Genomic DNA, 51,447 nt, shown 5'->3' on the forward strand with positions numbered 1-51,447 from the left:
TCAGTATTTTCGCGTTTCCCACCCAAGTCATTGAACCATAAGACCTTTTAGAAAAGAACGATCGTGAACATTTGCGAACAAATGCAGAAAATCGCCGCGTAGCGTTACCATAGCGTTACCATATGGTTTGAGGGTAGTGGTGCAGACAATGAGGCATTCGGGCGAAGCTCCAAGCTGGTACGACTACCTGACGTTCTACGACAAAGAACTGCCGAAGCCGATCGGACCCTGGGGCTGGGCGGTGCAGATGATGTACGTGGATCTGTTGGTCAGCACAGCGGCGCTGACCGGGTGTCCGTTCGATGACACACGCGCCAAATACGTCTATCGCCACAACCCCAGCGGCTGGCCCGACAATTATTTGCGCCCGAAATGGATGATCGCTCAGGCGTGGCTCATGCACCAAGGCATCATGGTGACGCCCACGCTGCAGGTGACGAGGCGGCCGAGCGTCACGCTGAAGCGTTCCGCCTGACGAACACCCCGTTCCGTTTTTGTATCAGTCTAACGTCGAAGCTGATACCTTGATGAAATTTTGATGTAACCTACGCGGAACGTTTAAGGAACGTTACCTGTAGAAGTTATTGGAGGCCGAGGCTTGGATCGGGACCAAGTTGTCGAGCACGGTGATGCCGCGGTCCCGCAACAGGGCCGCTATGTCGGCCTCGGTGGCCTTTCCGGTGGCCAGCAGCTGATCGGTCTTGAAGTCATCGACTACGAACGCCTTGCCGGCCGCGCGGCAAACAAGGTTGTTCTGCCTGCAGAAAACAGGCCCAGGAATTTTCGACACCCTAGCCGCCGCGGCGGTCATGGCGTCGGCTGAAGCCTCATAGCGTGCCCTGAACTCAGGACTGAACAGCACGAGCGCGCTCTCTTGTCGGCCGGACGCAACCAGGCGCAAAGCTAGCAGCGCAACCAACACTATGCGCGCTCGGTTGGCGCCGATCATCGACGCCACTGGCGATACGCTGGCTCGCGCAAACGCGCAGCCCACGCCAATGCCGAGCGCGATGAGCAAATCGAATTCGGCGTTCCCAAACACACCGTCGCCGAACCACTGCAGCGAGCAAGAGAACAACCCAACTGCGGCGTGCAAAGCTGTGAACCGTGCAGCATAACCAGCTCGATCGAACCAAGCCCATATGGCCCAGATGATCGCTGCCAGGGCCGCCCACTGCAGGTGCCCGATCTGACTGATAAGGTGGCCGACTGAGTAGGCGCGGGCGGTCAGCAGGTTGGCAAAGAACGGAGGTCCGAACATCAGATCACACACGCCGAGTCCAACGACGGTCACAACGGCGCTGATCGATACTGGCCGGACGGCCGCTCGCCAATCTCGCAAGCACATCCAAAGGATCGCGGTGACCGGCACGGCGATTATGTTGTGTTTCCAGAAGCCCGCCACGACCATTACAACGAGCGGCAGGACTGGTGATCGCCCTGCCCTATCTCGGACCAGGAACCACACCAGGCCAGCGCCCATGATCGCCTGCCCGACAATCTGTGGGTCGTTCGCCCCGACGTAGCGCGTCTCATTGTGCGCCATGATGGCGACGAACCACGCTGCGCCGACCACGCCCGCGAGCAGCGAGCCCGCCAAGATTCGGACCGCCAGGGTGATCTCTGCCGCGATAGTAATAAGCCCGATGATCGATAAGGCGCGCCCGACAAATAGGCTGTCGCCGAACAGCTTGCCCAACCCACCGACTACAAAGAACGAGAGCGGTGGGTAGTTGTTAACGACGAGCTGGTCCCCGTCTGGGTAAAGCGGCACGCCAGTGGTAACGGCGGCATCCTGGTGGAAGGCGTTCCACGACTCAGTGAACCATATTTCTACAGGGAACTGGGCGCGCCAGATCGGCCAGATCATAAAGTAAACCGCGAGCGCACCCAAAACGCCCGCGGGCAAAATATGCCTGTGTTTCATGTGTACCAGCCCCACGGGGCTGATACTCAACTACCGCGCGAGGCGCAAGGGATAGTTGCACCCTCGGATCACCTAATGTTACTTACCCATTACCCTGGGAGGTAAGCATGAGAGTCGGTTTGGGGGTTTTAGGGTTTCTCGCCGTGGCAGCACTCGGCGTCGTGGGAGGGCTCGAATGGGCAAAGGCGCAGAATCGGGCGCCTAAGATCTGGCCAGATTACGTCTGCAACGAGATCGGAGCTTATTCGAAAGAGCTCGGCGACATGAAGCAACCTGCCGACGTCAAAGTCGTCGCGCAGGCTCCCCTCATGAAGCTCTGGCAGGAGCGCTGCAACTAGCGCTTCTTGTTCCAGCCGCGGTTGGCGTGCTGACTCCGCACGCGGAGATTCGAGCGGGCGTTGCTCCCGCCGTCCTTGACCATCTTCTTGTGGTCGATGTCCTTGCCGGCGATCGCCTTGGCGCCGAGCTCCTTGCGCATAACCGACCGCGCTTGATTCCGCTGTGACCGATCCTTGATGATCTCGGGGCGGTGATTGTAGCCCCGATCCATCTTGCGAATCTGGTCCGGCGTGCGGTGCGAGCTCGGGTCGCGCCGCTGTCCGTTCGCCGCCATTAGCACTTACCCTTGATCATGCCGCCCTTCGAGAATTTCGGCATGCTCTTCGCCTTGCCCTTGTTACTGTAGTCCTGTCGATTCTTCGGACCGATCACGCCGTCTTTGGTCTTCTCGCCGAATTTGACTGGTTTGCTCTTCTTCGTCGCCATGGTTACCTCAGGGGTTATAGGTGGACTGTGCGGTTTTGAGGAAGTCTTTGTCCCGACGGGTGGTCGTGATCGCGTTACCTTCCTTCTTGCGACGGTCGGCGTAGCTGGTGAGCTGCTGCATCGAGATCTGCTGATCGCGCGGCTTACCCTTATTGAAGCTCTGAATCTTCTTCCAGGCGTCCAGCTTGTCTGATGGTTTCGCGGAGGCCCAGCTCGACATGAGCTTGCTGCGCTCGTCCTTGTCCTGGCGCGAAGCACTGAAGAACGCACTGTTCATAGCGCTCTGCTCCGCCTCACGGGCCGGCGTGAAGCCAGCCGCGCGCGTCACCGCCTCGCGCACAGAATACGGGCTCATCGTCTCCTTGCCGGTCGAGCCCTTCTTGCCTTCCGACATCTGCCGGTAGGCGCGAATGCTGTCCGCGGCAAACTTCATCGGCACCAGGAGCTCGGCCGCTTTGGTGAAGTTACCGGCGGTGAGCTCGTTCATGCCCTTGACCCAGTCGCCAACGAGGGCGACCGGCGCGCGGCGACCGTGTCGAACATCCACTTCTTGACGTCGGCCTCTTTGTTGCTGCGCGGCTCGCCGAACGAGCTCAGCGAGTCCAGGCCCACGCGCGAGCTCAAGTCGATGCCCAACGCCCGCGGCAAGCCCTTCGTGATGATCTCGCCGCCGGTCTTGCCGAACCAGTTGCTAGCCGTCTGGCGCACCTTGTCCTCGACGTCAGACCAGCCCGTCGACGTCAGACCGGCCGCCTGCGCCCCCATGAGGAGGTACTTGAACGGCTCGGTCGGCAGGCCCAACGCACCAGCCATCGCGACGTGCGTCGCGGTCAGACCAGCAAGGGTCTTGAGCGCTTCCGCGCGCTCGCCCGGCTCGGCGTTGCGGAGCGCCTTGCCGATGTTGCTGCCGATCAGATGGTACATCATCTGACCGTACTTCTTGAACTGCAGCGAGAGCTTCGCGACCGGGTGGTTGAACAGCGGCGCGGTGTTTGTGGCGCTATAGAGACCCTGCGTGTTGTTGACGGTCTCCTGAGCCTTCGCCATCGCCTTCTCATGGCCTGCGCCGCGCGCGAGCTCGAGGCGATAGGTCGCCAAAGCAGTAACGCTGCGGTTCATCATTTCGATCGATGCCGGCATCTGGCGGGCGATGCCCTCCATGTAGCCGAGGCCCGAGTCCAGCCGACCCAGAGCGCCAGCGCGCGACTTGATCAGGCGCGACACTTCCATACCCGCTTCTGGATCAATGCTTCCGCGCTCGGCCAGGTAGTCCAGCATGGCGCGCTCCTTCGAAGAGAGGCCACGCTTGATCTGGCTCAGAAGGTCCGTCGTCTCCGCCTGCCCGTCCTTCGCTTTTGCGATGGTGTCCTTGACGCCTGCCTTGATCAGTCCGAGGCCGGACACGTCGCGGTAAGCGCGAGACAACGCATCGAAGCTGCGCCCGACGCCATAACGCCCTGCCAGCGTCGGCATGGTCACCATGGCCGGCTGCATCGAGTTGATGATGTTGAACGCCGGCGAGAACAGCTTGTCCATGAAGCTGAGCGTCATCACCCGCTTGGTGATGCTGTTCCAGGCGCCGCCTTCGTCGAACACATTGGCTTTGGCGACGCGCTCTTCGATCTCGTTGGCGATGCTCGAGCGCGCCAGAGATTTGTTCTTGGAGTTGTCCTGCGTGACGGCGTCGCGCATCTCCTTCACGGCGGCTTCCAGCTGCGGCTGGTGCTCCAACTTCGCGAGGTAACCGGCCGTCGACTGCGCATAGTCGAGCGTGTTGCGCGTCAGGTCGTTGCTGGCACCCTCCACGTAGCGGCGGGGAAGCCGCTTGGACTGGATGCGAGTGGAGCCGAGGAAGCGGATGCTCGCCTCCGTCAGCGCGCCCTTGAGCTCGCGACGCTGGTCCGCGGTCATGTCCTGATAGCCCTTACGCTTCTCCAGCGAGGCCACAAGCGTTGCCATCTGATGACTCAGGAGGTCGCGATTCTCGCCGCCCTCGAAGCGGCGCTCCTCAACGCCGTCGACCTTGAGACCCTGCTTAGCGAGCTCGTAAGCGGCCGCCTGGGCTTCGCGAGCCGTCTCGAAGAACTCCACATGGCGGCTCTGCACCGCGACGCGGAAGCGCTGTTCGGACTGCACGTCGTTAGCGGTGACCTTCGTGCCATCCGGATAGTGTGTCTCGCCGGTCGCCGGATCGACCCACACGCTCTTGATCTCCGGCCGGGTGTCCTGCTTTTCGGCGTAGGCGATCGCCTCGTCGCGCGCGTCCTTGCCGGCGAATTCGAACTCGTTGTCGGAGAGCTTCTTCGCACCCTGAGGAGCGGCCACATCGTACGTGGCGCGCACGACGTGGTTGCCGCGGCGCATCAGCGGGAAGTACGGCCCTTCGATCTTGGAGAGCTCTTTCGCTTCCTTAATGAGCTCCAGAGTTTGTTCGCCAAGAGTAGCAGCATCAGCGTCAGTAGTGCGATCCTCATGGATGCGTCGTGCCAGCGCGTCATCGTCGACCCCTAGCGCCTTCAGCACGCGGTTCTTGATGATGCCCAGCGACATCGCATTCTGCTGAGCGGTGAAAAAGCGCATGGCTTCCGAACGAGCGGCCTTGAGGTCTTCGGGCAACTCGGCGAAGCGAGAAGCAAGATCGCTATGCTGCGCCTTGGCCCATTTGCCCTTGAGGGCGTCCTTACCGAGATGCGCCTGCGACGCCAGATCGCGATCGGCGAACACACCAGCCATGGTCTCGTCATGCACGAGAGTTGTGAACTTCTCCCACATGGACTTACCCGAGGAGTCGACTTGGGCTTTGTACTTCTTCTCCAGCGAGTACAGCTTGTCGACGATCGGCTCGCTCTTCTTCAAGTTGGCTAGCGCCTTGACGCGCATCTGTTCGATGGTGTCCGCCACCTTCCGGACCGGGTTGTTACCCCCGAAGTAATGCTCCGCCGCCTGCGCGATCTGATCCATCGTGCGAGCTTTGAGCAGCCACGGCTTGCCCTCTTGATCCTGGACCTTGGCGCGGTCCTCGGCCCACCTCTGGACAGTGTCCCTCGCCTCGCCGATCAGGCGCTCGGTGAGCGCGTGTGGGTTCACGGCAATCTTGACCGGGACCGGTTCGCCGGCGGTGCGGCGGCGCTGCACGTCAAGGTGCGCTCGCTCGAACTGCGTACCGAGGCGCACGATGCCCTCGATCATCCGCTCGCCCTGCGGTACGCGACCGATGCTCTTTTCGAGCGCCTTACGGACCACATGCACGAACGCGTCCCACAGCGACATCTTCTGGCCGGGGATGCGCAGCGCCGCCGCGAGCTCGCGCGACATCGGGACGGTCGCGAGGAAGTCCTGAACCTTGGGGTTCGACATGGCCTCGGCCACGAACTCATGCACGTTCGTGAACGCGTACTTCGTCGCCGCGGCGAGTTCGTCGTAGTGCTCTTTGCCGCTGTGCTTGAGCAGATGCGCCTTGGTCTCGGTCATCATCTGCTTCACGGTCATCGCGAGCTTCGGGTCTTCGTACAGCGCGCGCGAGGTCGCCGCATGGACGATCTCGTGAATGACCGCATGTGCCGTGTGCTCCGGGTTATCCAGATTGTCGGTGCGGATGAACACGTCCGACTTGCCGTCGGCAACGCGCATGTTGTGGAGTCCGCGATCGCCCTTCAGTGGATCGTCAGCAAATGCGGTTGCGACGTCGCCGGACGCCTGCGCCATCTGCTCCTTGTTGACGATGTGCACATCAACGTCGCCGACCAGCGCCTTGAGGCGGTTCAGCATCAGATCCGCCATCGCCTTCGGCACGCCGGTGAGGTGGCTCAAATCCAAAGCCTCAAGCGCTTCCTTCGCCTTGAGCGTCTTCAGCGCCTGGACGGTTTTCTTGCTGTTGAATTTGTTGCGCACGCCGGTGTCGGTCAGCGCCTCGCTGAGTACTTCCTCGCCGGCCTTAGCGGCCTTCTTCGGCTTGTCGCTGCGTACCCAGTCCTTGAATTCCTGGGCCGTCATGATCTCGATGTCTTTGATGCGCTCGAAGCCACGACCGTCCGAGAACGCACGATCATAAGCCTGGAGCGCATCAGCGTTGCTGGTGTAGCCCAGCATCGCCTTGTGCTCGTCGAACTTGCCGTTGAAGTCCTGCTGATGGATCACGAAGACATGGTCGCTGTCGGGATGCGGCCCCATGTAGACGTCGACCTGATCGCCGTCGGCGCCCTCGGAACGCTTCACGTAGCCGTAGTGGTCGGGCATCTCGACCGACCACTCTTTTCCGTTCGCGTCCTTGCCCTTGCGCACCGAACCCTTCGGGTTCTCGATCGCAATCTCCATACCGTGCCACTTCACGGTCGCCTTGGCGTAATTGCCGGCTTCCTTCTGGGCCTCGGTCGGGGACGTGTTGGTCTTCTCGGCGGCCTTGTCGACCACCTTCGCGCTGGTGGCTTCCGGCGGCTTCTCGGTGCGCGTGGCGGCGAGATCGACCTTGCCCTTCGCCATACGGGCATTGAGCTCGGCAATCGCTTTGGCCTTCGCGTCGCCTTCCAGCACCTTGCCGGGGCTCGCAGCCTTGTTCTCTGATCCGCTGTCGCGCACCGCGCCACGGGCTGATTTCGGCACCGCGGTGTGGACCGGTTCGGCCTCTGCTTCGGCGCCGGCGGTACCGCCAGCGGCCTTCACCTCGACGTCGCCCTGCTCGCGGCGCATCGCAAGATCACCCTCGACCTTGCGGGTTTCGCGGAGCACGCCGAAATCGCCCTTCTTGGCGGCGCGCTCGGCCACCATGAAGTCGGCGATCTGCTTGTCGCGGCGGGCACCGGTGAAGCTCTTCTGGCCGAGCTTCTTATGGAGATCCTTCGCCGCGCGCATGTAGACGACGTGGTCCGACGTGCCCTCGTAGCCCACCTTGGCGGGCACCTTCACGCCGGCAGCATCCGCCGCCTCGATCATCTTACCGAGACGTGCGCGGAGCTCCTCGCGAGCCTGGGGCGTCGTTGGGATCTCAGCGTCGTCGGGAACGTGCTCGTCGAAGATCTTCTTGGCGTTGCCGGCGGAAGCCTCGCGGGCCTCCTTCTCGGCCTTCGTCCAGTTCTTACCCTTTGGTGCCGGTTCGGGGTTGGCCTCGAGCTCGACGACTTCCTTGGCGTTCTTGTTGGCCTTCCGGAACGCCTCACGGTTGGCCTTCGTCTCAGCTTCCTGGGCCGCTTTGTCCTTGATGACCTGGAGCACGCGGCCAGGGCGCTTTACCGGCTCAGCGGGCGTCACCTCAACGGGCGCGACCGGCTTCACCGGCTCGGGCGTGACAGCGGCCTTGGGCGGCGTGGGGGCGATCTCGACCTGCACCGGGCTGGTAGGCGCGGGCGCAGGTACCTCGGGTGCGCGTACGTCCGGCGCTGCCTGAGGCTGGGTTACTTCGGGGGTAATCTGGGGTTCGACACGGCGAGACGCTGCCGCGACCTCGGGGGGCGCGGCGGGTTCGGGAGCCACTACAGGTGCGGGGACCGGAGGTTGCTCAGGCTGAGCGGGTCGTGCGACTCGCTGGGCTGCTTCTGCAACTGGCGTAGGTACTTCGGGAGCTTGGGCTTCCGGGGCTCGCGGCTGTTGAAGGTCAGCGATCGCCGCGGCCTCGGCGATCGAGGGGGCGGACGGTTCGACGGTTTCAACGGTCGGGCCTTTTACTTTGCCCTTCCCTTTTGCCTTTGCGGCTTCTGCTTTTGGATACGCCGTTTCAGAGCGCGTTGGTGCGCTGTCTGGGTTGCCGACAGGCGCGGCTTCCACGGGAGGGTTTGCGACTCCACTCCCCGATTGTTTTGGCGGCTGGGCTGTGACTTCATTGAGCGACGGCTCCTGTACTTCCTCTGGCGCGTTCCTCGCCTTGATCTCTTCGGCCTTGGCTTTGCTCTTACCACCCACAGCGGCACCGGCGATACCGCCGGTCACACCACCGATCAAAGCAGGCTCTAGCACCGCGTTGACGAGCGCAGTGTCGTCGAATTCTTTTTTCAGGCCGGCTTCGATCTGCGACTGCTGGACGGTCGCGTTCTCCACGCCACCCTGGGCCGCTCCGCCGACCGCGCCTTCAGCGGCTCCGATAGCACCCCTCGCGAGCGCCCCGGCCTCCTGAGAAGCAAGACCGACCGCACCCTTCCCAGCCACACCGGCGGCCAGCTTACCGGCCGGACCGAGCGCGCCGGCGATCGCGCCGACGGCGAAATTGAGCACGTCCTTGTTGGCGACGATCTTGCTCTTGAGCATCGACCGGGCTTCGCCCTCGTCCATGCCCATCGAGCGCAGCGACTCGTAGTAGTTGTTCTGGCGCAGCTCGGCGTCGCTGGCTGCATCGAGGGTCTTGTCGATCTCGTTCAGGTACGAGCCGGTTGCCATCGCACCGCTGGCGAGCGCTGCTCCAACCGGGCCGCCGGAGAAGATCGCGGCAGCCAGCGGGCCGGACATGCCGGTCGCCTTCAGCATCGAGGCCGAGACCGGGTGTTCCCAGAAATCGGAGCTCGTAACCGCGGCCTCCGCGCGCTTGCGGGCTTCCTCGGTGCGGGACTCGTTCAGCTCGTCGGTTGCGATGTTGAGGTGGCGCTGCAGGATGCGCGCCATCTCGTTGGTAAACTTGCCGGTGTTCGTCTCGCTGTCCTGCGTGGCAGCACGCGCAGCAGCAGCAGCCGGGGCAAGCACGCCGCCGGTAACACTCGCTACGGCCGTCTTGCCGTAATCACCAAGCGTCGGGCTATCGTTGTTCTCTACGACTGGGTCGGGGACGTACTCGAACTCGCCGGCCATCAATAACCTTACGGCGTTACAGGGATTGCGTAGTCAGGTTCAGCGTTTTTGCGGATGTCGCCGTAGCGCTCGCGCTCGGCGGCCATGTCGTCGCTGATCTTCGCGTCCTTGATGTCCTTCGCGTTCTTGTCGCGCATACGCGTGTAGGCATCGCCGATCGCGCCGATCGCCTCCTTGACCACACCAGGCCCCTTCTTTTCTTCGGCCTCTTTGGTCTTCTTCAGCGCAGCCATCTTTTCGGCGCGGGCTGTCGCCATCGCGTCGAAATCATCATTGCTCATACGGATGGGGGCGCCCTTCCCGATCCGTACCTCGTACCCCTGATCGTCATCCAGCTTCTTCGTCGTAAAGCCGGTTTCCTTCGGGTTCTTGGCGTTCGGCGACATCAGCCGCCTCACGGCGTCGATCGCCTCATCATGCGTGATGTTGGGGTTGCTCTGATAGAGCCGGTAGGCGCTTCCCTTGATCGCACGCTCCTCGTCGGGGCCGATCGCAGGCTTGCCGTCAACGGCCGGGAACGACTTGTCATAGGACGCATCTAGCGCGCTCAGAGCCTTCTCCTTGTCTGGCTCCTTCATGCCTTTCGGAGCGCCGCTACCGGCGGGCTGCTTCGCCGCGCGCTGTCCGGCCGCGTCCAGGAGGAACTGATCGAAGCCCTTGGTGGCGACGCCGAGCGCGGCCGCACCGAGCTGCTGCGGCGATGCGATGCCCTGGTGGATCACTTTGCCGTCAGGGCCGGTGACCGTGAAGCTGAGCTGACCGTCCGGCGACTTCTGGACCTTTAGATCCTTGCCATCAGGAATGTTCGCGTACGCCTTCATGGCGGCCTTGGCGGCGCCATCAATATCGCCGTGGGCCGCGGCCGCGGCGCTGATCGCCGCATAGCGCTGCGACGCCATACGATAATGCTGCAGCATGGCGAATGCAGCGCGCTGGGCGCCCTGCGGATCACCCTGGCGGAGCTTGTACTGGTACACGGCGCTGAGCGCACTCATGTTACGCTCGCTCTCGCCCATCTCGTTGTTGGGGTCGATCTTCTTGTAGATTGCGTTCATGTCGGCCAGTGGAGCGGCGCCGGCGCCGCGGAAAAGCGCCTGCATGCGCTGCTGGCGGCCGGGCGACGGGATGCCACCTTGGGCACCGAGCGCCTGCACGCCATACTTCAGGCCGGCAGCGGTCGCATCGTGAGCCGCCTCCACGCTGATTGGCGTGCGAGCACGCGCCGAGATGTCGGTCGAGGGCGCGCCGATCGCGGGAGCTGCGACGTCGTCTTCGTCATCCGGATCGGAGTCCTCGTCGATCATGCCGCCTTCGGCGTACATCGGCGTGCTCTCGGGCGGCTGGTCGCCACCAATCGCCGGCGCGGGCGTGAGGCCGGGGCGTGAGGCCGGACCCGGAATCGAAGCCGCCACCGGGTCTTCTTGCGGCGTGTTGTACGCCTTCAGCTGCGCATCGTAGATCGCGCCGCGTTTGCCCATTAGCGCGGCCGACTGACGCGATGCGGCAGTGCGGGCGCGGGTCGCCTCGATGTTCGCCTTCGCCTGCTCGTCCTTGAGCGGGTCGTTCATGTCCTGAACGGTCTTGTCGGCCAGCGCGGTCTGGTACCGCGTCATCGCGCGCTTGTACTGTTGGTCTCCCATCGAGGAGACCAGCTTCTGGCCTGACTGGGCGGCGCTCAGAAAGTCCTTGATCTCTTGCGCAAAGCTCACGCTGCCGCTCCCATGGGAATTGCCGGACCGCGCTGCTGCGGGGCGGGGCCGATCGCGGGCTTAGCCTGCGCGCCCTGCTTCTCCTGGCGTGCCTTCTGAATCATCGTTTGCAGCTGCTTCTCGCCGAGCCACGACGTCACGTCGCGCGGCATGACGAACTCGCCTGCGTTGACGCGGATCTCGGGGCCGCCGTTGACCTGTGCCGGAACGTCGTCAGTAACAGCGCCTTGCGAAGGCGACGCATCCATCGGGATCGCGCCACCTTCCTCGAAGCCGAGCAGCTTTCCGCCGATCGTGTTGGTGCCCATGCCCATGACGCCGAGCCCGAGGCCAGCGATGCCACCGAGCGCCGCACCCCAACCGGAGGAGGCGCTTTGGTTCGCCTTCCACTGATTGAGCTCGTTCTGATAGCCCTGGTTGAGCGTGTTGCCCCACGTTCCGACCGCGCTGTTGCCGCCGGCAAAATACGAGCCGGGCGTTCCCATTGCCGAGGCGCCGGTTGCGAACGTCGAATTGCCGCTGTTCACCGCACCGGTACCGGTACCGGCCGACGTGCCGTAGGACGCGTTGCTCTGCGCCGGAAGACCGTTGCCCATGTTGATGGCGTTGCCGCGCAGGGCGAGGCCGGTGGCTTCGGTATTCAGCGCGGACTGCGTACCTGCGGCAGCTTTCGCTGCGGCCTCTGCGGAGCGGGAACCAATATCGAGGGCAGCGTAGCGCGTGGACGACGGGTCGACACCGAACGACTCGAGCTGGCGAGTGGCGGCGTCGCGTGCGGCGGCGAAGTTCTGACCGACGGCAGCTTGCGCTGCACCGATCTGCTGATCACGTCGTTGCGGGGTGTCGTAGTTCTCGGCGTCCTGAAGATAGCGATCCTGCGCCGGCTCGTAGACGTCCTTGTAGCGCTGGTAGTACTCCTTCGCCTGCTGTTGGGTCTGGTCCTGGCCAGCCAGCAGTGAGTCAACGACCTTATCGGTCGTGCCCTTGTTTGCCGCATACTGATCTTTCGCCCAAGCGAGCTGATCCTGACCGAGCTTGTACTGGAGCTCGGCGGCTTCCTTGGAGGCGTTCGCGACGCCGCTCATATCAGGCGGCGGAGGAGCCGAGTTCTTACTTCCCACGTTTACCTCGCTTCAGCCAGCGGCAGTCTTCTTTGCGCATCGACATGATGACGAGGTCGCCGTCGGGGAAGATCTCCGCGATGCGCGCCTCTTCGACGAAGCCAAGTTTGCGGTTGAACAAGATCGCTTTTTGGTTACCGCTGTGTATCGTGCCCGTAATTTTCTTCACGCCGAGCTGCTCGAACGGATAGCTGAACGTGATCCACAGCATGTCCCGGTTGATCCAGTTTGGATCGAACCCGGCAACGTGAAGTCCTATTGAGGCACCAGTGAAGCCCGTGAAGATTACCCCGCCGAGTAACCGCCCGCCCTCCTCTCGCGAGATGACGTGATCACACTCTGGGTTGAAAAATGCGCCAGCTTCTTTCGCGATCGTTTTAGCGTGGGAGATGTTGCCGGAGATGATCACTGGTCTCAATGGCCTAGCGTTGAGCCACTGATGATCTTGTTGGTCCACGTTGCGATGCCGCTGTTAACTTGGCCTGCCATCGACAACGTGCGAGCTGTGTCCGTACCAAATATCGACCCTGCTGACACAGTAACCGTTTGATAGTAGCCAGCCTGCGCCTCATGGAAGAAGACATAAAGGCCGAACAGACCGCCATCTACCCAAGGCGTCGTGTAAACGACATTCCCCAATCCATTATTCGCCCCCGACGCTGTAAAGGTGGCGGTGAACGACTCGCCAGCCCAACCAAGCACATTAATACGTACGCCAGCATCAAGCTCGACCCAAGAAAGACTGCCCGTGCTGACGGTTGTTGATGATGAGCCGAAAAGCTGAACGCCCCTATCGTTGAACCAAGACCGCACCAACCGGTTCGAGTTGTCATCCTGAAACTGTCCGCTCGCGTTGGAATACGTCATCCCCACAAGCGTCTTAGTGGGATCGCCGCTCATGATCTCGACGCCGACGTTCCCGGCCGTGGTGTCGGTGGCGCGGCCCGTCGCAAAGGCTCCGACGACGACCGATCCGCCGCTGACTGAGGTGTACCAGTAGATCTTCGTGTTTGCGGCGGCTCCGAATTGTGAATTGCTGACCGTGATGCCGGTGGACGGGATAGAGTAGAGCGCGCCGTTGATCTTGATCTTGTTGCCGTTGAACGGGATCAGCTTGCACGTCGTTGCATTGACGTAGATGAACCTGCACTGCCCGACTGGACCGACATCCGCGATTGCGGTACTGACGTCCGACGCACTTTGGTAGTTCTGCGAGCTTAGATCATCCGACGTAACGGCCGACACGCCGGAATTTCCGCGCTGCCCAGACAGGATCTCAAAACCCTGCTTCAGTGCGAGCAACGCATCGCGCAAGCTGTTCGGGTCGTTCGTGGGATCAGGGATCGCGGGATACTTCGGCGCCATCAGACCTTCAACAGCTCCTTCGCGCTGGTCGCCATCTGGAATGATGCGATTTTCACGCGCGCCTCGAATTCCACCTGCCAGAAGTCTGCTTTGAACCCAGACGGGATTCGCATGATCTCGCCGGACGTGCGCAGCTCGCGGGTCATTACCAGGCGCTCGTCCGCATAGAGACGCACCAGGCCGTATTGATCAGCGGCGAGCGTTTGGGGCTCGCTTGTGTTGCGCACCGGGTTCTGGGTTGGTGCCCAGGGTGGTACGTCGAAATAGACGCGCATCGCCGAGAAATTCTTTCGGTCGGTAGGCTGAAACACCTTGCTGCGCCAGAGCAGTACGTCGCGCGCGTTGATCTCGTCCGCGATGTCGATGCGGTACAGGGCATCGTTACGGATGATGAGCGTTTCGCCCGACCAAGGATCGTGGAACACATTCGTCGTGGGCGACGTACTCTGCAGTGTGTTGAAAGCCACTCGCTGGTTGGTTGGGTCGATCAACATCCCGTTGTAAGAGCCGGCAAAATCGTCCGGCTGATACACGTCAGTGCTGAAGGCATCCGTCTGCGCGAACCCGGAAGTCCGTGATCCATAAGCAAAATAGGCAGTGCCCAAACGAGTCGCGCGAAGAGTAAAGACCTTATTCAGCCGATTCCACTCGTCCTTCATGATCAGACCGTCGGTCACGACCGACGCGACACCGTTGGCTACAAGGACGAGACCGTTCGGCGAAGAGTAGTAGACACCCTCGGGCGCAGACACGATCGAGCCGCGCGACGTGCAGGGTTCGAACGCTGTCAGTTTCGACAACGTAATCGAGCTCGGGTTGATACCCGTGGCGACCATCGGATAACCAGACGTGCAGACCACGAGAGTCTGGTTGATAACACCGAGGCCAACGATCGGATATTCTACTGTGTTGGTGTACGACGTCGGCCAAGCATGCGGGCGGAACGGTTCGCAGAACCACAGTTCGTTCGCACGCCACCCAGCGATCATTCCGTTCGGCATGGTGATCATGCCTTGCAAGTCGCTCGGTGGGCCTGTCCAGCCCGTGCTTTGTAGCTGATCGTTGGCAGACACCACCGCGTCAGCAGCCGTATCGGCGTAGGTCGTCGTCGAGGCAGCCACCTCGGCGACAAAGAAGTAGGTAGCGGTGCCCGTGCTCGATGTTACCGTCCGGTACACGCGAGCTTTGGAGAGGTTGTAGTTTGTGGTGTCGAGTCCGGACGGCGGTGTTAGGGTCAGCGTCCATGTCGCATCGATCTTACCAGTGCCGAGCACAGGCGCGCTCGGCGGCCCCTCCTCCCCGAAAGCAGTTACCCAGGTCACGACGTATGCGCGCGAGACTGTGGTGGTCGACGATCCGCCAGTGATCGCGAGCGTAGGCGCTGCGCCAGGCTGTGGCACGCCGAGGATGTAAGAAGCCAAACCACCTTGGATACGCGCAGCAGAATTTACACGCGGTGCACCGGAAGGGGTCGCCCAATAATAGCGACTGAACGAGTCGCCGGCGACCGGCGATCGCACCACGTCAGTGTCAATGTTCGGAAATTCCATCCACGTCGAGTCGAGGATGTGGTCAGCATCAAGAACCGACGAGTTCGGGATGCGATAGACCTTACCGTACCCCGCATTCGTCATGTTCCGCACGAACTTGGGTGAGACCATACCCACGAGTTGGCCGCTATAGAGCCAGGTGTTTTGCGAAACGGCCGCAGCCTGATCAGGCAGCAGGCGGCGATCCGTAGCCGGAATAGTTCCGCCGAATGCACTGACCTTGACTGCGACCACTTCGTCTTACTCCTGGTTGGGTACGGGGCCGTATGCGGCGAGTGCGGCACGGCCGGCGGCTTGCTCGGCTCGGGTCTTCTCGTTGAGCGCCGGCGGCTTCGGCTTGGGCGCGTCCTCGACAACGGTCGCGAATTTCTTCGGTGCAGGTGTCGTGGCCGGGGCGGTTACCTTTTGGGTAACCTTCTCGTCTGCCATAAATGGTTCTCCTAGTTCGATCGCGCGCGGCCCTCGAGCAATCCGAGGCGGCGTTCATTCTCTCGTTGGCCGTCGCGCTGGTCTCTGGTGATCTGATCGATACGCGCGGTGGCGTAATCGAGCCGCTCGGAAACGGTCTTGGTCCAGTTGGCGACACGCTCATCGAGCCGCGAAAGCGTTGTCGACATCGAAAAGATGCCGATGACACCCGCGGCGATCAGCGACGTGCTCACGCCGAAGAAGATCTTGGTGAAGCGATCATCTGGTAGCTGGGCCATAATATTTCCAATTCGGACAGCGCAGACGCTCCCCGGTTCGATTGTGGACACGCACTTGTACCTGCGTGTCTTGAGTGTCGTTCCGCGAGTAGTAGATCGGGCGCCAGGGGGCGCAGACCGTCTTGGCGTCAGTCGCGCCGATACCGATCGGGTTTGTCGTTTGGCAGCCAGCGAGAAGGCTTGCGAGCAATGTCCCGCTCAGCGCCAGCACGGGCGCGCAAGCCTTCCGAGAGGATCGCTTTTGTAGCTGCGTCCCATTGGGCGCGAACTCGTCTTTCGCCATCGTAAACTCCGATTGCATAGCAGACCGTGCCGGCAGTGATGATCGCGGCGACCCACGCCGCCGGTTTCCAAAGCGCGGGGCGAAACCAAACGACCGCGCCGCACGCGGCCATTGATGCTACCCAGAAGCTGATGTGCCCGACGATCGGCCAAATGCCGGCAAGCCAATACATTAGGGCGCCCATAGCCACTCCCACACGCGACGCCAAAAGCTCTTCGGCGGTTTCGGTTCTTCCTTCGGAAGCGGCGAATAGGTGTACCAGTCGCGCTTGGGCTGGCTCAGCCCCTCGAGGCAGAGCGCCCGCTCGCTCTTGCGGGAGTCGCCATACTTCTCGCCTGCACGGCGTGCCACAAGGCCGGTACGCACCTGACCGTCAGACCGCACGATCCACTTGTCGAAAGCCTCGCATCCACCTCGGACGTCGCCGGCGTTGAACCTCGCGACCATCGGTGAGCGGCAAATGCGCGCTGCGCCGGCGTTGTACGCGGCGTCGAGGATGGCCGACATCGCCTTGGTTGGCACGGGGCGATGCACGCACGGACCAATCTGGTCGAGATACTTCGGCAGGGACTCTTTGAGCTTTTCGTCGCACTCTTGCTTCGTGAAGCGCTGGCCGACTTTTACTTGGCCGAATTCAGACGTCTGTCCGTAGCAGTAAGTGATGGGGTGCCCGGTGCCGATCATGTCGCGGCGGGCAACCTTGTCCATGCCTTCCCAACCCGGCGTGAAGGCAACGGTGGCGGCGATCACCGCGGCCGTCCCGGTAGAACCTGCTGCAACCTTATGCCAAGTCTTCACTGATCGGCCCCCGGCTGCTTGAGAACACGGGCGAGGCCGAATGCGACTGACAGGACAATGCCACCAAGAATGTAAGCACCGATAGGGATCTTGCCGGCGAGCGCCGGCCACACCATGATCGCACCGCCTACGGTGCTCCAGAGTACCGCGGAGCCGATCGCAACGTGGATGCTATGGAGCCGCTTGAGTTCGCTCTTCCAATTGTCGATCAGCTTCATAGCTTCACCATGATGTTCCAGGCGGTGAAGGGCTGCATGTTGTTGTGTGCGCCGTTGCCGGTGTTGTTTGACTGGAAGCCGATATTATTAGCGCCAATGGTGCCGCTGACACTGACCGACGCCGCGCTGTATCCGATAGAGCCGACAATCGAGAATGAGCCGCCGCCGGTCGTGCTGCCACCGTTGCTGGTCGCCACCGACGACGTAGAGCCGGAAGCCGAAAAGCCGACATTGTTATAGTTGAGACCCGTAATCGTCGGGATCTCGGTGGCAGTCAGGGCGTGTGTTTCCTCGCCGCCGTTGACGCCGAGAGCTCGCGCGGTAAGGCCCGAACCCGAACCAGCGATTATGATCGCGCGACCAAGCTGCTTCGTCAGCGTGATACGGCAATTGGCGGTCCACGCCGCCGATGCGGTGCCCTGTGAAGCTCGCGTCGTCGCCGAACCTGCGCTGGTCAGGACAGGCGCGTTGGCGTCGGTGATGTTGTTGTAGAGCAGCGTGAACAGCGCCTGACAGTCGGCGTTGGCTCGCGTCGAGGCGCCCGAGCTGGCGGACCCGATCGTCCCATCGTTCATCATGACCCAGCCGGTGTCGGCCGTAGTCTTCAACGTCAGCCTACCGTCGCCGGTCGTCGGAAGGCCGAGCGCGGCGGCGAGTGTGGCGAAGTCGGTCGTATTCAGAAGCCCTGCCATATACGACGTAAGCGGAAGCTCTTCTACGTTCCCGACGCCAGCCGTCTGACGACCGAGCACAACACTGGTCGCACATTGGATCGTGTGCGTGTCGTTCCAGTTCGACGGTTTCACCAACGTAGCGTCGGTGCCGTCTCCCTTGGCTGAGACAAACTTGTGCGTGATCGCGATCGTCATACGCTGTTACTACCCAGAGTTCGGTTTCGCCGTCGTCTCAGAATTTCGGAAAACGCCACGTCTGTCCGTTGTTGACGTTCTTGTGCAGCGCCTCGGTCTTCGCGTCCGACATACAGCTGCGGAAACTGCGAAGGTGCACCGCGGCGAGCTGAATGTTCGTGTAGGGTTTGGCGGGCTGAGACATGACCCGACCGACCAGGCCGTCGATGATGCCGGTCGAATATTTGTTCAGCACCCAAGCTGGGAATTGCGGGAAGCCGTCGCCGGCGAGCGGATCGTCTACTGTGAGCGAGACGGTGGCCGTATATGTGCCGGCTTGCGACTGCACGTCCTTGAAGACGATCGTACCAGGCGTGAGCATCTGATACGGGCCGACCGGAAGGCCGCCGCTGTTCAAGACGTAAAGCGAGCGGACAATCGCCGCGTAGGATTCCGCCGGGGTGATCGTGTACGTCTTGTCGGTCGTATTCACCGCGAAAGCGACGTCTTCCTGCCAGATATTGGACGTCTGGAAGAAGTCGTTCATCACGTTGAAAAGCTCCTGCTTCAGTACCGTGTCAGTGGCACCGGGAACACGGGAGCGCGCATTGTTCATGAGGCGATCGGTGTCAGAACTCATTATCCGAGCCCCATCAGCTGCTGCGTGAACTTACCGATGAACGCCGCAGCGCGGCTGTCCTGAGTATCTTCCTCGTCGCGCAACTGCGCGTGCCCCACCATGAAGTAGATGAACGGCGCACGGTACCCGACGTCCATGGAGACGGAGGTCGTATCGTTGGCGGTGAAGTACGGAGGATTGGATGCGCCAATAAACAGGTCGGGGCGCAGTCGCCACGCGGTCAGCATGGCGAGGTTCAGTGCGGAGAGAAGATCAGCGTCGGAATAGCGATACGTCGGCACCGTGTCTTGAAGCAGGGTGCGCGTTTCGCGCACGTAATCCTGAACGGTGTCGAGCATCATTGTCGTGTTCCCCGTGTTGGGAAAGGCGGCGGGGTTTACGCCCCGCCGCCTAACTCATTAGCCAGGGGTGACGATCGCCTGAGCGAGGGCGGTACCGTCGATGACCTTGTAGCCGTACACCTGCAGGCCGCGCAGGATGGTGCCGAAGGTCTGCTCGGAACGCAGGGTCTCCATCTTCGTCATTTGGGATGCGAAGGTGAGGCCGTGCGCGTGACCGGCGTAGATCACGTACTCGCCCGACGCCAGACCGCCTGCGACGCCCGAGGGCAGCAGGTTGGAGGTGTAGAGCGTGAAGCGATCGACCATGCCGATGCGGCCGTTCCGCAGCATCGAGGTGCCGTCGCCCGAGAGGTAGGCTTCACGCAGCTCGGACTGCTTGATGAGCGTGGCAGCCCAAGTGGGCAGCACGACCCAACGGCCGGTCTCCGGGATGTTCTGCTCGTCGAGCACCTGGCCGAGACGGAGCAGCACGTCGACGATCTCGACGGTGCCCGAAGCCGGGCTGCGCGAGACGACGGCGAGCGGACCGGTGGAGGTCACACCCAGATTGATGTTGCCGGTGATCTTGCCGGCGGTGGCGCCGCGGTTGTAGGTCGCGGCGGCACCGTTGAGGACGCCGGCGAGCACCGACGTGTCGATCGTGATCTTCATCTGCTCGGCAGCGTCGTCAGACCACATGCTGAGCAGGTTGAGATCCGACTGAACGTCCATGACGTCGTCGAGGATCGTGTTGAAGTACTTGCCCTGATCGATCGTCAGGTCGAGCACGTTGCCGCTGGGACGCTGCAGCGAAAGCGCACCGTCAGCCTTGTAGTCGCTGATGGTGATGGTCGGCTTCGTGCGGATCTTGACGGTGTCGCCCTGGTTCTTGATCTCGCCTTCGTAGTCGGTGTTGGAGATCGCCGACAGAACGGTCGAGGCATAGAACTTCTCGATCAGCTTGCCCGACCAAATGGTGGGGATGAAGCCAGTCGAGGCGAGCGTGTTGGCGGTACCGCCAGTCGGATAGAGGGGCGGCGTGGTTGCGCCGCTTGCGACAGGAAATGCCATCGTGGGGAGGTATCCCTAGAAGAGAAGTTACCGGATACGCCCTTCCCGCCCCGCTTCGACGATCTGCCGTTCGATGCGGTCCTTCTCCTGCTCGCGGCCGCGATAAGCTCCGCGACGCACGTCAGTGTAGAAGGTAGCGATTTGGGCGTGTGTGAAGGTGGGCTTCTCAGCAGGGGCACCAGAGGCCGCTGCAGTCTTCGCTCTGCCTGGCGCCGCGAATGTTTCGAGCGGGATCTTGTCGGGCGTTGCGCCCGGAGCCGGCTCAGTCGCTGGGACCAAGGCAGCCTCTTGAGAGAGGAAGCCTTTGAAGAAGGCTACAACACGAGGAGTGTCGTTCTGCTCGTATGCAGCCTTCAACAGTGAGTGTCGAATAGCACCAGAAAAAAGATCTGGCAAGGACAACCACTGATGAAATTCTGGAGCAACGTTGATGTCACGCCAATCGGGCACTTCCGAATCGAGCGTTGCTTCAAGGTTACGACGTGCCTGCGCAGCAGTGATTTTCGTGCTGCCCTCGAGGCGCTGCGTCAGCTGATCGAGCTGCTGCTTGATCGTCATGAACTCTGTGGAGAGCTCTTCCTTCGCGCGCTTGCCGACGACGTTCAGGAATTCATCGCCGTATTCGGTGCGCTCTTCGGGCGTGAGCAGGCTCTGGGGCTGGAGTTCTTTCGGCTCCGGCGCGGTCGGCTGAGTCGCCACCAACGTCTGCAGGTGCGCGACCTGATCGCTGAGCGCGCGAATGTCGTTCTCGGCGCGCTTGTAGCGGCCTTCCATCGACTTGTAGCGGTGCTCCCAGTTGATCTCGGTGGCGGCCGGAGAAGGCGTGGGCTCGGGGTTACTCAGCGGAGTAACTGCCGCGGGTTCTGGCGTCGGGGCTGGCTCTGAGGGCGGTGGCTCCGGATTCGGAGCAGGTTCGGGATCTTGGACGCCGTGAACTGCCTTGAACGTGGCTTCAGCTTGTTCGGCGAGGCGGCGGACGGCGGGTGGAATGTTGGTGTTGGGGTCGACGTTAGGAAGAGGACGGGGCACAGCTTAACTCCTTATGGCGCTGCGTGCGGCCTGCGCGGCACGGAGGGCCTTTGGGCTTGCTTCTGTTGGATGGCCTCTGCTGTCCTGGTCGCGTTCGCGATCGTGTCGCGAATGTGAGCACACGCTTTCGCCCGGCCTTGGTTGAGCGTCAGTGTGTCGGGTGGGCACTCGAGCAGCTCGTCGCGGCGCTTCTCTGCGTACAGAGACAGGGCTGACACGAATTGCGCGAACTCTTGGGGCGCTCGGTACGCAAGTTGCGCGGCGGCGAGCGCTAATTCTTTTTCACCGATCAATATTCGATCTTGCTCATTTGCATGACGTTGGGCGCGTCCATCGCACCCTCGCCGCTCGGCGTGACCTTGGCGTAGTTGTTGATCGAACGCTGAAAGGCATCACCAGCCGTGAGCTGAGTCACTGCATGGCGGTTCGGAAGCCGCTCCTGCTTGCCGCCCTTGCCCTTGTGCTTGGTGATGCCTTTCATCGCTCTTCTCCAGAGAATTTGGGGGAGCCGTAGCTCCCCCAGAAACCACTAGCCATAGCTGCCGGTCACAGTGGCCGCCGACATGGCGAGACCGCCGCCCGCGGCGGGGACACACATGTACTCACCCGCCGGCTTCGCTGTCGCAGTCAACGTGATGACCGCTTTGCCGGTCGCGTCGGTGAGCACCTTGAGATACTTGTTCGCGGTGAGCGTCACAGCGACCACACCGGTCGTGGCCGCCAGACCCGTGGAGTACGTAGTCGCAGAGACGTTCGCGCCAGCCGAATCGGTTGACATGTACAGATCGAACTGATGCACGCCCTTTTCGGCGAACTGGATGGTGAACGTCGCGACGTTCGCGGCGCCGGCAGTGATAGTGATCTTCGGCGCCTTGCCGGTAAGGTTCTTCAGAACCTTCTCCACGTCCTGCTTGTCGATTTTGTCGTACGGCATTGGTCAGTGCTCCTTAGTTGCTGGTCTTGGCGGTGTGACCGGCAACCGACGGCTTGGCCGAGCCCTTGCCGAACATCTTGCCGTTGCCGCCCTTGGCAAATTTGCCGCCGTCGCCGCTGGTGGCATGCGACGTCATGCCGGGCTTCTGCGGGCCGGCGTGCTGTTTGCCGAACATCTTGGTCTTCCCGCCCTTGGCAAAGGACGGGGTCTTGGACGAAATAGTCTTAGTCTTCGCCATCGGGTTCTCCTCTGCTGGCGGGTTATCCCACCCCGCCGGCGATACGGGTCTGCGGACCCATATCCTGCGTGACAGGTGAGCTCTGCTGGTTGCCCTGCGCCTGCGCGGCCGCGGCAGCCATGTTCTGGGCCTGAGTTTGGGCCTTGATCTCTTCTTCGCTTGGCACGATTTCCTCGCCGTCCATGCCGATCGAGCCGGCGACCTTGCGCAGCACGGCGGCGCGCCCCTTGGGTCCGATGATCTGCATGTCGACCGGGTTGGCGGTCGCCTGGAGGAATTCGAGCTGACGCGAACGTTCCGTCTCGCGCTGGATCGCAACGTTGACGCCCTTCACGCTGATCGACTCTTCGCCGGTCAGCATGCCGGATGAATCTGTCAGCATGATCATGTCGAAGAGGTTGTGGAGCAGCGGATCGAAAACATCGCGGTCGATGTTGGCCGCAACCGTCTGAAGGATCTTCGAGGCGTTGCCCATGAGCATCGCAAGACCGGACGCCGTGCGCCCTGCCCCGCCGCTCGAGTTTCCCGACAGGTACTTCGGAATCGCCGACAGCTCGTCGGCCATGTCGCTGAACTTCTGATACGTGGCGAGCAGCTCAGCCGCGTTGGAGTTCGGCTGGAAGAAGTCGACCGGCTTCTGGGCGCTGTTGCCCGACATCGGGTCGGACGTGACGCGCCAGCGCTTCCACGGATAAAGGTCTTCGCCGTCCTCGTCGGGCGCCAAACGATCGGTGTTCACCACGACTTGCGGGCCGGACGAGATCGACAGGTTGTTGACCAGCGAACGCAGCGTGGCATTCGCCACTTCCTGGATGTCGCTGAGGATGTCGGGAAGGCCGTTGCCGACAGGCGTGCCGGGCACCTTCTCGAACGAAGTGATGAAATACGGGTGGCGCTTGCGCGGGCTCGGCGAGAACTGAACCTTGATGACATGCCGGCCGATCAGCCATGCCTGCACCATGTAGTCGCGCATCGGGTCCGGTACCTGCTTTGGGTCGAGCCCGTACTCGAGCAACATGCGCCCCTGCACGTTGCCATGGTACTCGAGGCACGACAGCAGGCCCGAACGATTCATGTTCGGGTTCTCGCGCTTCTCCTGGATGGCGCGCTCGGCGTCGGTCATGTCCCAGTCGTCGTTGATGCCGCCACGACCGTATTCGTCGAGCACCGCGATGATCTCGTCGCGGTTGTAACCGGGAAGGTCGAGCAGATCGTTGAGGTCCGCGCGCGTAACGCGCGTGCGCTCGATGACGGCGGCATCCTCGATGTCAGCGACGCCAGGCGTCCACCAGATGTCGAAGGGAGAAGTGCGCTGCCAGAACAGGCGCGGCTTCTGCTGCACCGTGGCCTTGCCGCCATTCCACACGACAGCGGGCACGATGCGGACGACCGGCCCCTTGATGCAGGCGAACGGGAACAGTGGCAGGTCAACCAAAAACTCGGCGAGCGCCTTGTAGAAGTTGCCTTCCTTCAGGAGCTCATCGATCTTGTCCTCGGCGATGTGGGCCTGGTCGGCGGCCTTCTTCTTAGCGGCTTGGCGCGCGGCTTCCATCAGCGAGAACGTGCGATCGCGGATCGAGCTCGGATCAACCGGCTGGCCCGCTTGCGCCTGGGTCTGTGCCTCGATGCCGACCAGCTGTGCGATCGTCTGCAAGATTTCCGGCGGCACGTCGGGGTCATCCGGCGGGTCGATACCCCACGGGCGATCGGGCGAGAGATAGACGTCGCGCAGCAGCGAGCTTGCGCCGCGGCACTTCATCGCGATCAAACGAGCGTAAACATCCGAGCCACCGAATTGCTTGATCTGCGCGAGCTTATCGGCGTCGTACTGACCGTTGAACGCGCGTAGCGCCACCAGCAGTCGGTTCGACCAGCCGGCCGCGGCGTCGTTGCGATGTTGCTTGAAGATCTCGAATTGGGTGCGGATGAACGAGGCAAGACTGGAGAGCGTGGTCTCGTCGACCGCCGCTTCACTCTGAGCTTTTGCTTCGTCCTGCGCCTTGATCGCGGCGTTGAGCTGTGCGGGCGGCACAACTCGCAGCACACCGCGTACCGTGCCCGTTGCCATGAAGCCACGAGATACAGTATAGACGCACTAAATCCAAGCTACATTTGGTATCACATAAGTATCATGGCGTCAACTCCAGCTCGGTCCGCAAGTCTAGGCGATAATCATCTAGTAAAACTCGCGCGCGAAATCGCGATGGATGTCCACCCAATCGAAACTATACTGAAACAATACTCAGTCACCGACGAACGTTGGGAAGAACTACAGCGAAACGCAAAGTTTCAAGGGTTGCTCGCAAGTGAAGTTGAAGCCTGGAATACGGCGCTCAACACCTCCGAGCGTGTCAAACTCAAAGCTGCGGCGATGCTCGAGGAGTGGCTCCCGGAGCTGAACAACCGCCTTCACGACACCGAAGAGGCGCTGCCCGCGAAGATCGAAGGCGGCAAGATGCTGACGAAGCTCGCCGGCATGGACGGGCGAACCGGTGAAGTGGCAGGGGGCGGTGAGCGCTTCAGTGTCGTCATCAATCTTGGCAACCACGGTCCCGCGATTGAGATCTCCAAGGAGATGCCGAAAGTGATCGAAGGCGAGGTCATTGCCTCCTCGTCGGAATAAGCCCTATCCGAGCAGGACGACCGCGGGCAGGAGGGAATACCACCTGCGCAAGCGCTACGGCATCACAGTACGCGATCGCGATGAATTACTTCGACGACAAAGGGGGCGGTGCGCTGGATGCCGGCGTGCCAGGGGTTGGAAGAAGGTTGTCGACCACAACCACAGGACCAAAAAAGTTCGCGGCATCCTCTGTCACCACTGCAATTTGATCCTGGGCCACGCGAAAGACAACGCCAACACACTCCGCCGATTGGCCTGTTACCTCGAAAAGTAAGACTCATGCGAAACCCGCCGCGCGTAGCGCGGAGGGATGGCAAATATCGTTTACAACGCGCCGCCGACGCTGGCGCGGTTCATGAGCTCCGCGGCGTTCGGCCGGCTCGTCGCCGGACCAGTCGGATCTGGCAAGACCACAGCCTGCATCGTCGAATTGTTCAGACGTGCTGCGGAGCAAGCCCCTGCCCCTGATGGCCTTCGCTACACGCGCTTCGCGATCGTACGCCAGACGCTGAAGCAGCTGAAAGACACTGTCCTCAAGGACATTCTCGACTGGCTGAAGGCGGCGGCGACCTACAAGGTCAGTGACAACACTGTCTATGTCTCGATTGGCGATATCCGCTCCGAGTGGCTGCTGATCCCTCTTGATGACCCCGAGGACCAGCGCCGGCTGCTCTCCATGCAGCTCACGGGCGCCTGGATGTCAGAGTGCATCGAGATGGATTACGCCATCGTCGCCCCGCTCTCCGGACGCTGCGGCCGCTACCCGAAGGAAGGCGCGACGTGGTCAGGCATTATCGCCGACACCAACATGCCGACGGAGGGCACCGACTGGCACACCCACATGTCCGATCCGCCCCCGGATTGGCAAGTGTTCATTCAGCCTGGTGGCCTCGATCCAGACGCTGAGAACCTGCCCTGGCTCAACCAGTCGCCAGATACAAAGAAGCTCGCCGAGACCGACCCACTACGCATCGCGCGCGGGCGCGAGTACTACCTGCGCAACGCGCGCAATCCGAACCCGGACTGGGTGCGACGGTACGTCCATGCGCAATACGGCAACGATCCGTCAGGCACGGCAGTGTTCCGCGAGAGTTTCAATCGCGCCTTCCATGTCGTCGAAGATCTGATGCCGGTGGCCCACAAGCCCCTCATCATCGGGCAGGACTTCGGACGCGACCCATGCAGCGTGATCTGCCAGCTGGACCACCAGGGGCGGCTCCTGGTGCTGCAGGAAGTGATCGCCGAGGACATCGGCCTCGAGCTCCACGTCGAGAAGGCGCTACGGCCCGCGGTCATTCACGAGCGCTACCTGGGGCACGCGATCGCGATGGTTGGCGATCCGGCTGGCATCTCCAAGAGCTCGATCTACGAGGAGACCACCTTCGACGTCCTGAAGCGGCTCGGCTTCAACGCCTTCCCTGCCCCGACCAACGACATCGACCCCCGCCTGCGCGCCGTAGAAGCCTTCCTGTTGGCCCAGCGCAATGGCGGTCCGGCGATGCTCATCGATCGCGATCGCTGCCCCACGATCGTCCGCGCGCTCGCCGGCGGTTATCGCTACGCCAAGACCCGGAACGGCACGCGCAAGCCGCTGCCTGACAAGAACGAATATTCGCACATCATCGACGCGCTTCAGTATGCATGCCTTGCGGCGCATGGCGGAATGTCGGGTTATTTTGCCAGGATGATGGCGCATCGGCCACGCTCGACCCGCGGCAAAATGCCGACCGGAGCCTGGACTTAGGCTTCGTCCACGCTGCCAGCGATCGCCGAATCCAGAAAACGGGCGTTCAAAAACGACACTGCGCCGATTGCGGACGTGTTGAGTACGGGGTCCAAATCCTCTGCCGGCGACCAGGCAGAATATCCGACACCCTCGTGGTTGACATAGGCGAACGCCACAAACTGAAGCTCTCCCTTCCGCGCCATAGCCAGGTATTCTTCCAGCGTCGCGACGATGTCGAGATTCGGCGTCGGGGATGTCTTACTTTCGGGGGTAACCAGCTTGGGCTTGAAGGGTACGATCTTCTCGTTGTCGTTGGTCATAGATCTTTGATCCAGTAGATGGCGTCGCGATGCGCCCATGGGTTGGTGGGAGAAAACGTACGGTAGCCGGCAGCGATGATGTTGTTGGCCGAATGCGGATTGTCGCGCGTGTCGCTGACGATGCGCTTCCAGCCGAGTTTGCGCGCTTTGGCATGCATTGCCCGCATGAGGCGCTTCTGAAGACCGCGGCCGCGATGCGCCGGGTCGACACCGACGCGCCAGAAGTAACCGGCATCGGTGCCGATCACGGATTGCTTGATGCCAATGAATGCGGCGGGAATGCCTTTGTGGAAGGCGATCCACCAGTGTCCTTCGGTGAAGTCGACGACCTTCGCTGTCTCCTCGAAGGACACCGCGTGGAGCTCGGCGAGCTCTTCCTGGTAGTCCGCGCCGTCAACCTCTCGAATGCGGTAGGTCATCGGCGCCTCGCATCACTTAAGAATGCCAGATACCCGCAGGTGCTCGAAGAGCCTGCGGACCGCGAACCCGCGCGCAATCGACACGACAGTGAAGACCGCCCCGATCATCAAATTGTGGGAGATCGGGACGTGAAGCCCGAACCAGGGGAACACCACGACCTGCGTGGTGACCGCGACGCCGTAGCCGATTGCCGTACTGAGCAGCGTCTCCAGCAAGGAGGCTTTTCGCGTCTGCTTCACGCAGCCTCCTTGAGCTCTTCCTTCGCCGACTGCTGGTCGTTGTAAGACTTGTCGATCCACTTCTGGATCAGCGGCAGCGTATAGAAGACGGCTTTGCCGAGCTTGACGTGCTCCGGCCCCTTGCGCTGGCCCCGCCACGTCGCGAGGGTCGTGACCTCGACATCGAGGATCTTCGCCGTCTCGCCCTCGGTAAGAAGTCCCAGCGCCTTGCGCGCGTGGAGCGCGGTCTCCTCGATCGATTCAATACTCATCAAAACCCTCTTTGGTGTTAGGGTTAGATGATTTCAAATGCTATCTAAGTCAATGAAATATATAGGTAATTTTCAAGCAACCTTGCGTAGTCTATTGGTGCTCTGGGGAAGCTCGTGGTGACTGGTCACCCGCACCGTGCCTCTCCTGGTGCTCGCTCGCGCGCGTAAAACAGCCGAGCTACGGCTGAGCTCGTCACCGCGGTTATAACCCTGCGTCGTCTGTAGCTCGCTATGCGTAGCAGCAGCCCGGATGAAGTCGGGGTCAGCACCAGCGTCAAACGCCTCAGTGATTCCGCCGGCGCGGCTGTCCATGTTGAACACGCTGTCGGGGATACCCTCGGCGCGGGCGATCGCTCGCCAAATCCTGCGGAATTCATACGCAGGGTACGGCAGCCGAGTTAACTCATTGACGATCACTGGGCCTTCCCGCCGCTCGATCAGTCTTATGCGGCCGCGGGATGGGACCACACCCATCCGTCTAAGATCTTCGATGATCATTGGAGCCAGCTTTAGGTCGACAACGACGGGCTTGTTGGTCTTCGATGTTTGGTGGCGCAATATCAGCTGGTCGTCGATCTCTGACCATAACAGCCCCCTCACCCACTTCTCGTCGCCGATCGCGATGCCTGGGCCGCCTTCGGCAAGGGTGCGGGGTATGTATTCTCCGATGGTATCTTTCTGGCGCAACATGATGTCGAACTGAAACGCTTGCGCCAGCGCTACAGAGCCGCGGTCGCGACGCCAGGCGCCGGCTCGAATAGCCGCAGCTTGGGATGCCGTGATGCGTTGCTTACGACGTGGTGCGCCGGGGAAGCGCATACTCGACATCACCTGCCGAATTCGCGCGCAATGCTTGTCTTCGAGGATCGTGAGGCCAAAACCAAAGACTGCACGCAACTTCTTGACAAAGGCGTGGGCGCTCGAAAATTTCGTACCGTCTAGCCACTCTGCGTGCCACGACAACAATGTGGCACCCTTAATCTTGCTGAGCTTTACGTGGCCGTATCGCCTATCGATCTGGCGCAGGAGATTTGAATGGTTTCGCCTGGTCGAATGGCGAAGTTTGTGCCAGCGCGAAAGTGGGTCGCGCTGGTATAGTTTTATCAGCTTGCGAAGTTTCATTTCCCCCAACTAAGTGGGGGTTGCATATCGCTTTGTCTACAGCCCCTGAGAGTGCTACAGGGAGTGAACGGCTACGAGAGCCCCAAGTCAGCCTTGATCTGGTTGGCGAGCCAGTCCCCAAGCGTGTCGTGCCCAGCCTGATCGGGATGCGTCGTGTCCGACCTCGTGTAAGTGACAAGGTTAGGATCGAAGATCGTCACGCCAGAAATTCCCGCGCAGCCGACAATTATGCTGTCCGAGGCGGTCTTGATCGTGCCGCTTCGTGGCGTCGGAGCGGATGGGTTCCACGGCAGAACAACATAGATCAGCGCATTGGGGCGCCCGGCTCGCAGCGTCGCCAGTGTCGAATGAACGACCGAGGAAACGTCGGCGTTATCGTTGATCCCCATGGGGATGATGTAGACGTCTGCAGCAGGGGTCACACCGTCAGATGTGATGCGATCCTTTAGTGCGGGCTTCGTGCCATTCGCAATATTCCACCCGGTCCCGCCAGCCCCGGAAATGCGCATATCATCGAAGCCGAGCAAACGACCGCAGCGAGGAGCTAGGCCGCGAGGCCAATCAGCGACACCAAGCGTCACGCTGTCGCAGCCTGTGCCCTCAGTGAAGCTATCACCAAGGACGCACAGGCGCAGACGGCGCGCAGCGGCTGGCGCGAAAATAGCGCCGGTTGTGTCGAGAACGGTCGGCCCCCATGTGCCATAACCGATACACTCTAGACGGATCGCCCTCCGAACAGGGTTTGGATCGATCGCGCTGAAATCAACCTTGATGTAGCGCTGCGATCCGTCTCCTGTCGTGACGAAATAGTTGTTGGCGCTGAGCAGGCCATCAACATAGATGCGGAACATCGTGTTGTTGCCTTGCCGATACACCCGCTGCTCAAACTTTGGCGACGAGCAGTCGAACTCAAGCACGCCGACACGGCCGGAGCGTGTTGCATCGCTCAAGGATAGGTTGTCGCATCTATTGTAGCCATTCTTCGGAGAGGTAACATCGAGCAGTTCAGCGTCGCCGCCGAGATACCGTTTCGATGCATCGTTGATCCCGATAACGGAGCCAGTGAGGGTTGGCCCTGCCGCGCCAGCACCTTCCGTGACCGTAGGCGATGAGACGGCATTCCCCGGCAAGCCGCCATAAGTCTGAATTTGGCTTTTTAGCGCAGCGCGCGTAGCCGCGAAGGCGTTCGCTCCCCCAAGGAGTGCGGGAGCCTGTGCGTAGCTGGTCGGGCCGGCGACTGGGTATGTAATGCCGTACGAAGGGGCCATCAGTGTGCCCCGCTCAGTAGCTTTGCTTCGCCGATTGAACGCCAGCCGTAACAGATGGCGTGGTGGAGCCAGCGGTGTTCGCGCGCACCTGGCACTTCGGCAGCTCAAAACCACCACTTCCGTTGGAGGTGAACGTGCAGTAGGTGTCGCCGGAGCGGTCGACGTCCATCCATGTGGTGCCGTCGTCGTAGCTCACCTGCAGCTTGATGGTGCCCGAGCCGAACGTACCGAAGGCCGTGAACACACCGCGGCCGCCGGGCCACACAACACCTGACGTGCTGCCGTTGCCGGTGATCGTCCACTTCATCGCAACAGGAATCGCCATGCGGGTCTCCGCTCCAGGAACTAGGAGGAGACCCGTTATTGCGGCTCAGCGTTTCGCATGAGTCTCGCGATCAGTGAATTGTTTGCTCGTCCCAGTCCTCGAGATTGATGGCGAGCCACCCTGTCCCGTCGGGGTGCTCGGCGACCGCGCTCACGGCACGCTCGATATCCTCGATCTCGTTGCCCTCAGCGTCGTAGTACTCGGTGAACTCCGCGATGCGCCCGTCAGTGAGCACGAGGCAACGCATCTTCCGGCTGATCGCCGCTATCATTCGTTGCCTCGTGAGGTAACCGCGAAGATGATCGCACCGATCATAAGCAAGACACAGACCGGGCCGAGCAGTTGCAAGAACGCCATGCCGGCCTCCTGGCGAGCCGCTAGGAGGCGTTCTGTGCGGCGACCACACTCGCAGCCTGGTCAACCGTAAGCCCACTGGAGGAGCTCGCGGGCGCGTCCAAAGGGGGCCCACCATTGCTCATGGCGCCGACGGCAGCTTTGAGGTCGGCGTTGGCGGCGTCGAGCTGGCGCTGCATGTCGAGCACCTGGCCGACGGTGCTCGTGAGCTCGTTGGCGGATGCGCGCATGCCCGCGGCCGCATCCGAGGCGGTGCGGATCGCATCCTTCGCCTGCCGCACGATGTCCGCGAGTCCCTTGACCTCGACGCTCATCTGGTACTCCCGCTCGAGCTCTTCTGCCGAGATCACCACCTCACCAGCGAACAGGAGCCACCGGGGATGCGTCTCGGACCACATGCTCGAGCCGTAGCGCGTGGAGGTTACGCGTGAGTCTTAGTGGGAAGTAATTTTAGTGGGAAGTAATTTTAGTGGGGCTTGGTAGTCCGCGACGTATCGCGCACGAAGTCTTCAACCCATTCGACCGGCATCTTGAAGGTGTCGGCGATCTCGCGTTCGCTCGTACCATTCAACCATAACACCCTCATATACACGCGCATGCGCTCAGGCACGTCTTCAGGCTTGGATAGTTCCTGGAGCACCCAGGTGAAGAATGGCGGTTTGGGTGGTGGGGTGTTGTCGTTCATCGGATCTCGCGAGTATCGGGCGCTTGGGGGAGCGCACTATATAACACTCGTGAGACTCTGATGTAACCGATGGTTTTAGGGTGCTGGGGTTTTTTGCGGCAGGTGATGTTTCAGATAAGCGCGAGCGGCACTGAGGCGGTTGATCGCCAGCAGCCTACCGATTGGATGATTGTAGACGCCGTAGTCGGTGGACCCAAAAATTTCGTAACCGTCCAGCGGTTCCCACTCAAACCCTAACAGCATAGCAGCTGCGAGTGCTTCGTCGTCTGTGAGCTCTTCGTGGGTCACCGGCGCGTCAGGGTTTTTTCCAGATGCTGGTGTGCGTGAGGGCGCCGGCATCGTCGAGATGGGGCGATGCGTTCACGAGCTCAACCTCACCGCCGAGCGCCGCTGATGCTGCAAGCATTTCGTGGTTCGAGGGTGCTGCTCGGAGCGGATCGTCGATCGCGTACGTCGCGACCACAGTCGCGTAGGTGACGGTGCTCAGGGTGACTTTCGGGTCGCTCATGGTTGCTCCGTGCGTTGGCGGGAGGCGTAAAGCTCTCCCAGCAGTTTGTCCCTGGTCTCAGTCGGCTCGAGTGCCAGGCGCGTAAGCATGCTCTGCCAGTCGTCACCCCAGATCTTTCTGGCAACACCGTGGTCGAAGATCAGCGTGTCGGCACTCGGCAGCTCCTCGACGTGCCTGGTCTCACCCTCGAACTTTGTGAAGATCAGATGGTGTGCGGCGCAGACCTCGTCGGCACCGTACGCTTCCCTGATGATGCTCCGATAGAGCGCGAAGCTCCTGGCGTTGCGCGCGTTCTCGGCCGCCCAGATCGGTTGGGGCATGTTTGGGCTTTCGATGGTTTTAGGGTTTCGGGGTAGCGCCGCAAGGTTTCGCCTGAGTGTCAAGCCCTTTCCGGTTTTCCAAAATTATTTTCGGTTTCACGTAAGTTTCCCTATTGCGTCTTACCCGAAGTTGCGAGAACGTAACGTGAACGTTTCGGGAAAGTCTCAGAGGCAAAAATCCGAAATCTGTATTTCCAGGGGCCCCAACAAAGGGCGGCCCCCGGTGGCGGGGGGCCTGTCCATGTGGGGGCGTGGCCTCCCCGTACCTAGGTTGTAAGGTCGGATGGTTACCCGGTGGGGTTGCCTCCCCGTACCTGAGATGAGGCGGTGCCTGACAAGCCCGCAAGTGGAACGCTCCCGGCCCATCTCTTGATGGTGGTGTCCGATGGCAGATAGCCGCGAGGTCGCGAGGAACCGGTGGTCTTATACTCCACACCGCGCGATACCTGCCGCCCGCACCCGTGCGATCGTTACCTCTTGAGGTGACCCGACGCGGACAGTGGTAAACCCGATAGCACCGCTTGGTGCCGGCAACGGGTAAACCCTAGCAGAGTTGCTAGGTAAGGGGCCGCAGCAATGCGGATCACCATCAAACCCTAAAGCGATACTACCCTGACATACCGGGATCGATTGCCGAACGGTTTGATGCCGCGGAGCGGTTCGGCCCCCAGCAATCTACGCCAATGCCAAGGTTGATTGCTGTGATGGCTTGCTTGTCGAGCCATCGCACCAATCAATCTTGGAGCATCGAACCATGTCATCATGGTCCCGCGAACATTCTAACGCCTTTGGATCGTTGCGTGGTGCGAGGAGCACGACGGTATCGTCGAAGGCTTCTGCACACCTCGCAACGATCAACGACAAGCAGAAGGCTTACCTTCGAAGGTTAAATGGTGTGAAGGCTCGGTTCGCTGCCGACGACAAGGCGGCACCTGAGTTCAAGGCGGTGCGCGAGTTCAATTGCCCGGTCCGCGCTGACTGGGTGCCGCCGAAGCCGCGCGGTCGGTCTCACTGCCGCAAGGCGCGCTAATACGTAGAAGGTTTGCAGGAGTATCATCCTGCACTGAAAAAGACTTAGGTCTATCGCGAAAGTTACACGAGGATGAAAAGTCTTTCGGCAGCGAGTACTCTCTTTATCTATCTTAATATCATAATCATTTTTTAATAAGAGAGGTTTCTATCCGAGGGTGTCATGTGGGTATCTGCTTCCGAGGTTACACCATGAAACCCTAAGGCGCTTGGAGCCCAGTAGCTCCCTCAAAAAAATATAAGATGTTGTACACATTTTCTCTGGCGCCATTGATTTACCTCGCTTTTCCTTCCGCGAATAACCCACAGGCTTGTGATATTACGTCGGTCGCAAAGAGACACTGACGCAACCCTCGCTCGGTAGCTCGGAAGCACATGCTTCCAAAGTGATGCGAGGGTTTTATGGTTAGCTTGGTTGGTAGTGGTAAGACGCCTGACGTCCCTGAATTGCCTGGTGTCTATATGCTGCGGCACGAGGGCGATGGGGCTATCTACATCGGCATGTCCTGCAACCTGCGCAAGCGGTGCAGAGAGTGGTACTCGGCCGTCGTTGGTGCTGGCCGCTGGTCGGCCAGCGTGTCATCGACGATGCGCACCGCAGTCTGTGCGTTGGACAAAGAGCAGTGGAGCTTTCATGTGTTGGTCGCGGACCCGCACTTGATGCGTTCTGATCTGTCCAGACTGGAGCGCCGCGCCATCCGCCGCGCAATGGACAAGGGCGAACGGCTTCTGAACAGCCACACATACGGCGCGTGGCAGTGCAAGCCACCTAAAGTTTCGTGAAGGTTACAGAGTCAGAGCCGTAGTTCCACGGATCGCCTGTCGCGCTGTCCAATTCGGACGCGCTTGATACCCACGCGTTACCTCCGAGAGTTACGCACGTTTCGACAACGTGGAGGAATACTTTGAGCCTACTTATCGACTACTTCCCCTGCCCTCGTTGCGGCACCAAGTCTCGCTTCAAGCATCGCGAGGTGCTCGCTGCCAAGTCTGAGACTTGGTACGGCTGCCGCAACGATAACTGCCGCCACCATTGGAAGCTGCTGGTGATGGACGGGCAAGATCCGAAGATCGTTGCGGAGTCGCCCGCGCATGAGCCGGCACGGCGAGTGCTGGAGCATCGTGCCGGAGGCACGGTCAACATGGGTTGCCCGCGGTGCGGACGTTACGGCACGGTCAAAGCGACCGAGCGGCGTATGGATAACGCGACGGTGCGGCGGCACAAGTGCCCGACCGATGGGTACTACTTCAGCTGCACTGACGCTGACGGGCGCGTTGAGATCACCAAGCTGCGACCGAACATGAAGGTGCGGGACGCGGCGTAGCGCACTCACGCGCGCACCATCACACCATTTAACCCTCGGAGGTAACCGATGCTCAGCACCATGAACCCGATGAACGACGTCATCCGCGAGCTCAAGAACGGTCGGCTGATCGAGTCGATCAAGCTGTTCCGCCAAGCCTATGGCGTCGGGCTCAAGGAAGCCAAGGATGCCGTCGAGGCGATCCGCGAAGGGATGGGGCTGGTCTGCACGGGCGACGGCGAGTACCTCATCGTCACCCGCTACCACGACTGCGACCCCGACTACTCCGTGTCTCGCGACTGGACCAAAGAAGTCGCGCTGGCGGAGGCGAGGTCTCTCTGCGAGCATCGCCACGAGATCATCGTCGCCAAGGTCGTGGCGAAGTCGGTCACCACCCGCGCCATGAAGGAAGTGGCTTAACCTGGAGAGGTAACATGAGCGCACGCAAAGTCGGCGGCATCTGGTTCTTCAAGCTGTGGCGGTTGCGGGTTAGCTTCTGTGTGGCGCGCACTCACACCGCCGCCCAATAGGACCATAACACCATGTCACCTTCAGACATCGCCAGCATGACCGACGACGAGTGTTTGGTCGCTGCGATGCTGCTTGGGTTGGACTGGCGCCGATGGGCGAGCACGAAAGGCGGCACGTTCAATACTACCCGCCAAGATCTACGCATGGGCCGTCGTTTCGCAGTAGACAAATACGACGCCGCTCGCATGTTCCTCAACGAGCGCGCAACACCATCTAACCCTCGGAGGTAACCGTGACCGACAAGGAATTCGACGCGACCGCCAAGAGACTACAACGGTCCGTCGACGACCTTCTGAAACTGTCTCGGTATCAGCTGTGGGCTGACGACGCCGAATCTATCGCGGAGATGCTCCAGCAGCTTGTCGAGCGGATGAAGGCCCGATGACCGAACCATCCGACGATCAGATCATCGCTGATGCGATGTTGTTGGGCGGAGAGTTTGAGGGGGAAGACCTCATGTACTCTTGCACTATCCCCGGTGCCAACTCGTCGATGTTCTACAAGTTTCGCGCCCGCGCTGCTTACTGGGCTCTCCACCATGCCGGCTATCATTACGTCGACGGCACGCTGACTAAGCGCCGCTAGGTCAAGCGAAGCGCGACCGCAAGTAGCCGCGCGCACTCACGCGCCACCCCAAACATTTTCAATCTCTGAGACACACGCGAAACCCTGGACGGTTATCGCGGGTGAAAGCACGTCGAAACTACACCGCTCCATTACCCACGGAGGTAACAAACTATGAGTTCACTGGTGCACGACACGACCAACGATAACCGCCTGAGCGACTTCAACGCGCAGGTCCGCGAGCTCGGACGCGATGCAGCTGCGGGGAAAGACTCGCTTCCCAACCTGGCGATGGCGTTCGCCCGCGCTGTCGTCGATGGCGTGATCGATCCGGCGAAGGACGCATCGGGGAAGGACGGCGCCGCGCGCGTGTTCGATCTCTACGCGCAGGCCGAGGGCAAAAAGGCGGTGCATGACCGCACCGAGGGCGGGCTCAAGGCCAACGTGTCCAAGCTGCGCCAGATCCAGAACGCCGCGAGCAACCCGAAGTGGGACTTCGTGGACGTACTGAACCGGGCGCACACCATCCGGCAGGACTACAAGCGCGTCGACATCGACGTGAAGCCGGCCTACGCCGCGTTCGTTGACGTGGCCCGCGAGCAGCAGAAGTTCGACGACGCGCTGACCGACATGCAGCTCGCCGACATCGTGAAGAAGGGCGAGAGCAGCAAAGAGGTGACGCTGGAGGGCGAGCTCAAGCGCATCCAGAAGCGCGTGGAGAAGGTCATCTCCGGCGAGCTCAAGGACCACACCGGCGCGCCCCTGAAGGACCAATCGCCCGAGCTCATCCAAGTCTCGGAGCTCATCGCGCAGCGCCTGGCTGCGCTCATGACTACCAAGCAGGACGAGGAAGACGAGAAGGCGCTCGCCGAGATCATGGCCCGCCGTGCCAACCGTGGCGCGCTGATCGAGGCGCACGCGGCGTAACCCGCCCGAGTAACACCAACATCGCGGGTACCCCCAACCCCCAGCCCGCGATCAGCCGGCCGCAGCATCAACCTGCCCCCATCAGGGCTGCGGCCGGCGACCCTAACAACGCGCGCACTCACGCGCATCTGGACCATCGCACCATGCAACCCTACAAGCGCAGCCTCACTGAATACGCCGACATCACCGGCCTACTCGCTTGCTGCGACCACAACGAGGTCATTGCGCTCGCCATGCTGGCTGGAGCGGACCTCGGCGGCTCGGACGAGTTTGGCTATCGCTGCCACCCGAACGCCATGCTTCGCATGTCGCGCTCCAGAGCTGCGGCCGACTTCCTCATCGGATGCGACATCCCGCTTACCTCACAGGTAACGACATGACACGCGAAGAGCTCGCGAAGCGACATAGAGAATATCAGAGCGAGTACGGCGAAGGGCTCGTCACGCACATCGACAAGATCGAGCGACATCAAGCGCCGTCCGCCGTGGATATCCTCGTCACTCAGGCGCTGCTCTCTGGCGCTCGGTTCGAGAAGACCGAAGACAGCGAAGTTCAGTACCGGCTGTTCATCGGCGAGTACGACGCAGGCGGATGGATGAACCGCACGCGCGCCGCCCTGGCAGCGAACCTGATCCTTGGCGTCCCGCTACCCGAGAAGGTAACACCATGAAACCATCCTGCAACAACTGCCGTTGGGCGATCATGCGGGACTACGGCTACTCGAACTACACGGTCGAGGGAACGACGTTCAGCTGTGCCCAACGCCTGCACCCCGGTGGTGACTTCGATCGCTGGTACGGCAGGGACGAGCGTCTGGAGCATGCACATAAGTGCGAGAAGTACGGCGAAGGTGAGCCGCTGGAGTTCGACGTGGACGGCGAGAATTATCCGAACGGGCTCACGCCGGACCAGCGCGCCACGTTCGAGCTCGACATCACCTTTCAGATGCTGGAGGGGAAGGTCGGATGACCGAAGAGGAAGGCAACTACTACATCACCCTCGCAACGTTGCATGGTCCGAGCACTGTCGACGATCTCGAAGGCGGTACGTCGGAACGCGGCACGCACGACCCGCTTACCTTCTCGCTCGGCGGCGTCGATGAACCTGAGTACTGGTGGGTCTTCCGCGACGCCTACGTCACACCCGACGAGCGTCTGTGCAGAAGAAACTTCGACACGCGCGCCGAAGCCGCGCGTCACTACTGCCTGCACTACGGCCTGATCAAACCATAGGACCATCGCATGCGCCGCTTTTTCTACAATTACCTCGCGCGCCCGCTGGCGTGGGCGATCCCGATGGGCCTCATCATCGCGCTCCTCGGACTACCGCTCTTCAAGTTCTGGGTCGCGCTGTGGTCGGCGATCCTGCTGGATGTGCTGGTCAACTTCCTCTTCCCCGCGTGGAAGGCTACCCCGAAGGGTAACGAGAATGCCCGACGTTGATGACGACACCTGCATCACGCTGGCGATGTTGCACGGCTGCCAGTTCCACAACGTCGGGGATACGGATTGGTACGTTCATGACGACGGCGACAACCTGCATCCGCTGGAGCTCAAGCGATACGACGCTTGGGAGAAAAACATGCTGCACGGTCGGCGGCACTGGTGTTGGGCGTCCCGCGAAGAGCTCGCACGCGACTACTGCAAATTTCATGGGCTGATCTGATGAACGCCATGCCAAGGGACCACCAGAAGATGCTCGACACCTGCCGGTCGCAGGGTCTCATCAACGAGAGCAACGAGCTGACTGACGCCGGGCATGATTATGTGCGCGCACTCATGGCCCGCATCGAGCACCACCGCCGCACGTCCGACGGCAAGAAGGATCAATATCTGAGGCGCGCATGACCGACGAAGAGTGCATCGCGACGGCTTTACTGCACGGCGCTAAGATCTGGCCTTCGGGGCAGGAGTTGCAGGAACGAAACCGCCGCTACGGTGGCGAGAAAGGCACGCATCCAATCTACGTCATCGACCGTGGCTTTCATGAGCGGATGCCGTGCGTATACGACGACCTGAGGCCGGCTTACAACGAAGCAAAAACAGCCGGGGAAGCCGCCCGTGCCTACTGCATCCGCCACAACCTCATGAGGTAACGATGGCTCGCCAGCCGTATTACATCGTCGTGTGTAAGGATCGCGACATTTACGTGCTCGCGACCAGCCGTCACTTCCGTACCTACACCGACGCGCAGCTCTACACCCAAAGCCTCGCCATCACGCGCGAGCCGATCATTGTGATGATTGATTAACATGACAGCACCATCGGATGACGACATCGCGGACATCGCGCTCGCCCAGTTGCTGGGCGGTAAACTGTATCGCTCTCAATTCATGCCCGGATGGAAGTTTTCCCCGACGCTCCGCGCCGCGGATTACAACGTCGGGTGGGATACCGAAGGCGACGCAGCACGCGGTTACCTCGAAGAGTACCGCACAGGCGAATCAGCGACAGCTCCGCAGTACAGATCATGACCACACCATCGGATGACGAGTGCATCGCACTGGCGCTGTTGCACGGCGCGGACATCAGCGAGCACTACGGGAAAGGATACGTGAACGTAACTAGATCGGACGATCCCGTCGCGTTGCAGAACCGTGAAGCGAACGGGCGGTTTGGATTCGACTCACGAGGCGCAGCGGCGCGAGCCTACTGCGAATACCACAACCTGATCGGAGACACCCATGAACGTAGCCCCGAACTTCGGAGCGGACACGCCGCCTGAGCAGGTGACGTACCAGGCGATCGCCGCACAAATCCGATCGCTCAACCCGCGCGCACTCACGCCGGCGTCACTTGAGGACGTCATCCTCATGATCGAATGGATGCAGGAGGAAACCATCAAGCGCGACGAAGAGCTTACTCGCAGGGGTAACGAGCTCACACAGCGCGAAGCGGAGCTTCAAAGCTGGGAAAAGAGATTGCAGATCAAGCAGCGCGCCGTGGATGCCGTGCTCAAGCGCGCTCCCGATGGGCGGCGCTACTGGTGGTTCGGGAGGAAGGGGTCGTGACACTGGTTCGGGAGGTCATCCAGCAGTTTAAGGACGAGGACGGCCACCTCAGCGGTGGGTTGATCGCCGTCGGGCGCGGCGCGCTGTACATCGAGCAGGATGACCGCGGCTTTGACTTCTGGCTGTACCCAAAGGGCCACCAGGGCAGTGGGAGGTGGGAGAGCATCGCCGCCGAGCATATCGATCAGCGGCTGTTGCGGACTGGCATGGATGAGTTCGAAGCTCAGTTGCTTCTCGACTATTACCTGGAAGGTAACGATGAAGACCGAAACCAATTTTGACGAGTTCTGCCCCTGGCCGTTCTGGCAGCCCTATGGGCTGGTCGAGCGGCCGGTGGTGAAGGCGAAGAAGCTGCGCAAGCCTCGCCGCCCGCGCGCCGCCACCAAGGCACTGTTCACCAACGCGCTGTTCAAGCCGAAGGTGATCCCGAACAAGAAGCGGAAGAACGTGCGCGGCAAGATCACACCATCTAACCCTGAGAGGTAATCATGGCGAAAGAGAAGATCGTCTGCTCAGAGTGTGGTGGCGAGAACGTATTAGCTGATGCGTGGGCGCGCTGGAACGTCGAGAAGCAGGAGTGGGAGCTCGACAACACGTTCGACAACAAGTTCTGCGAGGACTGCGACAGCGAGTGCAATGGTGACTGGGTAGAGATCGAAAATAAATAGCGCCGACCAACAAATATAACTTTCAGGCGACACAGAGGTAACCCTCGAAAGTTACTTCGGACTCCATCGAAACGGAGTCCAAACGATGCCCTCACAGAAAACGCTCGACCGCTTTGAGGAAGAGCGAGAGGCAAAAGTAATCCCGCTCACCGAGGGCCGCAAAGACGACCAAGGCAAAGACCCTTGGCACCTCGCACCCTGGGACGCTTTCCGCGCGATCACCAAAGTCCTCCGGTTTGGAGCCGGCAAGTATGCCCCCCGCAACTGGGAGAAGGGCATGGACTGGTCGCGCCCCTACTCGGCTCTCATGCGTCACATGACGTCGTGGTGGGAGGGCGAGAAGGCTGATTCCGAGACCGGCTTCTCGCATCTCTGGCACGCCGGCTGCTGCATCGTGTTCCTCATCGCGTTCGAACTGCGCGGTGTGGGCACCGACGACCGCCCCAAATAACAACTTCCAACCTTGGAGTGAAGTAACGTGCCCATCCCAGTGACCATCACTGACCGCTTCCGCGCGGCTTGGACTGCGTTCAAGCAGAACACCAAGCCCGATCCCGATGCGCTGAACAACTATCTGGCGCAGCGTCGTGCCGAGCGTGAAACCTCGCTCAACAAGCTCGAGCCCTACGACAAAGCGCTTGTGGCTTCGATCGCCGGCGACACCGCCAACGCCGATCGGTTACTCGATCAGGTAATGCCGGCCGTCGAGCGGCTGGAGCTCGAGGACCAGGCGCGGGTGATGATGCACATGTGTCAGCACAATCCCCGCATCATCACGACCACGCCGGTGCGGATGTGGGTGACCAAGCGCGACAACCTTCGCTCGCTGGCGACGCTGATCGCCCGCAAGGAAGAGATCGTGGTGGTCCGCTGATGGTGTTTGCGTTCAACCCCGACGACCGCCCCGCAAGGATCTTTCGTTACGTCCCGCCGGGCACGCTCCCATCGAGGGACATCATCTCGATCTACGACAAGGAGAACAACCTCCTGATCATCGACAAGGCGAACTTCGAAGTGCTCACGCCCGTGCAGAAGCATCTCGTGCTGCGTACGCACGAGCCCTGCATCGAGGTCGATTACTTCAAGAAGTACCGAGTTTGGGGGCTCGCCGCTTAGGCCGCGCGCACTCACGAACGACCCTACCCTCACCCACAACTGGAGACTGGACTATGAAGCTCAACGACGTCGTCAAGCGCATTCCCGGCTGGTACAAGGCCGGTCACTCGATCTACCTGAAGTCGCCGCCCGGCCGCGGCAAGACCACGGTGCTCGCGCTCTCCTCGACGATCTTGTCAAAGGCGCTCGGCGGCAACTACGGCCACGTCATCATCAACGGACCGCTGCTCACGCCGGGCGATGCGGTCGGGTACCTGATCCCCAAGCATCACGACAACGGCCGCGTCTCGTCCGTCTACACCGAGCCGTTCTGGTTCGTTACCGACCAAGGTAAGCACATCACCGACTACGACGGCGGCATCATCATCGTCGACGAAGCCGACAAGATGGACACCGACGTCAAGAAGGTCATCGGCGAAGCTGCGCTGTCCGGCCGGCTGGGGCCGCATCGGCTACCGAAGGGCTGGGTGGTCTGGATGGCGGGCAACCGCGCGCAGGATCGCTCCGGGTCCACGAAGGAGCTCGATCACCTCATCAACCGCCGCATGGAAGTGGACATTCAGGACGACATCGAGTCGTGGCTGGACTGGGCTTCGAACAACGGCATGTTGCCGCTGACGCAGGCGTTCGCGGCGCAGAACCCGCAGATCGTCTTCACCGATGGCGTGCCCGACAAGCAGGGTCCGTGGTGCACGCCGCGCTCGCTGGCGATGGCGGACGAGTACATTCGCGCGGTGACCGGCAACACGGGGGACATTCCGGAAGATCCGCTGCTGGTCGAGGAGATCGCCGGCAAGATCGGCACGGGTCCGGCGACGCAATACTTTGGCTTCGTGCGCCTGGAGCGCGAGATGCCGAAGTTCGAGAAGATCATCGCCGACCCGACCAAGGTGAAGACCCCGGAGAAGCCCGACGCGCAGATGCTGGTGGTCTACAACCTGGCGCACCGCGTCGACGCCAAGACCATCAAGCCGGTGATCACTTATGTGGAGCGCATGCCGAAGGAGTTCGCGGTGACGTTCGCGAAGGCCGCCTGCAAGCGCAACCCGGAGCTGGTCATCGATCCGGCCATGCGCGAGTGGTCCACCAAGAACGCCACCCTGATGGCGGCGCTGACTGCCTAACGCCCGGCCGGCGTAGGGGCGCCGAGAACAGCTCCCGAGTTCGGCGTGTGCGAACTCGGTGCCCCGCTTCTTTCCTGACACCCAACCGTAACTCTGAGAGGTAACGATCATGGCCCTTGGCGAATGGAAGATCACTGTGCGCGTCGACTTCGCGACGAAGCAACAGGAAGAGACGTTCACGAAGTTCATGAAGAGCCTCGCCAAGAGCGCCAACTCCACGGTCGCGCTGCTCGCTGACAAGCGCAAGCCGCAGATCGCGTTCGAGTACGGTGACATGTTCGCCGGCTCCGAGCAGATCGAGCTGTGGACCGAGGGCGATGAAGGAGAAGAGGCGTGAACTACGGCGGCAGCGGCGATCCGATGGCGGCTTTCCCGAAGCTCGGTTTCCCGGAGGAAGTTAAATTTAAGTGGGAGCGCAGCGAAACCTATCACTACTACGCTTGCCGTCCGATTCCGACGCGTCCTGAACTCGCTGTAGCAGTTTGGGCCGGCGGCACGAGCTTCTGGGTTTCACTGTATCGCCTGAGATCGTCCGCCGAGGCGCTTCACTATCACGCCTTCACCGGTGCGGACGAGCTCGAGATGATGCGCGCCGAAGATCCCCTGCAAGTGCAGGGCATCATTTTTCACCTGATCCAAAACCACCTACCCCGAGAGGTTACTTCCAATGCAGCTTGAAGCCTGCGCACTCACGGCCGCCCAAGAGAAACTCTGGAGCGATACTCGCGTCGCGCTCCTGTGGCACTGCCCAGCGTTCAGTCACATCTTCTACACGATGCTCGACAATGCCGGCTCGAAGCATGTGGCGATGTTCACCAAGGACGTGCCCATTGCGGCGACCGACGGCGTGAACCTGCTCCTCAATCCGGAGACGTTCTTCAAGTACAATCTCAATGAGCGCATCTTCATCTGCGCCCACGAGATCATGCACTGCGTCTGGAACCACTGCGGCCTGATGCACGGCTTCCAGCGCCGCGGCAAGATCTCCTACCCCGACGGCACGGAGCTCCCCTACAACCAGGAGACCATGAACGTTGCCACCGATCTGGTGATCAACGACCTGCTCATCGAGTCCAAGATCGGCGCCTACAACAAGGACTGGCTGCACGACAAGCAGTACGCGGTCAGCACCGACTCGGCGATCGATGCCTACAAGAAGGTGTTCCAGCAGCAACAGGGCGGCGGGAAAGGCGGCGGCAAGGGCAACGGTCAGGGACCGTCTGGTAGCGGCTTCGATCAGCACCTGGCGCCGGGTACCTCGCAGGGTAAAGACCCATCGACGGCGACCGCCGAGCGCAATGACCTGAAGTGGCAGACGGAAGTTGCTGCCGCTGCGGCCGCTGCGAAGGCGCAGGGCAAGCTGCCGGCGGGTCTCGAGCGCTGGTTCGGAGAGATCCTCAACCCGCAGGTCGACTGGCGCGACAAGATCGCCGCCCTCTTTGCGAGGAAGGTCGGCTCGGGCTCGTACAACTGGCAGAAGCCCGATCGCCGCCTGATCGTGCGGGACATCTATTACCCCGGAAGGTCAGGCTTCGGCTGCGGCACCGTGGTGATCGGCGTGGACACGTCGGGAAGTATTGGCCCGAAAGAGCTCGACATGTTCTTCGCGGAGATGGCGGGGATCTTGGAGGACTGCCGGCCGCAGAAGCTGGTGGTCATGTGGTGCGACGCGCAGATCGGCCGCATCGACGAAGCCGAGGAGCCCAGCGACCTCAACGTCATCCGCGCCAAGGGCGCACCGGGTGGCGGTGGCACCAGCTTCGTGCCGGTGTTCGAAGAAATCTACAAGCTCGGCCTGGAGCCCGATGCCCTGGTGTATCTCACCGACGGCATGGGCACCTTCCCAAGCAAGGCGCCGAGCTATCCCGTGATTTGGGGAAATATTTACCCGCAGTCGAAGTACCCCTTCGGCGACGTGGTGGATGTTCCCAAGCAAGCTGCCTGAGGGGGCTGCAAACCTTTCCCCGCAGCCGGGTGGCAACGGGCGAGCGTATGCCCTCAGAGGGTACGGACATCCTCTCTGAACGGCTAGGCGACAACAAGGCGGAGCTCCTGTGCCCCCTCAAGGCATGCAGTCATGCAGTCATGCAGGCGAAGCTCCGCAAGCCACCAATTTTCTTCTAACCCCGAGAGGTAACGATGGGCTGCGATATTCATCTTGTGCTCGAGAAGAAGTGGAACGACCGTTGGGTCGGCGTCACTGACTTCCCTTATGTGCCGGTCCAGGTGTACGGCGGCGCGCCGGATTACAAAACGGTTCGTGGATACCCCCACTACGACGTTCGCAGCCGCGACTACGACCTGTTCGCTCGCCTAGCAGGCGTTCGCGGCGCGGGGCCTGAGCCGCGCGGGCTACCTGACGACGTGTCTGATCTGGCGCGGATGGAGGTCGAACGCTGGGACAGCGACGGACACTCACACTCGCATTGCTCCCTGCAGGAGTTCGTGCAGGCGAAGCTCGCGAGTGACGCTCCCGAGAAAATGCTGGTCGAGAACGACCCTCGCACCCAAGACCCCTACTACCACTACTTCGGGATCGGGAAAGACGAGCTCGCTGAGGCGGAATACCGCGTCGTCTTCTGGTTCGACAACTAACCCACCGAGGTAACGATGGGCGGAGCCTACAGCGTGGCGCCGATGCCGGTGCTCGAGCAGCCGAAACCGAAGCGTCGTCGCAAGCCGACAGACTATTCCAAGCTGATCGTCCGCGGGCCGCGCCTGACCAAGACCTACTGGATGCTCAAGGAAGGCTTCGTGCAGGACATTCAGCGCGAACGCGCCGGCGGCACCAGGAACAACTGTTACTTCGACTGGCAACACCAGCGGCGCCTTGGGGCACTGCTCGAGCGCGGCTGGATCGAACAGCGCGAGGGTCCACGCAAAGGCGTGGTCTACCGCACCACCGGAGAAGGCGCCTTCGCAATGCTGCTCGCTGAAGGCCAGTTCGAAGCCAAGCGCGCACTCACGAAACCATAGGACCATCGCACCATGTTGCTGCGCGATCTTAAAATGGAGCCTCGCGAGAGGGAGCACTACTTCGACAAATATTGGGTGAACCTACGCGACGGGTCAGCGCTCTTCATCCAACGCGCCGCGAGTACGAAATTACGATATCCGGTCGGCACATGGTTCATTTTTCATGCAGCTACTTACGGAAGCCACTCGCACTATCTAGCCACGCGCTACGAGCTCGACGAGTTCGAAGCTCAAGCCGTGTTCGATCATTACCTGCAATTTCACGGGGTAACCGATGAAGCTCTCTGACATTCCGTGGCCCGGTGATGTGATTGCTCGCGGTCTGAACGAGGACGAAGGCGCGATCGCCCTACCGGGAACGCCCTACGTCCTGACGATCTGCTACCTCGAGTATAGCGATGGCCCCGAGTTCTCCGTCGTTGTCCGCCTAAACGAGAACGGCGCCCCCATTCGATGCATGGGCAACGCCTTCGACTTGAAGCCTGCCAGCCCGCGTGGTCATCGCGACGAGCGCGATCCGAGCTGCTCACGCTTCGACCTCCCCTCGCTGTTCGAGCTCCTCGCAGCCGTCGACTACTTCGCCCAACGCTACGGCGCTAACCCTCCGGAGTAACAATGCCCGCATTCAGCCAAAGCACGCTCAACCAGCTGCACTCGAACATTCGCACGCTGTGGTACCGGCGTCAGCGCGTGGGCAAGATGCACCTCAGCCACGAGGAGTACATCGACACCTTCGTGCCGTTCGAAGCGCGTGAGCATTTCGTTGCCGTCGCACGTCATGTGCAGTCGCGTCCGCAGTGGCATGATCTGCACTGGCCGCTCGCCGACGGCACGCGCCTCAAGCTGAACGTGCTGCTCGACAGCAAGGTCGACCGCCCCGCTCCGCCGTACATGCGCGAGCACATCGTGCAGCCCGACGCGCCCCAGGAGATCGTCGACCGCATCAACAGCTGGATCGCCACCGGCGGTGACGCGCATCGGGATTTTGCGCGGGTGGGCGTGCTCTTGGGAAAGCTCAATGAGACCTGCTCGCGCAATACCATCCGCTACTACTGGCCGACGATCATCCCGATCTGCGCCGAGCACCAAGAGACCAAGCGTTTCGCCGAGGAGCTCGCCGCCCTCAAGCCGCCGAAGAACCCGGCGCCGTTACCTCGCGGGTTACAGCAGGCGTGCCGGTTGACGGCGGTGACGATCACAACGACGTTGTTGATCCCGGCCGATGCGCAGGATCAGGGCTGGGGTGAAGCGACCATCCAAGTCGCGAACGGACAACGCTACAGCGAGCCTGACCTCGGCGCTTTCAGCGGGCTGAGCTGAACGAAAAAGCCGGCGAGGATCTGGACACCCTCGCCGGCTGAACTCCCACCCACAGGAGATGCGCTCGCGCGCTGAAGATTCATATGGGCGCGGCCGATTCGCGTGTCAACTAGGACGAGCACTGTGCGGACAATAATTCTGGATTTCGAAACTTATTACGACAAGGAGTACTCGCTCCGCAAAATGACGCCGGTGGAGTACGCGCTCGATCCGCGTTTTGAAAACATCCTTTGCGCCGTCAAGGAGGGCTGGCCAAGCAACCAGCCGACCTACTACGTCGATGGCGCCGACTTCGATAAGTGGGTGAAGGACGCTGCGCTCGAGAGATCAGCAGTAGTCTCCCACAACGCGCTCTTCGACATGTGCGTCCTCGCGTGGCGCTACGGCATCGTGCCGCGCCTCATGATCGACACGCTGGGCATCTCGCGCGCGATGCTTGGCTACAAGCTCCCTCGCCTCTCGCTGGAGGCCGTCGCGCGGCACCTGGGGCTCGGCGTAAAGGGCAACACTGTTCACAACGTCATCGGCATGAACCGCGACGCGATCAAAGCCGCGGGCCTCTGGGACAGCTACGCCAGCTACTCCATGAACGACGCTGATCTGTGCGCCGGCATCTACGACACCCTCGTACGCTCGGGCGGTTTCCCCATCAAAGAGCTGGCGATCCAGGACATGGTGCTGCGCTGTGCCATCCAGCCGAAATTCCTGCTCGACCAAAACACCCTCACAGAGCACCTGGCCGAAGTCCGCGCGAAGAAGGATCAGCTGATGGCACAAGCCATGCTGGTCGGCGCCGGCGGCAAAAGCGACCTGATGTCGAACGACAAGTTCGCCGAGTTACTTCGCCAGGTAGGCTGCGAACCACCCACCAAGATCTCGATCCGAACGGGACAGGAGACTTATGCTTTTGCGAAAACCGACAAAGAGTTCATCGCGCTCGAAGAGCACCCGAATCCGGCCGTGCAAGTCCTGGTGGCTGCCCGCGCCGGTCACAAGTCCACGTTGGAGGAATCCCGCTGCGAGCGCCTGCTGAAGATCTCGCAGCTGACCTGGCCGGGCAATCAACAAGGGTTGATGCCGATCCCGCTGCGCTACGGCGGTGCCCACACGCACCGCCTCAGCGGCGATTGGAAGTTGAACATGCAGAATCTCCCACGGGGAGGAAAGCTGCGGCGCGCACTCATCGCACCACCCAACCATACGATCCTCACGATCGACGCCTCCCAGATCGAGGCACGCATTGTTGCATGGCTGTGCGGACAAGACGATTTGGTCGCACAGTTCGCCGGCGGCGAAGATGTCTATTCGTCTTTCGCTTCGGACGTTTTTGGTTACGAGGTGCATAAAAAGACGCACCCTAGCGAAAGGTTCATGGGAAAGACCGGCATTCTTGGGCTTGGTTTCCAGGTGGGAGGAGCGAAGTTCCAAAACACCGTCGAGGTGCAGAGCGTTTTGCAGCTCGGTCAAAAGATCGAGATGCCGCTTGAGGAAGCGTTCCGCGTCGTTCAGATGTACCGGAGGAAATACTCCCGCATCTCAGCGACTTGGGGGCTCCTTCAGACGCTGGGAATTCCCGTCCTCGCCGGCAACGGTGCGACCTTCTCGATCGGCCCATGCGTCTTCGAAAAGGGAGCCGTAGCGCTCCCCAGTGGCTTGAAGCTGTTCTACCACGATCTCCACCAAGAGAGCGGTGATCGCGGCATGCAGTGGGTTTTCACCTACGGAGGTGAGACCCAGAAGCTGTACGGCGGAAAACTCCTAGAGAACATCGTACAGGCGCTCGCGCGCATCATCACGATGGATGCCGCGCTGCGAATACAGAGGCGGATCGCCCTCGGCATGCAGGTGCACGACGAGCTCGTGTACTGCGTCCCCAACGATCGCCTCGAGGAAATCAAGCATATCGTCCTGGAAGAGATGCGACGCCGCCCGGACTGGGCGCCAACCTTGCCGTTGGAAGCGGAGGTCGGCACTGGCCCATCGTATGGCGACGCTAAATAACCCCACGAGGTTACCGTCATGCCAAGTCGAGTTCCACTCGCGCATACGCGAGAGCGTCATACTATTGCGAAGCTGTTCATAGATCTAACTGTCGAGATGCGCATGTCGTTGTTCGGCGATCAAACGGTGCGACGAGACACAGGGATCGGCACGCTGTTGATGGTGGGCGCTGCGGTCGTGGTCGGACACGCAGAAGCGCGCCCGATGAACGCCACCAAGATCTCGCTCTACGTCAATCTGCCGCGCTCCACAGTTCAGCGAAAGCTGGATCAGTTGCAACAGCTCGGCGTGATCGTACGTCGCGGCAATGCCTATTGCCTCTCACCATCACGGGCGGGGAACATCCCCCCGGAGTACGTGAAACGCTCAGCCCGTATAATCACGGAAGCAGCGAAGCGGCTAACGCGCGAAGTGTAGCTTCTTAGCAATAGGCGAAACCACCTCTTCGACATTTTGGGCACACGCGATGGTGGAATGCCCATTTTGGCTTCCGTGCTGTCAACCACAAGGATTAATCTACAGCGCGACTTTAAACGCTCACGTAACCTCCAAGAAACCCCCGTGAAACCATTGAAATATTTGAGGAATTTCTGCGCGACAGTGTTGACTTCGTTCCGCAGTTGACTCATTTAATCTTGTAACCTTCGCGTGAAGTTATCCTGAACCAGGGTCAAAACTCCAACCAAAGCAAGTAGCATCACATGCGCCCCACAACGGCTCCCCTCCCCTCTGACAACGACGAGACGACCCAGCTTCGGACACGTATTCGGGATTTGGAATTGGCGCTCGGCCAGCGCGACGAGAGCCTGGCCGCAACGTTCCGCCTGACGCCGGTGCTGAACAATCTGATGGGGCTGTTGATGAACGTGCCGGTGGTGACGCCGGAGATGATCCGCCAACGCCTCGAGATCGCGCCCGATGCCAAGGTCGCCGCGCATCGTCTGCGCAAGCATCTGGAGCCGTGGCAGATCAAGATCCAGTCGCGCCGCAACGTCGGCTACTGGATCGAGGACGAGGACAAGCTGCGCGTTCGCGAACTCATCCGCCAGAAGATGGCGGGTCAGATGGTTACCCCCGAGGTAGTCGTCGACAACGAGCTTGCGGCAGAGGGCGACGACGAGACCGCCGAGTAATTCGGTTCCTCCCTGACTACCCGGTGCGGAATTTCCGCACCGGGAATTTTTCCGCCCAGAGGACAGAGTTATGGAATATTTTCGGGATACCGAAAGCTCTTTGTCGAGTGACTGGACTGCGCGCTTTTTGGACATCGCGCGCGTCGTCGCGGGCTGGAGCAAAGACCCCGGCCATAAAGTCGGTGCGGTCCTTGTAAGGCCCAACCGCACCATCGTGAGCGTCGGCTACAACGGCTTCCCGCGCGGCACCGACGACTACCATCAGCTGCTCAACGATCGCGACACCAAGCTGAAGCGCACGGTCCATGCGGAGGTGAACGCGATCATTACCGCCGGCGAGAAGCTGGACGGCTGCACGCTCTACGTAACTCCCCTGTACCCTTGCGCCTCGTGCGCCGGGATCATCATCCAGAGCGGCATCCGCAAGGTCGTCGCCGAGATGGCGCACGACGTGCCCGATCGATGGGCGGAAGATTTCAAAGCGGCTGCGCGAATGTTTCGCGAGGCTGGGCTCGACGTCGAGCTCGTGCGGAAGGAGCGCGTCTAGTGGCTTTCCCTTCGCATCAGGACAAGCTTTATCAGGAGTATTTGCGCATGAGCATTCTCGGTGGTGGCAGCTCGGGACTCGGCGCGCTCCCTTGGCCGCCGTCGGCACAACAGCAGGCGCCCGTCTACCATCCGTGGGGCGTCCCGCAGGCGAACTTCAAGCACGCGCCGGAGAACATGCGCGCCGCTCTAGCGATCCGCATGGGCTGGAACGTCAATCAGACGGGCTTGAAGTATTTCGAATACTGCGAGCCGCGAAAGCTCGACGCCGAAAAGGCAGTCGTGTTCGTCATCCACGAAGGTAAGGCGCTGGCGATCGAGGATGATCTGAATCTCTTCCCGAGCGACGCGCTCGTCACGCAGCTGCGGCTCCTGCAGGACACCAAGTGATGCTCCTGCTCATCTACTTCGCCGTGGTTCTCGACGCACATCAGAACATGTTTTGGAGAATGAAATGAAGGCCGCATATATCGCAATCGCTCTGCTCGGAGCTGTTACCCTCGCGGGTTGCGACGACGCGCAAATCGCTTCAGAGAACCTGTCCAAGGCAGCGGACAATTTTGAGATTAACCGCCGGATCGTTTTCTACAACGGCATCAGCGGTGAATATATCCTGACCATCGAGGGCCTCTGCTCCCAGCAGCCCGACGGTCGGAAGCTCGCCGTGATTTGCAAAACCGGGCCGAGCTCCTTCAAGAAACACTTTCTCGGCTTGTCCGACAACGTGACCTACTTCTCGGAGCAGA

General features: G+C 61.1%; 81 protein-coding genes (1 of these 81 only partly in view). 44 read left to right on the forward strand and 37 right to left on the reverse strand.

The window, feature by feature from the left end:
• The first annotated feature begins 148 nt into the window (after positions 1–148).
• Positions 149–475 (forward strand): hypothetical protein, encoded by a 327-nt coding sequence (locus CWO91_RS16390; RefSeq protein ID WP_130214363.1) that lies wholly within the window; start codon positions 149–151, stop codon positions 473–475.
• A 93-nt stretch (positions 476–568) separates the two neighbouring features.
• On the opposite strand, the gene CWO91_RS16395 is transcribed toward CWO91_RS16390, so the two are convergent.
• A complete protein-coding gene (locus CWO91_RS16395) occupies positions 569–1,927 on the reverse strand; it encodes a hypothetical protein (RefSeq protein ID WP_130214364.1) in 1,359 nt (452 codons plus the stop codon).
• Positions 1,928–2,034: 107 nt separating this feature from the next.
• On the opposite strand from CWO91_RS16395, the gene CWO91_RS16400 reads away from it, so the two are divergent.
• Positions 2,035–2,265 carry a hypothetical protein gene (locus CWO91_RS16400; protein ID WP_130214365.1) on the forward strand — a complete coding sequence of 77 codons (231 nt, stop codon included), beginning with the start codon at positions 2,035–2,037 and terminating at the stop codon, positions 2,263–2,265.
• Here the strand turns inward: CWO91_RS16400 and CWO91_RS16405 are convergent.
• The 23 genes from CWO91_RS16405 to CWO91_RS16510 all read right to left on the reverse strand — a co-directional run bounded on the left by CWO91_RS16405 (position 2,262) and on the right by CWO91_RS16510 (position 24,359).
• Entirely contained in the window at positions 2,262–2,540 is a 279-nt protein-coding gene (locus CWO91_RS16405) for an HNH endonuclease (RefSeq protein WP_130214366.1), read from the reverse strand. The genes CWO91_RS16400 and CWO91_RS16405 overlap by 4 nt on opposite strands.
• Entirely contained in the window at positions 2,540–2,692 is a 153-nt protein-coding gene (locus tag CWO91_RS42995) for a hypothetical protein (protein WP_165405500.1), read from the reverse strand. The genes CWO91_RS16405 and CWO91_RS42995 overlap by 1 nt, the downstream gene beginning before the upstream one ends.
• A 7-nt stretch (positions 2,693–2,699) precedes the next feature.
• Complete coding sequence (locus CWO91_RS16410) at positions 2,700–3,179, reverse strand: hypothetical protein (protein WP_130214367.1); 480 nt, start codon at positions 3,177–3,179, stop codon at positions 2,700–2,702.
• The gene (locus CWO91_RS16415; protein WP_130214368.1) at positions 3,176–9,460 is read right to left on the reverse strand and encodes a PLxRFG domain-containing protein; all 6,285 of its coding nucleotides are present in this window, start codon (positions 9,458–9,460) and stop codon (positions 3,176–3,178) included. Before CWO91_RS16415 ends, CWO91_RS16410 begins: the two co-directional genes overlap by 4 nt.
• A gap of 8 nt (positions 9,461–9,468) precedes the next feature.
• The gene (locus tag CWO91_RS16420) at positions 9,469–11,169 is read right to left on the reverse strand and encodes a hypothetical protein (RefSeq protein WP_130214369.1); all 1,701 of its coding nucleotides are present in this window, start codon (positions 11,167–11,169) and stop codon (positions 9,469–9,471) included.
• Entirely contained in the window at positions 11,166–12,290 is a 1,125-nt protein-coding gene (locus CWO91_RS16425) for a hypothetical protein (RefSeq protein ID WP_130214370.1), read from the reverse strand. The genes CWO91_RS16420 and CWO91_RS16425 overlap by 4 nt, the downstream gene beginning before the upstream one ends.
• Positions 12,280–12,699, reverse strand: a complete 420-nt coding sequence (locus CWO91_RS16430; protein WP_130214371.1) for a GNAT family N-acetyltransferase — start codon at positions 12,697–12,699, stop codon at positions 12,280–12,282. The genes CWO91_RS16425 and CWO91_RS16430 overlap by 11 nt, the downstream gene beginning before the upstream one ends.
• Before the next feature lie 5 nt (positions 12,700–12,704).
• A complete protein-coding gene (locus CWO91_RS16435; protein ID WP_130214372.1) occupies positions 12,705–13,655 on the reverse strand; it encodes a hypothetical protein in 951 nt (316 codons plus the stop codon).
• Entirely contained in the window at positions 13,655–15,439 is a 1,785-nt protein-coding gene (locus CWO91_RS16440; RefSeq protein WP_130214373.1) for a hypothetical protein, read from the reverse strand. Before CWO91_RS16440 ends, CWO91_RS16435 begins: the two co-directional genes overlap by 1 nt.
• A 6-nt stretch (positions 15,440–15,445) precedes the next feature.
• A complete protein-coding gene (locus CWO91_RS16445) occupies positions 15,446–15,634 on the reverse strand; it encodes a hypothetical protein (protein WP_130214374.1) in 189 nt (62 codons plus the stop codon).
• An 11-nt stretch (positions 15,635–15,645) separates the two neighbouring features.
• Entirely contained in the window at positions 15,646–15,912 is a 267-nt protein-coding gene (locus tag CWO91_RS16450) for a hypothetical protein (RefSeq protein WP_130214375.1), read from the reverse strand.
• 128 nt (positions 15,913–16,040) lie between these two features.
• Positions 16,041–16,367, reverse strand: coding sequence for a hypothetical protein (locus CWO91_RS16455; protein WP_130214376.1), 327 nt, complete (start codon positions 16,365–16,367; stop codon positions 16,041–16,043).
• Positions 16,367–16,945, reverse strand: coding sequence for a glycoside hydrolase family protein (locus CWO91_RS16460; protein ID WP_130214377.1), 579 nt, complete (start codon positions 16,943–16,945; stop codon positions 16,367–16,369). Before CWO91_RS16460 ends, CWO91_RS16455 begins: the two co-directional genes overlap by 1 nt.
• A 44-nt stretch (positions 16,946–16,989) precedes the next feature.
• Positions 16,990–17,211, reverse strand: a complete 222-nt coding sequence (locus CWO91_RS16465; RefSeq protein ID WP_130214379.1) for a hypothetical protein — start codon at positions 17,209–17,211, stop codon at positions 16,990–16,992.
• Positions 17,208–18,080 (reverse strand): hypothetical protein, encoded by an 873-nt coding sequence (locus tag CWO91_RS16470; protein ID WP_130214381.1) that lies wholly within the window; start codon positions 18,078–18,080, stop codon positions 17,208–17,210. Before CWO91_RS16470 ends, CWO91_RS16465 begins: the two co-directional genes overlap by 4 nt.
• 37 nt (positions 18,081–18,117) lie before the next feature.
• Positions 18,118–18,675 carry a hypothetical protein gene (locus tag CWO91_RS16475; protein WP_130214383.1) on the reverse strand — a complete coding sequence of 186 codons (558 nt, stop codon included), beginning with the start codon at positions 18,673–18,675 and terminating at the stop codon, positions 18,118–18,120.
• 23 nt (positions 18,676–18,698) lie between these two features.
• The gene (locus CWO91_RS16480; RefSeq protein WP_130214385.1) at positions 18,699–19,040 is read right to left on the reverse strand and encodes a hypothetical protein; all 342 of its coding nucleotides are present in this window, start codon (positions 19,038–19,040) and stop codon (positions 18,699–18,701) included.
• Between the two features lie 57 nt (positions 19,041–19,097).
• On the reverse strand, positions 19,098–20,090 hold the full coding sequence (locus tag CWO91_RS16485) for a hypothetical protein (RefSeq protein ID WP_208753036.1): 993 nt from the start codon (positions 20,088–20,090) through the stop codon (positions 19,098–19,100).
• Positions 20,091–20,117: 27 nt separating this feature from the next.
• Positions 20,118–21,119, reverse strand: a complete 1,002-nt coding sequence (locus tag CWO91_RS16490; protein WP_130214387.1) for a hypothetical protein — start codon at positions 21,117–21,119, stop codon at positions 20,118–20,120.
• Between the two features lie 289 nt (positions 21,120–21,408).
• Positions 21,409–21,600, reverse strand: a complete 192-nt coding sequence (locus CWO91_RS16495) for a hypothetical protein (protein WP_130214389.1) — start codon at positions 21,598–21,600, stop codon at positions 21,409–21,411.
• Positions 21,601–21,648: 48 nt separating this feature from the next.
• Positions 21,649–22,053: a hypothetical protein gene (locus CWO91_RS16500; protein WP_130214390.1), complete on the reverse strand. Its 405-nt coding sequence runs from the start codon at positions 22,051–22,053 to the stop codon at positions 21,649–21,651.
• A 13-nt stretch (positions 22,054–22,066) separates the two neighbouring features.
• On the reverse strand, positions 22,067–22,291 hold the full coding sequence (locus tag CWO91_RS16505) for a hypothetical protein (RefSeq protein WP_130214392.1): 225 nt from the start codon (positions 22,289–22,291) through the stop codon (positions 22,067–22,069).
• A gap of 22 nt (positions 22,292–22,313) precedes the next feature.
• Positions 22,314–24,359, reverse strand: coding sequence for a portal protein (locus CWO91_RS16510; RefSeq protein WP_130214394.1), 2,046 nt, complete (start codon positions 24,357–24,359; stop codon positions 22,314–22,316).
• Positions 24,360–24,494: 135 nt separating this feature from the next.
• Between CWO91_RS16510 and CWO91_RS16515 the strand changes: the two genes are divergently transcribed.
• The 3 genes from CWO91_RS16515 to CWO91_RS16525 are packed head-to-tail and all read left to right on the forward strand — an operon-like array spanning position 24,495 to position 26,658.
• Entirely contained in the window at positions 24,495–24,914 is a 420-nt protein-coding gene (locus CWO91_RS16515) for a hypothetical protein (RefSeq protein ID WP_130214396.1), read from the forward strand.
• Positions 24,895–25,188: an endonuclease VII domain-containing protein gene (locus tag CWO91_RS45450; protein ID WP_130214398.1), complete on the forward strand. Its 294-nt coding sequence runs from the start codon at positions 24,895–24,897 to the stop codon at positions 25,186–25,188. Before CWO91_RS16515 ends, CWO91_RS45450 begins: the two co-directional genes overlap by 20 nt.
• Positions 25,189–25,224: 36 nt before the next feature.
• Positions 25,225–26,658 (forward strand): terminase, encoded by a 1,434-nt coding sequence (locus CWO91_RS16525; protein WP_130214400.1) that lies wholly within the window; start codon positions 25,225–25,227, stop codon positions 26,656–26,658.
• Here the strand turns inward: CWO91_RS16525 and CWO91_RS16530 are convergent.
• From CWO91_RS16530 to CWO91_RS16590, 13 genes are all read right to left on the reverse strand, one after another.
• Positions 26,655–26,960 (reverse strand): hypothetical protein, encoded by a 306-nt coding sequence (locus CWO91_RS16530; protein WP_130214402.1) that lies wholly within the window; start codon positions 26,958–26,960, stop codon positions 26,655–26,657. The genes CWO91_RS16525 and CWO91_RS16530 overlap by 4 nt on opposite strands.
• The gene (locus CWO91_RS16535; RefSeq protein WP_130214404.1) at positions 26,957–27,379 is read right to left on the reverse strand and encodes a GNAT family N-acetyltransferase; all 423 of its coding nucleotides are present in this window, start codon (positions 27,377–27,379) and stop codon (positions 26,957–26,959) included. The genes CWO91_RS16530 and CWO91_RS16535 overlap by 4 nt, the downstream gene beginning before the upstream one ends.
• Before the next feature lie 12 nt (positions 27,380–27,391).
• Complete coding sequence (locus CWO91_RS16540; protein ID WP_130214406.1) at positions 27,392–27,619, reverse strand: DUF7220 family protein; 228 nt, start codon at positions 27,617–27,619, stop codon at positions 27,392–27,394.
• Positions 27,616–27,870 (reverse strand): transcriptional regulator, encoded by a 255-nt coding sequence (locus CWO91_RS16545; protein WP_130214408.1) that lies wholly within the window; start codon positions 27,868–27,870, stop codon positions 27,616–27,618. Before CWO91_RS16545 ends, CWO91_RS16540 begins: the two co-directional genes overlap by 4 nt.
• A gap of 72 nt (positions 27,871–27,942) precedes the next feature.
• The gene (locus tag CWO91_RS16550; RefSeq protein ID WP_130214410.1) at positions 27,943–28,992 is read right to left on the reverse strand and encodes a hypothetical protein; all 1,050 of its coding nucleotides are present in this window, start codon (positions 28,990–28,992) and stop codon (positions 27,943–27,945) included.
• Between the two features lie 71 nt (positions 28,993–29,063).
• Complete coding sequence (locus tag CWO91_RS16555) at positions 29,064–30,260, reverse strand: SGNH/GDSL hydrolase family protein (protein WP_130214412.1); 1,197 nt, start codon at positions 30,258–30,260, stop codon at positions 29,064–29,066.
• Between the two features lie 13 nt (positions 30,261–30,273).
• Positions 30,274–30,585, reverse strand: a complete 312-nt coding sequence (locus CWO91_RS16560) for a hypothetical protein (protein WP_130214414.1) — start codon at positions 30,583–30,585, stop codon at positions 30,274–30,276.
• 70 nt (positions 30,586–30,655) lie between these two features.
• Positions 30,656–30,856: a hypothetical protein gene (locus tag CWO91_RS16565; protein ID WP_130214416.1), complete on the reverse strand. Its 201-nt coding sequence runs from the start codon at positions 30,854–30,856 to the stop codon at positions 30,656–30,658.
• A 106-nt stretch (positions 30,857–30,962) separates the two neighbouring features.
• Complete coding sequence (locus tag CWO91_RS16570) at positions 30,963–31,337, reverse strand: hypothetical protein (protein ID WP_130214418.1); 375 nt, start codon at positions 31,335–31,337, stop codon at positions 30,963–30,965.
• 68 nt (positions 31,338–31,405) lie between these two features.
• Complete coding sequence (locus CWO91_RS16575) at positions 31,406–31,624, reverse strand: hypothetical protein (RefSeq protein WP_130214420.1); 219 nt, start codon at positions 31,622–31,624, stop codon at positions 31,406–31,408.
• Between the two features lie 75 nt (positions 31,625–31,699).
• Positions 31,700–31,912, reverse strand: coding sequence for a hypothetical protein (locus CWO91_RS16580; protein ID WP_130214422.1), 213 nt, complete (start codon positions 31,910–31,912; stop codon positions 31,700–31,702).
• A 7-nt stretch (positions 31,913–31,919) separates the two neighbouring features.
• On the reverse strand, positions 31,920–32,132 hold the full coding sequence (locus tag CWO91_RS16585) for a hypothetical protein (RefSeq protein WP_130214424.1): 213 nt from the start codon (positions 32,130–32,132) through the stop codon (positions 31,920–31,922).
• The gene (locus CWO91_RS16590; protein WP_130214426.1) at positions 32,129–32,452 is read right to left on the reverse strand and encodes a hypothetical protein; all 324 of its coding nucleotides are present in this window, start codon (positions 32,450–32,452) and stop codon (positions 32,129–32,131) included. Before CWO91_RS16590 ends, CWO91_RS16585 begins: the two co-directional genes overlap by 4 nt.
• Positions 32,453–33,347: 895 nt before the next feature.
• On the opposite strand from CWO91_RS16590, the gene CWO91_RS45010 reads away from it, so the two are divergent.
• The 39 genes from CWO91_RS45010 to CWO91_RS16770 all read left to right on the forward strand — a co-directional run.
• A complete protein-coding gene (locus tag CWO91_RS45010) occupies positions 33,348–33,482 on the forward strand; it encodes a hypothetical protein (RefSeq protein WP_283810972.1) in 135 nt (44 codons plus the stop codon).
• Positions 33,483–33,883: 401 nt separating this feature from the next.
• On the forward strand, positions 33,884–34,264 hold the full coding sequence (locus tag CWO91_RS16595; RefSeq protein ID WP_130214428.1) for a GIY-YIG nuclease family protein: 381 nt from the start codon (positions 33,884–33,886) through the stop codon (positions 34,262–34,264).
• A 122-nt stretch (positions 34,265–34,386) separates the two neighbouring features.
• Positions 34,387–34,806 (forward strand): hypothetical protein, encoded by a 420-nt coding sequence (locus tag CWO91_RS16600; protein ID WP_130214430.1) that lies wholly within the window; start codon positions 34,387–34,389, stop codon positions 34,804–34,806.
• 48 nt (positions 34,807–34,854) lie between these two features.
• On the forward strand, positions 34,855–35,205 hold the full coding sequence (locus CWO91_RS16605) for a hypothetical protein (RefSeq protein ID WP_130214432.1): 351 nt from the start codon (positions 34,855–34,857) through the stop codon (positions 35,203–35,205).
• Between the two features lie 343 nt (positions 35,206–35,548).
• A complete protein-coding gene (locus tag CWO91_RS43000) occupies positions 35,549–35,701 on the forward strand; it encodes a hypothetical protein (protein ID WP_165405501.1) in 153 nt (50 codons plus the stop codon).
• Positions 35,698–35,901 carry a hypothetical protein gene (locus CWO91_RS16610; protein ID WP_130214434.1) on the forward strand — a complete coding sequence of 68 codons (204 nt, stop codon included), beginning with the start codon at positions 35,698–35,700 and terminating at the stop codon, positions 35,899–35,901. The genes CWO91_RS43000 and CWO91_RS16610 overlap by 4 nt, the downstream gene beginning before the upstream one ends.
• Positions 35,902–36,054: 153 nt before the next feature.
• Entirely contained in the window at positions 36,055–36,807 is a 753-nt protein-coding gene (locus CWO91_RS16615) for a hypothetical protein (protein WP_130214436.1), read from the forward strand.
• Positions 36,808–36,950: 143 nt separating this feature from the next.
• A complete protein-coding gene (locus CWO91_RS16620) occupies positions 36,951–37,187 on the forward strand; it encodes a hypothetical protein (RefSeq protein ID WP_130214438.1) in 237 nt (78 codons plus the stop codon).
• Complete coding sequence (locus tag CWO91_RS16625) at positions 37,184–37,477, forward strand: hypothetical protein (protein WP_130214440.1); 294 nt, start codon at positions 37,184–37,186, stop codon at positions 37,475–37,477. The genes CWO91_RS16620 and CWO91_RS16625 overlap by 4 nt, the downstream gene beginning before the upstream one ends.
• Positions 37,474–37,776, forward strand: a complete 303-nt coding sequence (locus CWO91_RS16630; RefSeq protein WP_130214442.1) for a hypothetical protein — start codon at positions 37,474–37,476, stop codon at positions 37,774–37,776. Before CWO91_RS16625 ends, CWO91_RS16630 begins: the two co-directional genes overlap by 4 nt.
• On the forward strand, positions 37,773–38,039 hold the full coding sequence (locus tag CWO91_RS16635) for a hypothetical protein (protein ID WP_130214444.1): 267 nt from the start codon (positions 37,773–37,775) through the stop codon (positions 38,037–38,039). The genes CWO91_RS16630 and CWO91_RS16635 overlap by 4 nt, the downstream gene beginning before the upstream one ends.
• A 9-nt stretch (positions 38,040–38,048) precedes the next feature.
• A complete protein-coding gene (locus CWO91_RS16640) occupies positions 38,049–38,249 on the forward strand; it encodes a hypothetical protein (RefSeq protein WP_130214446.1) in 201 nt (66 codons plus the stop codon).
• On the forward strand, positions 38,236–38,472 hold the full coding sequence (locus CWO91_RS16645) for a hypothetical protein (RefSeq protein WP_130214448.1): 237 nt from the start codon (positions 38,236–38,238) through the stop codon (positions 38,470–38,472). The genes CWO91_RS16640 and CWO91_RS16645 overlap by 14 nt, the downstream gene beginning before the upstream one ends.
• Positions 38,472–38,654, forward strand: a complete 183-nt coding sequence (locus tag CWO91_RS16650; protein ID WP_130214450.1) for a hypothetical protein — start codon at positions 38,472–38,474, stop codon at positions 38,652–38,654. The genes CWO91_RS16645 and CWO91_RS16650 overlap by 1 nt, the downstream gene beginning before the upstream one ends.
• Positions 38,651–38,902, forward strand: coding sequence for a hypothetical protein (locus CWO91_RS16655; protein WP_130214452.1), 252 nt, complete (start codon positions 38,651–38,653; stop codon positions 38,900–38,902). The genes CWO91_RS16650 and CWO91_RS16655 overlap by 4 nt, the downstream gene beginning before the upstream one ends.
• A gap of 2 nt (positions 38,903–38,904) precedes the next feature.
• Positions 38,905–39,057 carry a hypothetical protein gene (locus CWO91_RS43005; protein WP_165405502.1) on the forward strand — a complete coding sequence of 51 codons (153 nt, stop codon included), beginning with the start codon at positions 38,905–38,907 and terminating at the stop codon, positions 39,055–39,057.
• Between the two features lies 1 nt (position 39,058).
• Entirely contained in the window at positions 39,059–39,280 is a 222-nt protein-coding gene (locus CWO91_RS16660) for a hypothetical protein (protein ID WP_130214454.1), read from the forward strand.
• A gap of 210 nt (positions 39,281–39,490) precedes the next feature.
• Positions 39,491–39,817, forward strand: a complete 327-nt coding sequence (locus tag CWO91_RS16665; RefSeq protein ID WP_130214456.1) for a hypothetical protein — start codon at positions 39,491–39,493, stop codon at positions 39,815–39,817.
• On the forward strand, positions 39,814–40,098 hold the full coding sequence (locus CWO91_RS16670; RefSeq protein ID WP_130214458.1) for a hypothetical protein: 285 nt from the start codon (positions 39,814–39,816) through the stop codon (positions 40,096–40,098). Before CWO91_RS16665 ends, CWO91_RS16670 begins: the two co-directional genes overlap by 4 nt.
• Positions 40,076–40,303 carry a hypothetical protein gene (locus CWO91_RS16675; protein WP_130214460.1) on the forward strand — a complete coding sequence of 76 codons (228 nt, stop codon included), beginning with the start codon at positions 40,076–40,078 and terminating at the stop codon, positions 40,301–40,303. Before CWO91_RS16670 ends, CWO91_RS16675 begins: the two co-directional genes overlap by 23 nt.
• Positions 40,304–40,305: 2 nt before the next feature.
• A complete protein-coding gene (locus CWO91_RS16680) occupies positions 40,306–40,485 on the forward strand; it encodes a hypothetical protein (protein WP_130214462.1) in 180 nt (59 codons plus the stop codon).
• Positions 40,486–40,570: 85 nt separating this feature from the next.
• Positions 40,571–40,936: a dATP/dGTP diphosphohydrolase domain-containing protein gene (locus CWO91_RS16685; RefSeq protein ID WP_130214464.1), complete on the forward strand. Its 366-nt coding sequence runs from the start codon at positions 40,571–40,573 to the stop codon at positions 40,934–40,936.
• A 27-nt stretch (positions 40,937–40,963) separates the two neighbouring features.
• Complete coding sequence (locus CWO91_RS16690; protein WP_130214466.1) at positions 40,964–41,359, forward strand: hypothetical protein; 396 nt, start codon at positions 40,964–40,966, stop codon at positions 41,357–41,359.
• The gene (locus tag CWO91_RS16695; RefSeq protein WP_130214468.1) at positions 41,359–41,601 is read left to right on the forward strand and encodes a hypothetical protein; all 243 of its coding nucleotides are present in this window, start codon (positions 41,359–41,361) and stop codon (positions 41,599–41,601) included. Before CWO91_RS16690 ends, CWO91_RS16695 begins: the two co-directional genes overlap by 1 nt.
• A 53-nt stretch (positions 41,602–41,654) precedes the next feature.
• The gene (locus CWO91_RS16700; protein WP_130214470.1) at positions 41,655–42,725 is read left to right on the forward strand and encodes a hypothetical protein; all 1,071 of its coding nucleotides are present in this window, start codon (positions 41,655–41,657) and stop codon (positions 42,723–42,725) included.
• Positions 42,726–42,834: 109 nt separating this feature from the next.
• A complete protein-coding gene (locus CWO91_RS16705) occupies positions 42,835–43,062 on the forward strand; it encodes a hypothetical protein (protein WP_130214472.1) in 228 nt (75 codons plus the stop codon).
• Positions 43,059–43,403, forward strand: a complete 345-nt coding sequence (locus CWO91_RS16710; protein WP_130214474.1) for a hypothetical protein — start codon at positions 43,059–43,061, stop codon at positions 43,401–43,403. The genes CWO91_RS16705 and CWO91_RS16710 overlap by 4 nt, the downstream gene beginning before the upstream one ends.
• On the forward strand, positions 43,393–44,670 hold the full coding sequence (locus tag CWO91_RS16715) for a vWA domain-containing protein (protein WP_130214477.1): 1,278 nt from the start codon (positions 43,393–43,395) through the stop codon (positions 44,668–44,670). Before CWO91_RS16710 ends, CWO91_RS16715 begins: the two co-directional genes overlap by 11 nt.
• A 194-nt stretch (positions 44,671–44,864) precedes the next feature.
• Positions 44,865–45,320: a hypothetical protein gene (locus tag CWO91_RS16720; RefSeq protein ID WP_130214479.1), complete on the forward strand. Its 456-nt coding sequence runs from the start codon at positions 44,865–44,867 to the stop codon at positions 45,318–45,320.
• Positions 45,321–45,335: 15 nt separating this feature from the next.
• Complete coding sequence (locus CWO91_RS16725) at positions 45,336–45,701, forward strand: hypothetical protein (protein WP_130214481.1); 366 nt, start codon at positions 45,336–45,338, stop codon at positions 45,699–45,701.
• A 12-nt stretch (positions 45,702–45,713) separates the two neighbouring features.
• Complete coding sequence (locus CWO91_RS16730; protein ID WP_130214483.1) at positions 45,714–45,989, forward strand: hypothetical protein; 276 nt, start codon at positions 45,714–45,716, stop codon at positions 45,987–45,989.
• Positions 45,976–46,314, forward strand: a complete 339-nt coding sequence (locus CWO91_RS16735; RefSeq protein WP_130214485.1) for a hypothetical protein — start codon at positions 45,976–45,978, stop codon at positions 46,312–46,314. Before CWO91_RS16730 ends, CWO91_RS16735 begins: the two co-directional genes overlap by 14 nt.
• Positions 46,315–46,316: 2 nt before the next feature.
• On the forward strand, positions 46,317–47,021 hold the full coding sequence (locus CWO91_RS16740) for a hypothetical protein (protein ID WP_130214487.1): 705 nt from the start codon (positions 46,317–46,319) through the stop codon (positions 47,019–47,021).
• Positions 47,022–47,204: 183 nt separating this feature from the next.
• Positions 47,205–49,022: a DNA polymerase gene (locus tag CWO91_RS16745; protein ID WP_130214489.1), complete on the forward strand. Its 1,818-nt coding sequence runs from the start codon at positions 47,205–47,207 to the stop codon at positions 49,020–49,022.
• 102 nt (positions 49,023–49,124) lie between these two features.
• Positions 49,125–49,439: a helix-turn-helix domain-containing protein gene (locus CWO91_RS16750; RefSeq protein WP_130214492.1), complete on the forward strand. Its 315-nt coding sequence runs from the start codon at positions 49,125–49,127 to the stop codon at positions 49,437–49,439.
• Positions 49,440–49,801: 362 nt separating this feature from the next.
• Complete coding sequence (locus CWO91_RS16755) at positions 49,802–50,155, forward strand: hypothetical protein (RefSeq protein ID WP_130214494.1); 354 nt, start codon at positions 49,802–49,804, stop codon at positions 50,153–50,155.
• 70 nt (positions 50,156–50,225) lie between these two features.
• The gene (locus CWO91_RS16760; RefSeq protein WP_130214496.1) at positions 50,226–50,702 is read left to right on the forward strand and encodes a deoxycytidylate deaminase; all 477 of its coding nucleotides are present in this window, start codon (positions 50,226–50,228) and stop codon (positions 50,700–50,702) included.
• A 47-nt stretch (positions 50,703–50,749) separates the two neighbouring features.
• Positions 50,750–51,091 (forward strand): hypothetical protein, encoded by a 342-nt coding sequence (locus CWO91_RS16765; RefSeq protein WP_130214498.1) that lies wholly within the window; start codon positions 50,750–50,752, stop codon positions 51,089–51,091.
• A gap of 64 nt (positions 51,092–51,155) precedes the next feature.
• Positions 51,156–51,447, forward strand: the 5' portion of a protein-coding gene (locus tag CWO91_RS16770) for a hypothetical protein (RefSeq protein WP_130214500.1). 83 nt of this gene lie beyond the right edge of the window; 292 of the gene's 375 nt are visible here — the first part of the coding sequence; it begins with the start codon at positions 51,156–51,158; its stop codon lies beyond the right edge, outside the window.

The organism is Bradyrhizobium genosp. SA-3 (assembly GCF_004212635.1).
Lineage (GTDB): Bacteria > Pseudomonadota > Alphaproteobacteria > Rhizobiales > Xanthobacteraceae > Bradyrhizobium.

Excerpts from the sequence above, each read along its gene's own strand:
- CWO91_RS16510 (WP_130214394.1), bottom strand. The coding sequence starts at position 24,359 with ATGGCAACGGGCACGGTACGCGGTGTGCTGCGAGTTGTGCCGCCCGCA.
- CWO91_RS16505 (WP_130214392.1), bottom strand. The coding sequence starts at position 22,291 with ATGGCGAAGACTAAGACTATTTCGTCCAAGACCCCGTCCTTTGCCAAG.
- CWO91_RS16680 (WP_130214462.1), top strand. The coding sequence starts at position 40,306 with ATGGCGAAAGAGAAGATCGTCTGCTCAGAGTGTGGTGGCGAGAACGTA.
- CWO91_RS16555 (WP_130214412.1), bottom strand. The coding sequence starts at position 30,260 with ATGGCCCCTTCGTACGGCATTACATACCCAGTCGCCGGCCCGACCAGC.
- CWO91_RS16620 (WP_130214438.1), top strand. The coding sequence starts at position 36,951 with ATGCAACCCTACAAGCGCAGCCTCACTGAATACGCCGACATCACCGGC.
- CWO91_RS16715 (WP_130214477.1), top strand. The coding sequence starts at position 43,393 with ATGCAGCTTGAAGCCTGCGCACTCACGGCCGCCCAAGAGAAACTCTGG.
- CWO91_RS16595 (WP_130214428.1), top strand. The coding sequence starts at position 33,884 with ATGGTTAGCTTGGTTGGTAGTGGTAAGACGCCTGACGTCCCTGAATTG.
- CWO91_RS16395 (WP_130214364.1), bottom strand. The coding sequence starts at position 1,927 with ATGAAACACAGGCATATTTTGCCCGCGGGCGTTTTGGGTGCGCTCGCG.
- CWO91_RS16535 (WP_130214404.1), bottom strand. The coding sequence starts at position 27,379 with ATGACCTACCGCATTCGAGAGGTTGACGGCGCGGACTACCAGGAAGAG.
- CWO91_RS16725 (WP_130214481.1), top strand. The coding sequence starts at position 45,336 with ATGGGCGGAGCCTACAGCGTGGCGCCGATGCCGGTGCTCGAGCAGCCG.
- CWO91_RS16435 (WP_130214372.1), bottom strand. The coding sequence starts at position 13,655 with ATGGCGCCGAAGTATCCCGCGATCCCTGATCCCACGAACGACCCGAAC.
- CWO91_RS16700 (WP_130214470.1), top strand. The coding sequence starts at position 41,655 with ATGAAGCTCAACGACGTCGTCAAGCGCATTCCCGGCTGGTACAAGGCC.
- CWO91_RS16410 (WP_130214367.1), bottom strand. The coding sequence starts at position 3,179 with ATGAACGAGCTCACCGCCGGTAACTTCACCAAAGCGGCCGAGCTCCTG.
- CWO91_RS16405 (WP_130214366.1), bottom strand. The coding sequence starts at position 2,540 with ATGGCGGCGAACGGACAGCGGCGCGACCCGAGCTCGCACCGCACGCCG.
- CWO91_RS16550 (WP_130214410.1), bottom strand. The coding sequence starts at position 28,992 with ATGAAACTTCGCAAGCTGATAAAACTATACCAGCGCGACCCACTTTCG.
- CWO91_RS16485 (WP_208753036.1), bottom strand. The coding sequence starts at position 20,090 with ATGGCATTTCCTGTCGCAAGCGGCGCAACCACGCCGCCCCTCTATCCG.
- CWO91_RS16615 (WP_130214436.1), top strand. The coding sequence starts at position 36,055 with ATGAGTTCACTGGTGCACGACACGACCAACGATAACCGCCTGAGCGAC.
- CWO91_RS16665 (WP_130214456.1), top strand. The coding sequence starts at position 39,491 with ATGAACGTAGCCCCGAACTTCGGAGCGGACACGCCGCCTGAGCAGGTG.
- CWO91_RS16545 (WP_130214408.1), bottom strand. The coding sequence starts at position 27,870 with ATGAGTATTGAATCGATCGAGGAGACCGCGCTCCACGCGCGCAAGGCG.
- CWO91_RS16515 (WP_130214396.1), top strand. The coding sequence starts at position 24,495 with ATGGATGTCCACCCAATCGAAACTATACTGAAACAATACTCAGTCACC.
- CWO91_RS16525 (WP_130214400.1), top strand. The coding sequence starts at position 25,225 with ATGGCAAATATCGTTTACAACGCGCCGCCGACGCTGGCGCGGTTCATG.
- CWO91_RS16530 (WP_130214402.1), bottom strand. The coding sequence starts at position 26,960 with ATGACCAACGACAACGAGAAGATCGTACCCTTCAAGCCCAAGCTGGTT.
- CWO91_RS16750 (WP_130214492.1), top strand. The coding sequence starts at position 49,125 with ATGTCGTTGTTCGGCGATCAAACGGTGCGACGAGACACAGGGATCGGC.
- CWO91_RS16465 (WP_130214379.1), bottom strand. The coding sequence starts at position 17,211 with ATGAAGCTGATCGACAATTGGAAGAGCGAACTCAAGCGGCTCCATAGC.
- CWO91_RS16495 (WP_130214389.1), bottom strand. The coding sequence starts at position 21,600 with ATGAAAGGCATCACCAAGCACAAGGGCAAGGGCGGCAAGCAGGAGCGG.
- CWO91_RS16560 (WP_130214414.1), bottom strand. The coding sequence starts at position 30,585 with ATGGCGATTCCTGTTGCGATGAAGTGGACGATCACCGGCAACGGCAGC.
- CWO91_RS16735 (WP_130214485.1), top strand. The coding sequence starts at position 45,976 with ATGAAGCTCTCTGACATTCCGTGGCCCGGTGATGTGATTGCTCGCGGT.
- CWO91_RS16650 (WP_130214450.1), top strand. The coding sequence starts at position 38,472 with ATGAACGCCATGCCAAGGGACCACCAGAAGATGCTCGACACCTGCCGG.
- CWO91_RS16655 (WP_130214452.1), top strand. The coding sequence starts at position 38,651 with ATGACCGACGAAGAGTGCATCGCGACGGCTTTACTGCACGGCGCTAAG.
- CWO91_RS16705 (WP_130214472.1), top strand. The coding sequence starts at position 42,835 with ATGGCCCTTGGCGAATGGAAGATCACTGTGCGCGTCGACTTCGCGACG.
- CWO91_RS16745 (WP_130214489.1), top strand. The coding sequence starts at position 47,205 with ATGACGCCGGTGGAGTACGCGCTCGATCCGCGTTTTGAAAACATCCTT.
- CWO91_RS16625 (WP_130214440.1), top strand. The coding sequence starts at position 37,184 with ATGACACGCGAAGAGCTCGCGAAGCGACATAGAGAATATCAGAGCGAG.
- CWO91_RS16455 (WP_130214376.1), bottom strand. The coding sequence starts at position 16,367 with ATGTATTGGCTTGCCGGCATTTGGCCGATCGTCGGGCACATCAGCTTC.
- CWO91_RS16575 (WP_130214420.1), bottom strand. The coding sequence starts at position 31,624 with ATGAACGACAACACCCCACCACCCAAACCGCCATTCTTCACCTGGGTG.
- CWO91_RS16415 (WP_130214368.1), bottom strand. The coding sequence starts at position 9,460 with ATGGCCGGCGAGTTCGAGTACGTCCCCGACCCAGTCGTAGAGAACAAC.
- CWO91_RS16590 (WP_130214426.1), bottom strand. The coding sequence starts at position 32,452 with ATGCCCCAACCGATCTGGGCGGCCGAGAACGCGCGCAACGCCAGGAGC.
- CWO91_RS16480 (WP_130214385.1), bottom strand. The coding sequence starts at position 19,040 with ATGATGCTCGACACCGTTCAGGATTACGTGCGCGAAACGCGCACCCTG.
- CWO91_RS16470 (WP_130214381.1), bottom strand. The coding sequence starts at position 18,080 with ATGACGATCGCGATCACGCACAAGTTTGTCTCAGCCAAGGGAGACGGC.
- CWO91_RS16570 (WP_130214418.1), bottom strand. The coding sequence starts at position 31,337 with ATGTGGTCCGAGACGCATCCCCGGTGGCTCCTGTTCGCTGGTGAGGTG.
- CWO91_RS16635 (WP_130214444.1), top strand. The coding sequence starts at position 37,773 with ATGACCGAAGAGGAAGGCAACTACTACATCACCCTCGCAACGTTGCAT.
- CWO91_RS16400 (WP_130214365.1), top strand. The coding sequence starts at position 2,035 with ATGAGAGTCGGTTTGGGGGTTTTAGGGTTTCTCGCCGTGGCAGCACTC.
- CWO91_RS16565 (WP_130214416.1), bottom strand. The coding sequence starts at position 30,856 with ATGATAGCGGCGATCAGCCGGAAGATGCGTTGCCTCGTGCTCACTGAC.
- CWO91_RS16660 (WP_130214454.1), top strand. The coding sequence starts at position 39,059 with ATGACAGCACCATCGGATGACGACATCGCGGACATCGCGCTCGCCCAG.
- CWO91_RS16760 (WP_130214496.1), top strand. The coding sequence starts at position 50,226 with ATGGAATATTTTCGGGATACCGAAAGCTCTTTGTCGAGTGACTGGACT.
- CWO91_RS16740 (WP_130214487.1), top strand. The coding sequence starts at position 46,317 with ATGCCCGCATTCAGCCAAAGCACGCTCAACCAGCTGCACTCGAACATT.
- CWO91_RS16450 (WP_130214375.1), bottom strand. The coding sequence starts at position 15,912 with ATGGCCCAGCTACCAGATGATCGCTTCACCAAGATCTTCTTCGGCGTG.
- CWO91_RS16610 (WP_130214434.1), top strand. The coding sequence starts at position 35,698 with ATGACCGAACCATCCGACGATCAGATCATCGCTGATGCGATGTTGTTG.
- CWO91_RS16695 (WP_130214468.1), top strand. The coding sequence starts at position 41,359 with ATGGTGTTTGCGTTCAACCCCGACGACCGCCCCGCAAGGATCTTTCGT.
- CWO91_RS16765 (WP_130214498.1), top strand. The coding sequence starts at position 50,750 with ATGAGCATTCTCGGTGGTGGCAGCTCGGGACTCGGCGCGCTCCCTTGG.
- CWO91_RS16630 (WP_130214442.1), top strand. The coding sequence starts at position 37,474 with ATGAAACCATCCTGCAACAACTGCCGTTGGGCGATCATGCGGGACTAC.
- CWO91_RS16585 (WP_130214424.1), bottom strand. The coding sequence starts at position 32,132 with ATGAGCGACCCGAAAGTCACCCTGAGCACCGTCACCTACGCGACTGTG.
- CWO91_RS43005 (WP_165405502.1), top strand. The coding sequence starts at position 38,905 with ATGGCTCGCCAGCCGTATTACATCGTCGTGTGTAAGGATCGCGACATT.
- CWO91_RS42995 (WP_165405500.1), bottom strand. The coding sequence starts at position 2,692 with ATGGCGACGAAGAAGAGCAAACCAGTCAAATTCGGCGAGAAGACCAAA.
- CWO91_RS16675 (WP_130214460.1), top strand. The coding sequence starts at position 40,076 with ATGAAGACCGAAACCAATTTTGACGAGTTCTGCCCCTGGCCGTTCTGG.
- CWO91_RS16500 (WP_130214390.1), bottom strand. The coding sequence starts at position 22,053 with ATGCCGTACGACAAAATCGACAAGCAGGACGTGGAGAAGGTTCTGAAG.
- CWO91_RS16605 (WP_130214432.1), top strand. The coding sequence starts at position 34,855 with ATGCTCAGCACCATGAACCCGATGAACGACGTCATCCGCGAGCTCAAG.
- CWO91_RS16640 (WP_130214446.1), top strand. The coding sequence starts at position 38,049 with ATGCGCCGCTTTTTCTACAATTACCTCGCGCGCCCGCTGGCGTGGGCG.
- CWO91_RS16445 (WP_130214374.1), bottom strand. The coding sequence starts at position 15,634 with ATGGCAGACGAGAAGGTTACCCAAAAGGTAACCGCCCCGGCCACGACA.
- CWO91_RS16390 (WP_130214363.1), top strand. The coding sequence starts at position 149 with ATGAGGCATTCGGGCGAAGCTCCAAGCTGGTACGACTACCTGACGTTC.
- CWO91_RS16475 (WP_130214383.1), bottom strand. The coding sequence starts at position 18,675 with ATGAACAATGCGCGCTCCCGTGTTCCCGGTGCCACTGACACGGTACTG.
- CWO91_RS16645 (WP_130214448.1), top strand. The coding sequence starts at position 38,236 with ATGCCCGACGTTGATGACGACACCTGCATCACGCTGGCGATGTTGCAC.
- CWO91_RS16730 (WP_130214483.1), top strand. The coding sequence starts at position 45,714 with ATGTTGCTGCGCGATCTTAAAATGGAGCCTCGCGAGAGGGAGCACTAC.
- CWO91_RS16685 (WP_130214464.1), top strand. The coding sequence starts at position 40,571 with ATGCCCTCACAGAAAACGCTCGACCGCTTTGAGGAAGAGCGAGAGGCA.
- CWO91_RS16720 (WP_130214479.1), top strand. The coding sequence starts at position 44,865 with ATGGGCTGCGATATTCATCTTGTGCTCGAGAAGAAGTGGAACGACCGT.